The sequence below is a fragment of the Sphingomonas sp. Ant H11 genome (assembly GCF_000797515.1).
Classification (GTDB): Bacteria; Pseudomonadota; Alphaproteobacteria; order Sphingomonadales; family Sphingomonadaceae; genus Sphingomonas.
Window position 1 is genome coordinate 1 of record NZ_JSBN01000071.1, and the last position, 50,567, is coordinate 50,567.

A 50,567-nucleotide genomic window follows, 5' to 3' on the forward strand; every position below is an offset into this window, starting at 1 on the left:
CGCCGCCTGTCACGACGCGCCGGCAGCGGCCGCGCCTGCTGCGACAACGCCGCCGGCGGCAAGACCAGTGCCAATGGCCGCGCCGGCGCCGAGCTGCGGGCCACCGGAGATGAGGCCGTTAGCGATGCCGGGACCGAAGATGCCGAGACCAAGCAGCGACAGCGCGGCAAGCACGATCGCCATGGCATCGTCGATCGATGGCGTTGCGCCGTTGAAGCCCGAGGTGAACTCGGAGAACAGCGTCGAGCCGATGCCGATGATGACGGCGAGCACCAGCACCTTGATGCCGGAGGAGATGACGTTGCCGAGCACGCGCTCGGCCATGAACGCCGATTTGCCGAACAGGCCGAAGGGAATGAGGACGAAGCCGGCGAGCGTGGTCAGCTTGAACTCGATCAGGGTGACGAAGAGCTGGATCGCCAGGATGAAGAACGCCAGCAGCACCAGCGCCCAGGCGAAAAACATGCAGGCGATCTGGATGAAGTTCTCGAAGAACGACCAGTAGCCCATCAGGCTGGAGATGGAGTCGAGCAGCGGCCGGCCGGCATCGAGACCAGTCTGCGCCACCTTGCCGGGGCGCATGAGATCGCTCACGGCAAAGCCCGTTCCCGAAGCCTTCAGGCCGAGGCCCGCGAAGCTCTCGAAGACGATGCGGGCGAGATTGTTCCAGTTGGAGATCAGGTAGGCGAAGACACCGACGAAGAGCGTCTTCTTGACCAGCCTCGCCATGATGTCGTCGTCGGCGCCCCATGACCAGAAAAGCGCGGCGAGCGTGACGTCGATGACGATCAAGGTGGTGGCGATGAAACCGACTTCGCCGCCGAGCAGCCCGAATCCTCCGTCGATGTAGCGAGTGAAGACCTCGAGGAAATGGTCGATGACACCGGTGCCGCCCATGTCAGCGAACCTCTGGCTGAGCGGGCTCGGCCTGCATCGCAGGCCCGGTCACGTCCGCTGGCGCACTGTCTTTGTGGATGGGAGCGGCCGACGCGGGCGCGCTTGGAAACAGCGTGGTCGGCGCAACCGGCGATGGTGATGAAACGGGGGCCGGCTGGCCGAGGAAGCGGCGCCGGTTCTCTGCCCATGCCTTCAGGCAATTGGGATCGCGCGTGCCGGCCTCGCCGATCTCGGAACAACGAAGCAATTCGGCGGCGAGAGGATCCGATGTTGTGACCGGACGGCCCTGCGTCGCGAGGACGTCCGTCGAAACGTCCTTGCGGTTCATCTCGATCGCGGTCGCCGTGATGGCGACCGCGACGAAGACGATGGCGCCGACGCGAGCGAGGGTCTTGCCGTCCATCGTGCCAGCCTCAGTTGCCGCTGTTCGGGAACATGCGGGCATTGCCGGGCTGGTAGCCCGAGCCCGGCGTCAGAACGCCGGCGCTGCTCGCGGCCCTGTTCGGCGGCGGCGGCCTGCTCGGCCGACTGCAAGGCCTGCGCCCGGCCGTTGGCCGCCACGACGGCGGTGAGATCCGCGAGTTGCTGCGCCTGGAGCGCAAGGAGTTGGTTGCCGGCCTGCGTCGCCTGCAGCGCGCCGGTCGCGCCCTGGCTCTGGCCGATCAGCGCCGACATCTGCGTGCGATTGGTGTCGATGTTGCCGACGACGCCCGCCTGCACCCGCATTGCGTCCTGCAGGCCGCCGACCGTGTTCTGCCAGCGCGAGCGGGCATCGGTGACGAGTTGCTGATCCGAAGCGGACAGCGAGACGTTCCCGTACTTCTGCTGGAACATCCGGTCGATCTGCTGGACGTCGTAGGCGATATTCTGCGCCTGGTTGAGAAGCTGCTGCGTGCGCTGGACGGACTGCTGAAGCTGTTGCAGCGACGAGAACGGCAGGCTCGCAAGGTTGCGTGCCTGGTTGATCAGCATTTGCGCTTCGTTCTGAAGCGAGGTGATCTGGTTGGTGATCTGCTGAAGCGATCGCGCCGCCGTGAGCACGTTCTGCGCATAGTTCGAGGGATCGAATACGATGATGGCGTGAGCGGGCGTCGCCAGCATGGGCGCGAGCGCGACGGGAGCGGTCAGCAGCGCGGCAGCAAAACGCGCTGCGCGGGAATTGCGCAGTTTCATTGGGACGTCTCCTTGTTGGTGAGCGTGGGGATGAGATCGGCGGCCCAACCGACCTCACGGTGATCGAGCCATGCGGCGAGGAAGCCGTCGCGGCCGTGTTCGGCGACGATGCGGGCAATGGCCGCCTGGTCGGTCTTCGATGACGCGGCGCACAGAGCGAGCGCGACATCGGACAGACCGAGCTCGAAGAGGCGGTTGCCGCGCCGCGACTGGCAGTAATAGTCGCGCTTGGGCATTGCCCGCGCGATGATCTCGATCTGGCGGTCGTTGAGGCCGAAGCGCCGATAGATCGCCGTGATCTGCGGCTCGATCGCGCGCTCGTTCGGCAGCAGAAGCCGGGTCTGGCAGCTTTCGATGATGGCAGGCGCGATGGCCGAGCCGTCGATGTCGCTGAGCGATTGCGTGGCGAAGATGACGCTGGCGTTCTTCTTGCGCAGCGTCTTCAGCCATTCGCGGAGCTGGCCGGCGAAACCGTCATCGTCCAGCGCCAGCCAGCCTTCGTCGATAATGAGAAGAGTCGGCGAACCGTCGAGCCGATCTTCGATCCGATGGAAGAGATAGGAGAGAACCGCCGGCGCCGCGCCGGTGCCGATCAGCCCCTCAGTCTCGAACGCTTGAACGAACGCCGAGCCAAGATACTCGCGTTCAGCGTCGAGCAGCCGGCCGTAGGGACCGCCGACGCAATAGGGCCTGAGCGCCTGTTTGAGATCGTTCGACTGGAGCAGCACGACCAGGCCGGTGATCGTGCGCTCCTCGACGGGCGCCGATGCCAGCGAGGTCAGCGCCGTCCAGATATGCTCCTTCACCTCGGGCGTGATCGCCACGCCCTCGCGGGTCAGGATCGATACGATCCAGTCGCCCGCCCAGGCGCGCTCGGGCACGTCGTGAACGCGGGCGAGCGGTTGAAGGCTGACGTTATCGGTCGCGCCGTCACTGAGATCGCCGCCGAGGTCATGCCAATCGCCGCCCATGCCGAGCGCCGCCGCGCGGATCGAGCCGCCGAAGTCGAAGGCGAAGACTTGGGCGCGAGCATAGCGTCGGAACTGCAGCGCCATCAGCGCCAGCAGGACCGACTTGCCCGCGCCGGTCGGGCCAACGATCAGCGTGTGGCCGACGTCGCGACGTGAAGCGAAAGCCGGAACGGGGTGGAGCCTTCGGTCTTGCCGAAGAGCAGTGGGGGCGCTGCAAAATGCTCGTCCCGTTCCGGCCCCGCCCACACCGCCGACAGCGGGATCATGTGGGCGAGATTGAGCGTGGAGATCGGCGGCTGGCGGACGTTCGCATAGACGTGGCCGGGCAATGATCCGAGCCAGGCGTCCACCGCGTTGATCGTCTCGGCCATGGCAGTGAAGTCGCGGCCCTGAATGACCTTCTCGACGAGGCGCAGCTTCTCGTCGGCAGCGCGCGGATCCTCGTCCCACACCGTCACCGTCGCGGTGACGTAGGCCATCCCGGCATAGTCGGCGCCGAGTTCCTGGAGCGCCATGTCGGCATCGGCGGCCTTGTTCGCGGCGTCGGTGTCCACGAGGACGGACGCCTCGTTGGTCATTACCTCCTTGAGGATCGCGGCGATCGACTTGCGCTTGGCGAACCATTGCCGGCGGATCTTGGTCAGCAGCTTGGTCGCGTCGGTCTTGTCGAGCAGGATCGCCCGCGTCGACCAACGATACGGAAATGCGAGACGGTTCAGCTCGTCGAGCAGGCCAGGTGTCGTCGCCGTTGGAAAGCCTGTGACGGTGAGGATGCGCAGATGCGACGCGCCAAGGCGCGGCTCGAGCCCGCCGGTGAGCGGCTGGTCGGCGAGCAGCGCGTCGAGATAGATCGGCGTTTCGGGGACGCGGACACGGTGCCGTTTGGTCGAGACGCAGCCGTGGAGATAGGTGAGCGTCTCCGCGTCATCAAGCCAGCGGCATTCGGGCATGAAGGCTTCGACCAGGCGCAGGATGCGATCGGTGCGATCGGCGAACCCGGTCATCACCTCGTTGGGGTCGAGGCCCGACTTTTCCCGGCCTTCATAGAGCCAGGATTCCGCGCGCGCGGCGTCCTCGGCCGGCGGCAGATAGGTGAAGGTCAGGAAATAGCTCGACTCGAAATGTGCGCCAGCTTCCTCGAAATCCGCTTTGCGCTCGGCGTCGACCAGCGCCGAGGCGGGATCGGGAAAGCGGCTGTCGGGATAGAGGTTCGAAGCTTGCCGCTGCGCCTCGACGAAGATTGCCCAGCCTGATCCAAGGCGACGGAACGCATTGTTGAGGCGGCCGGCGATGGCGACTAGCTCAGCCTGTACGGCGCTGTCGAGATCGGGGCCGCGAAACCGCGCGGTGCGCTGAAAGCTGCCGTCCTTGTTGAGGACGATGCCGGAGCCCACCAGCGCGACCCAGGGGAGGAAGTCGGCCAGGCGGCTGTTGCGATTGCGATATTCGGCAAGGTTCATCATGGCCGCGCTCCCCTCAGACCGAAAGGTGTGCGGGGACGCGCAGATGGCGGCGCACAACGTCGACGAAGAGCGGATCGCGCTTGGCAGCCCACACCGCGGTGACGTGGCCGATCGCCCAGATCGCGATCCCCACCAGCCAGAGGCGAAGCCCTAGGCCGACCGCGCCAGCGAGCGTCCCGTTCATGATGGCGATAGCCCGTGGGGCGCCGCCGAGCAGGATCGGCTCGGTCAGTGCCCGGTGAACGGGGACGGTATAGCCTGGGACGTCGCCGCCCTGATCGACAGCGCCCGTCATCAGACCAGCGCCCCGCCGCCGAACGAGAAGAACGACAGGAAGAAGCTCGACGCGGCGAAGGCAATCGAGAGACCAAACACGATCTGGATCAACCTGCGGAAGCCGCCGGAGGTATCGCCGAAGGCCAGCGTCAGGCCGGTAACGATGATGATGATCACCGCCATGATTTTCGCCACGGGACCTTCAATCGACTGCAGGATCTGTTGGAGAGGCTGTTCCCACGGCATCGACGAACCGGAAGCGTGAGCGGGGGCTGCCATCACCGCCGACAGAGTGGCGATGGAAACGGTCAAGACGAGATGATGGCGCGCGCGCCGCAGGCGTTGGATCACAGGCTTTCTCCTTCAGGTGCTGGGACGAACAAGCTCGAGCTGCCGTCGCCATCCGTGGTGGCCGGCGCGATGCGGTAGTCGCCGTCGAGACCGAGGCCTTCGACGCGCGAGAGTTCGGAGAGTCGCCGCGCGGACCCGCGACCGGAGAGGACGGCAACGAGGTCGATCGTTTCCGCGATCAATGCGCGCGGGACCGTGACGACTGCCTCCTGAATGAGCTGCTCCATGCGGCGCAGTGCGCCGATCGCGCTGCCGGCGTGGATGGTGCCGACCCCGCCAGGATGGCCGGTGCCCCAGGCCTTGAGCAGTTCGAGCGCTTCGGCGCCGCGCACTTCGCCAACGGGTATGCGATCGGGCCGCAGACGCAGCGAAGAGCGAACGAGATCGGAAAGTGAGGCAACGCCATCTTTTGTTCGCATCGCCACGAGGTTCGGCGCGGCGCATTGCAGTTCGCGGGTGTCTTCGATGAGGACGACGCGATCGGCGGTCTTCGCAACTTCGGCGAGCAACGCGTTTGTCAGCGTCGTCTTGCCGGTGGATGTCCCGCCGGCGACGAGGATGTTGGCGCGTGAGGAGACACTCCGGCGGAGTATCTCGGCCTGCGTCGCTGACATGATGCCGGCCGCGACGTAGTCGTCGAGCGTGAACACCGCGACAGCGGGCTTACGGATCGCGAATGCGGGGGCAGCGACGACGGGTGGCAGCAGGCCTTCGAACCGCTCGCCGGTTTCAGGCAACTCTGCGGATACCCGAGGAGCACCAGCATGAACCTCGGCTCCGACATGGTGCGCAACCAAGCGAACGATACGTTCGCCGTCCGCTGGTGACAGCCGCTCACCGGTATCGGAAAGTCCTTCGGAGAGTCGGTCGATCCAGAGGCGCCCATCGGGATTGAGCATCACCTCGACGATGCTGGCGTCATCAAGATAGCGCGCGATTGCAGGACCGAGCGCAGTGCGCAGCATCCTTGCGCCGCGCGCGAGGCCTTCCGAATTGTGGTGTGATGCTGTCATAGTGCCCCGTTTCTATCGGGGCCGATACAGTCCTTCCCCAGACGGGGATGATTAAAGGGGCCAGATTTCGGGGCGATTCAACAAAGATTCATCGACGTAGTAGTGTAGCGTGCAAATACAGGAGAACGGCGGTGTCGGACGCACGATACGCCAATACGCTCGCGGAGCTTGACCGGCTCTGCGCAAGCGTCTGATCCTCGCACAATGACCGCTCAATGCATTTGTTGTGGAGGTGATGGACATCCTCGATCGCGGAGATCATCCGGGGGGTGAGATCCTTCTTAATCGGGATCATGCACGGCGTTAGGCTGAACGGGACGGTACGTACGATAGCATCTTTGCAGCCATGAACCCCAGCCGAGTAGAGTAGCCTATGTTTCTTAGATCGGTTTTGGCCGCCGCCGCATTTGCTGCGGCGGTACTCCCCGCGGAATCGGTGTTCGCCGAGGCGCCCGAAAAGCCAATCAAGGGCAACAGCGCGAGATCGGCAGCAAGGTAATTGAGAAGGCCAACGCCCTCCTTGACAGTTTAACACCGGCGCGGCGCAATGAAGCCCTCGTCGATTATAGATCACGGTGACGGACCGATCGGCGCGGAAAGAGATTTGTAGGCTTCCTCACCATTCAGCGCTGATTCAAGGCTATTTGACGCGCGATCGAACGCGGAAGAAACATCAACGCGTTTCGGGTAGCTCTGCACGGCTGAGCTTTTTGCGCACGCGCGCATGAATCTGGTCGACCCAAGCCAATCCCAATCGCCTGATGCGACCTTTCGGACACCTTAAGAGGAGAAAGTGTTCGATGCGAGACACCACAAAAAGCAGAAGGCGGATCCGAAGTGGCGGAGGCCAATGCGATAGTTGATTACTCATTGTTTTGCGTCTCCTTTGAGAAAATCTGCCACGGCTTTTTTTTGTTCGATGAATCTCAGGCGCTGGCACGCTATCCTGGCGTGCGCTTCGGCGGCCAGATCAACATGTTTGGAAGTGTCGGATAAAGGCGCAGACGCTCAAACGCCGCGGCTAAAGCCATCTCTCGGCGTCGAGCGTCCAGCGGATATAATTTGCGATGAGCGCATAGGCGACAACGGGCAGCCTTTCGCCGCGTTGGACAAGGATAGCGATGCAACGTTCTAGTCCGTCATGGAGAGCACGCGTTGCAAAATAATGAAACGTGAACGGATCGCTGCGCGCTTTGGCAAAAGCGATCAGCATAGCGGCGATCAATCCGCAAGCATCGATCTCGCATTGAGAATCGCCGAAACAGCTGTCGACAAAAGCGATAATCTGAAAGCCCTTGGTCTGCTCGACTGAGGTCAGCGAAAAAGAACTACAAGAAGTTGCATCGGAAAGCGCCTGGATGCGTCCGGGAAGAGTCTTGAATTGTTCAGACATGAGGCGCCCCCATCAGCTAGTTAGAACAAAAGAGTTTTGTCTATTCAGATTGTTTCCTTTTCGTTTTGGTTGGCAGGCGACGACGCGGGGTATAGCAACGTCCGCGAGGCTATTGCGGACATGTCGGTGCTCGCGCCCGTGCGTCAACGTCGTCACCCGCCTTCTTGCGTGCTACTTCGAGCCGGTATTGCTTGTAGCAGCGTCGTTGCTGGTTGGCGTTCCGCCGATCTGGGGGATGCTGACCTCGACGCCGGTCGCGGCGACGAAGACCTTGAAGCCGATCAGCGCGACAGCAATCAGAAGATAGCCGCGTAGCACGCCCATCCAGACCTTCGTCATCAACGTCATATGCAGGGCAGGCAGCCGATTAAGCGGCGGCATGCGCCAGTTCCGGCGCTCGAGCATCGTCATCTTGGCGAAGCGGTGATCTTGATCGTTGCCATATGCGGCAGCGGGCACGTCATAACTACGCTTGCGTGCTGCGAACGAAAAGACGAACCCGCAAAGCCCCAGCAAAGAGCCGCCAATCAGTATTTTCAGAATTGTGCTGTCAGCCACATCTGGGAAGACGGTCGCCACGGTGAGGATGATCGAGAGCAACACAAGGGACCAGATTATTGCTCCGGTGAATACATTGAGCTTAGGACCGTTGGACCAGGGGCCGACAACCGCCTTGTCGTTGCAAAGGAGGAGCAGGAAGACCGTGGCACTTGGTAGCAGCACGCCAGCGAGAGCCTGCACGGCACTGACAAAGAGGCCCAGCAGCGCATCACTTGCGAAGGCAACAAGGCCTGCGGCAATGAATATGAGAATCCCGTAAGCAACGTAGAATCCGATGGCATCCGTGACTTTGCGATGCAATGAGTGCCTCACCCTGAGGACGTCGGCGATCGCATAAGACGTCGAGAGCGAGACGGCTGCTGCGCCGATGAGGCAAGCATCCAAAAGAGCGATTGCAAAAATCGTCGCCGAATATGGACCCACATATTTGTCCAGCGCCGTAAGCACCGCACCTGTATCCGTGAAATTGCCGAATTCCGGCCGTCCGGCAAACAATGCGGCACAGAACGCCATCATGGCAACGGCGCCGATTACTACCAGGAGGATCCCGAGGCAAAGATCGACTTTCTCGTAGCCGTTGAAGGCGGGCGTGATCCGCTTATCGACAACATAGCTTTGTTGGAAAAAGAGCTGCCAAGGTGCGACGGTCGTGCCAACGATGCCAATGACAAGCAGCATGACTGCCGCCATGTCGGAGTGAGCGGGCCATTGCGGCACGAGCAGTCCATGGGCGATCTCACCGATTGGTGGATGGATGGCGAGGAGCACAGGTATTAGCAACAGACTGCCAAAGACCAAAACCATCGCGAAGCGTTCAAACCGCTTGAAACTTCCGGTGCTGACGGCGGCCACTATGAGCACCGCCGCGACAATCAGTCCCGGAACTCTTGGCAAACCAAAATATTGGAGTGCGAATACGATGCCGATGAACTCGGTTACAATGGTTAGTCCGTTGAGAAGAACTAGGTCTATAAGGCTGAAGGCACCCCAGAACTTTCCGAAACGTTCGAATATCAGTCGTGCATGGCCAACGCCCGTCACAGCACCTAGCCGTGACACCATCTCCTGATTCACGTAAATCACCGGGATCAAGAGCATCAACGTCCACAGCAGAGAGGTGCCGTAGTTCTGACCTGCCTGCGTATAGGTTCCAAAAGCGCCGGCATCATTGTCGCCGACCATGACAATCAGTCCCGGGCCGACGATTGCCATCAAGGTCGCCAGCCTAGCCCGCCAAGTCTTTCGTACACCGGTGTCGTGCTGCCGGATGGTGCCGAACGCGCCGTGGATGTCGCCAATATGCGCGCTATCCAGGACAGCGGGCGCGCTTGAGGCCAATTCGATTTGTTCAAGCGATGTCGCAGAGGTATCGGACATTTCAAACTCCGTTGAGTTTTGCTCGTTTTGGGTGAATTCACTGGATCAGAGCGAAGCGGTTGTTGGCTGGCCCCGCTGCGGCGGATGCTTTGCGACTGGGCAAGCTCCAGCCGTGTTGGGCGGAATGGCGAGCACGGCGAGCCCGACGTTGATTGCCCGTTGGACGAGATCGGCGGTGTGGCGCCCCCCTGGGAAAGCCACGACAAAGTCGGGTCGGCTGTCTGTCAGCATGAAATCGCTGCGCAGCCCTTCGGCCTTCTTGCCGTAAAACTCCCAATTTGGCGGGTAACGCACCACAGCGATCCCATGGCGACGCGCCCACGCCTCAGCGATGATGCCGACGCCTGCAATGCTGCCGTGGACCACAACGCTGATTGGCTTTCGCCAATGCAGTGCAGTTAGTTCGTGATGCACCATCTCGGCGTCCTCGAAGTGACGTCCTCCACAGACTAGGAGGCGCATGGCCGTGTCCTTTCGGGCTGCTCTTCGGGACACGGTGCTGGTGCGCGCGAGTTGGCGGTGATGCAGGGCGCAGGTACGCGATTTCCTTCCGAGCTGTCGTTGACCGGGGCGGGATCAGTCGTTCCCCGACGCGGCTTAGGAAGCTTTTCGGCAATGCCCATGCTTTCCACGCGGCGCCGCATCTCGGCCCAGACTTCGCTGGGTTCAATATTGAGTGCGTGCCACAGAACGACCAAGTGATAGAGAAGATCGGCACTTTCGCTGACCGTCTTTTGGGTCCGCTTCCTCACCGCCTCGAGAGCGACCTCGGCAGCCTCCTCGACAACCTTCTGCGAGATCTTCCGCAATCCGGCATTCATCAGCTCTGCCGTGCGAGCATGCTCCGTCAATGTCACATCATTCAGCGCGTTGTAGAGCTGCTCTAAATCGTTGGCGAAGATAGTATTCGCGCAAGTCGTATTAGTGCCTGCGGGGCGCGCAGGCAGCAAAGCCACCACTGCATTCATTAGTTAATCCCTTCGTTTGAACTTTGCTGCCAACAGCAGCGCTACGCTGCGCACGGCATTGCCGTGTGTCGCTATGATCAATCGTCAGGATTCTTCAGAGTGGCGGATGTCTCCAATTGCCAGCCCCCAATCAGCCGGCCATCGGATTCCTGATGCCAATGGGCAAGAAGCTTTGGTCTCGCCAAGTTGCGAGCGCCCAATTTCAAGCCGGGAAACACCCCGGCGAATTGAATATCATCATGGGCGACCACCGGTGGCGCCCGACGTGTGTCGATGTTGAGATGAGCGGCCATGGCCACCTCCGTCTGTTCAAGCAGTTGCTCGAACCCGGGTGGCCTGGACGGACGGTGCTCAGCGTCGAAGTGCTGGCGCAGTTACGTCGGCAGAACCGACCCGAGCGATGATGCAACCCAGCGGAGCGTCGATAGCAGGTGACTGACGCCTACTATCTCCCTCCGAGGGGTCGTTGCTAGATCGCGGGTTCATATGATCCTCTGCTGTGCCAATCCGGATCCAATTCACGACGAACTGGACCACGACGCGAACAACCCTGCCGGTCTTCACTTCGCGCGACATTCATATATACTCTGGGGGGTATATTACAACTATACCCGGGTATAGCGGAGGGACGCGATGGCGCATGCGGTGGCTGAGAAGCAGAAGCTGCTGAATAGGGTCCGACGCCTTCGAGGTCAGGTCGATGCGATTGAACGGGCCCTCATCGCGGATGAGAGTTGCGGCGACGTGATGCGGATAGTCACGGCCACGCGCGGTGCGATCAACGGAATCATGGCCGAAGTCGTCAATGGGCACATTCAAGCGCATATGGTCGATGCGAACCGCACGCCCACAGAAGCTGAACGTAATGCCGCGCTCGAATTAGTCGACGTTTTGCACACCTACATCAAGTGAACTGCGATGGCTCCACAAAAACACCAGTCAATCAGCCTGCCCACGTCGATCCTATAGATCACGAGGCAAACTTGACGCATCGATACCCGCTCGGCACCCGTTCAAGGGAACTACTGACGTTCATCGATGGGCTATGGCGCCTCGTTAGGTCTGGAACGCTTCCCTTGCTGATCGGCATCCTCACTATCGGCATCTTCATCATCGACACCATAACCCCTTACGAGATATCCGCTGCGACGTTTTATGTGATTGTCGTTCTATTGTCGGCTCGCTTCAGCCACACGCGGGGCATGGGCACGGTCTCTGGAATATGCATCGCGTTGACGATCGCGAGCTACATCCTGACGCCGAGTGGAAGCTTCGGAACCGGAGTCGTCAACACCTCGATCAGCCTGCTGGCGATCGCGGCAACGACCTATCTCGCTGTCAAGATGGAGACCGCTCGTGTGGCGGCCGAACAGGCGCAGACCCGCCTTGCGCACGTCGCTCGGATCACGACTCTCGGCGAGATCGCTGCCTCAATCGCCCATGAGGTCAATCAGCCGCTCGCCGCAATCGTGACCAACGCCAATGCATGTACACGCTGGATTCACGGAGATCCCGCGAACCTAGAAAAAGCCGCGTCTTCGATAGATAGCATCGTCAGCGACGCAAACCGAGCAAGTGAAATCATCAAGCGCGTCCAAGCGCTGTCTATGCGTGCAGAACCAAAGAGGTCCTGGATTGAGATCAACGTCGTAATCAGAGAGGTGCTGGGGCTTTTGCAAAGCCGTTTCCGAGAAAGCCGAGTTTCCGTTTATACGAACCTGTCGAGTGATCTGCCCATGATCTTCGGTGATCGTATTCAACTTCAACAGGTTGCACTCAACCTTCTCGTGAACGCGATAGATGCGATGGGTACGCTGCAGAGCAGTGTTCGTGAGATTCGAATAAACTCCGCTAAATCAAGCGCGTCCGGCGTGATGATCACGATAGAAGACACGGGAGGCGGTATCGATCCTGGCTTCGTAAGGCATCTTTTCGATGCCTTTCACTCCACCAAGAGCGATGGCATGGGAATTGGACTTTCAATATGCCGATCAATTATTGAATCTCACGGCGGTAATATTTGGGCTGAGCCGACCAATCCGCGCGGCGCTACCTTTTGTTTTACTCTGCCTGGCGACAGGGAGAAAATACTATGAGACAGTCGAAACAGCCCGTCGTTGTGGGCGGCACGGTAGCCGTCGTCGACGATGATCTTTCCGTGCGTGAAGCGCTCAGAAATCTCCTGAGTTCTGTCGGACTTGATATTCACACCTTTGCGTCTACGCACGAGTTTTTGGCGTGGTCGATTCCTGATACGCCGATTTGCTTGGTATTGGACGTTAGAATGCCGGGTCAGAACGGCTTGGATTTCCAACAAGAGCTTTTCAGAACGCGTGTGGAGATCCCGGTCGTGTTCATTACGGCGCACGGGGATATCCCGATGTCGGTCCGGGCTATGAAGTTTGGCGCGATCGAATTTCTGACCAAGCCGTTTAGGGACCAAGACCTACTTGATGCGATCTATCTCGGTCTCCAGACTTCGCAAATCCGACGAAACGAGAAGACAATGACAGCTGATCTTCGCGCGCGGTACGATTCGCTTTCTGTTCGCGAGCGCCAAGTTATGGACATGATACTTGATGGAAAACTCACAAAGCAAAATTGCTGCGAAGTTTGCACTCAGCGAAATCACGGTGAAGGTGTGTCGGGCGCAGATCATGCGGAAGATGGAGGCGGCATCCTTGCTTGAACTCGGGCGGATGTCCGAGAGATTGGAAAGAATAAGGGATTGAGAGGCAGTCGATTATTGCTGACTTCAATGCGGCCTTGGAGAGCAGCTTGGGCTCACGCAGGAGCGTGCGCGATCTGACGAGCTATTCTGCCTCGCCATCAACGTCCTCAGAAATCTCCTGATGAAGCTTCGGGCCCTTCGCGAGACGGCGGCCGAGAGCTGTGACAAACTGATCATAGCGTTCGCCAGCTTTGGCGCGCGCGGCCTGCGCAGCAGGTTCTGGCAAACTCGGTGTGGTGGTCACCCAGAAGCGCACGAAGACTGCGAGCATCTCGACCGATATTCCGATATCGCGCTCCATCCGCGACATGCGTCGGTCGAGCTGGTCGAGGCGTTTCGTGATGACGGCCTCCTGGCGTTCGGCGGCATCGGGTGAGAGGAATGACTCGATCGCCGCCTCCGCGACCAACGATCGCGAATGGTCGCGGCGCGCGGCGTGATCTGCGAGCCGGTTCATGACAGAGGGGTCGAGATAGACGGAGAGGCGTTGCTTGCGGGGTGGTTTCGTCACGGGCGTCTCACAGCTCCATGCCGTCACCGGGGTCGAGCGAGACCTGGCGCGCGACGCCCTGCATGAGCCGGTTCATACGGCTGGTGCGCACGGCATCGTCGTCAGACTCGTCCCGATCGGTATCGATCTCGAACGGGTTGTCGATTGGCACTTTCTTCTCGACGGGGTTCACCCGATTGAGTTCCGGTTGCTGGCGGCGTTCCGACTCGGTTGGATCTTCATCGGCGGGCTGCGCTAGCAAGGTGGCCTCGGCAATCTGTGGTCGGGCTGGCAACTGGTGCGTGGTCCAATCGTCGGGCTGTCCTTGCTGCGACGTTGTGAGCGCGGGCGGCGGCAGCAGGCGTTCCTTGAACCGAGCATCCTCGTAATAGCGCGCCTTCTTCGCACGAATCGGCGGCGTGCCCGCCGCCATGACGATCTCGTCGGTGGGAGGGAGCTGCATGATTTCGCCAGGTGTGAGCAGTGGCCGAGCTGTTTCCGAGCGCGAAACCATCAGATGGCCAAGCCAGGGGGACAGCCGGTGGCCGGCATAGTTCTTCATGGCCTTCATCTCGGTGGCGGTGCCGAGGGCGTCCGAAACGCGCTTGGCGGTACGCTCGTCGTTGGTCGCGAAGCTGACGCGCACATGGCAATTGTCGAGGATCGAATTGTTCGCCCCGTAGGCCTTTTCGATCTGGTTTAGGGATTGCGCGATCAGGAAGCTCTTCAGACCGTAGCCGGCCATGAAGGCCAGTGCTGACTCAAAGAAGTCGAGCCTCCCCAGCGCCGGAAACTCGTCCAACATCAGCAGGAGACGATGGCGTTCGCCCTTTGCTTGCAGATCCTCGGTCAGGCGTCGGCCGATTTGATTGAGGATCAGTCGGATAAGCGGTTTGGTGCGGTTGATGTCGGATGGTGGCACGACGAGATAGAGTGTTGCCGGGTATTTTCCGCCCACGATATCGGAGATCCGCCAGTCACAGCGCCGCGTCACTTCGGCGACGACGGGATCGCGATAGAGTCCCAGGAACGACATGGCGGTAGAGAGCACGCCTGAGCGTTCGTTGTCGGATTTGTTGAGGAGCTCGCGTGCGGCGCTGGCGATCACGGGATGCGGTCCGGCGTCGCGAGATGCGCCGTCTTCATCATCGCATCGAGGGTGGATTCAATTGGTCGCTTCGGATCAGAGAGGAACGCCGCGACGCCGGCCAGAGTCTTGTCCTTTTCCGCATAGAGGACGTGGAGGATCGCGCCGACTAGCAGCGCATGGCTCGTCTTTTCCCAATGGTTCCGCTTGTCCAACGACCCTTCTGGGTCGACCAGGATGTCGGCGATGTTCTGGACGTCGCGAACCTCCCATTCGCCGCGGCGCACCTCGAGCAGAGGATTGTAGGCAGCGGATTTTGTGTTGGTCGGGTCAAAGAGCAGCACGCGGCCGTGCCTGGCGCGGAAGCCGGCGGTGAGCTGCCAGTTCTCGCCCTTGATGTCGTGAACAATCGCCGAGCCCGGCCAGGTCAACAGCGAGGGCACAACGAGGCCAACACCCTTGCCGCTTCGGGTGGGCGCGAAGCACAGAACATGTTCAGGCCCATCATGGCGCAGATAAGCGTGCTCGTAGCGTCCCAGCACGACACCATCGGGACCGAGAAGGCCGGCCGTCTCCACCTCCTTCTTCTCGGCCCAACGCGCCGAGCCATAGGTCTCGACCTTCTTGGCCTCGCGTGCACGCCAGACCGACATGCCGATGGCGACGGCGATCGAGATGAAGCCACCGGACGCCGCGATGAAAGCGCCTTCGACGAAGATCGCGGGTGCGTAGGCGTCGAAGCCGTACCACCACCAGAAGAAGGAGGGTGGCAGATAGAAAGGAAAGCCGAACAGCGTGAACCACGGCGCGCCCAACTCCGGCTGGAACGCCAATCGCCAAGCCACCCATTCCGTTGCGCCCCAAGTGGTGGCGAGGACGATCAGGAAAACGGTGAGGATCTGGCCCCATAGGATCTTCGTGGCGGACATTGGAACGGTCCTTTCGGAGAGAGGTTAGAGGCCGAGCCCTCGTTTGCGGCCAAAGCTCCAGTCGATGCCGCCATCATCGCGGGCGACGCCGGAAACATGCTTGCCGAGGTGCTTTTCCAGAGAGGGTGACCAGGGCACGAGTTGGAAGCCGAGGCCGTCGTCCAGCATGGCAAAGCGGCCGGAGGCGAGTGCCAAACGCTGGCGGTAGGTGCCGGCAACATACTCGCCGCTTCCCGCGCGATTGAACGGCTGGCCTGTTTCGGCGGAGAGTTTTTCGCCGGCCGCTTCCAGCTCGCGACGGCGCAGCGTGTCGATCAGCCCGCGATTGAAGGTGACACGCTGGCCGTGTCGCTCGCCGAAGCCCTGTCCGACCAGATGATCCGCGCGTCGATCCAGCGCCTGCCGTACCTCGGCGCCGAAGCCGGCCTCGGACAGGGCGGCAGGTTCGCGCGCGATGTTCTGCCGATCGAGCCAAGTCGCGCCGGTTGCCGTGACCTGACGATCGATATCGAGATCGGAGCGGACGGCGATTGCGACCCGGCGCTGTCCCTGTGCATCATCGAACGCACGCAACTCGACGATCGAACCCGCCGCGCTGTCACCGGCGGCTTCGAGATCGGGCAGCTTGATGTGATGGGTGCGGCCGTCGACGCCGTCGACCACGGCGTAGGCGGAGCCCTTCAGCTCGTCATCAAGACCGCGATCGACCAATCGGCCGATCACGGGCGCATCGAGGCTTTCGGCCGCGAGCACATAGCCCGCCGAGCCGCGTTCGATGCCGCGATCCGTCAAAGCCCGGTGCATGCGTTTGATGATGTCGCCGCGCTCGCCGAGTTCACGCAGAGTCGCCTCGGCCTTCGTGTCGATCGCCCATTGACCGGGGCCGACCTGCTCGGCGAGGCCGAGTGTTTCCAGCTTGCGGAGCCGTCCGACCTTCAGCGCATGAAATTCGTCGAGCCGGACGTTCGGATCGATCGCCGTCTCGATGACGCCCGTGGCATGGCCATCGCGGATAAGCTGGCGGTCAAGCTGCGTGAAGCGCTCGGCATCGACCTGGCGTTTCAGGCTGCGCTGGATGTCGAGGTCGGTGCGCGGCCCTAATTCCTGCGTGATGAGGTCACGCGCGCGGTCGCGCATTCCTTCCTTGATGTAGTCGCGTGAGATGACGAGGTCCTGCCCGTCGTCACGGACCCCGCGCACGATCAGGTGGACATGGGGATGCTCGGTGTTCCAGTGGTCGACCGCCACCCAATCGAGGCGGGTGTCGAGATCCTTTTCCATCTGCGTGACGAGATCGCGGGTGAAGGACCGCAGGTCGGCCATGTCGGGCGCATCGTCGGGCGAGACGATGAACCGGAAATGGTGGCGGTCGTCCTGGCACCGTTCCGCAAAGGCCTTCGGATCGGCGTCGTCGCCCCCGGGACCGAAGAGATGGGCCTTCTCCCCATCGCGGGTCACGCCTTCGCGGCGCAGATAATTGAGGTGGGTCGCGAGCGGCGCCGAGCGCGATGTCTGGCGCACGACGCGCGCCTTGATGACAGCGCCGCGCGTTCGCGCGGTGAGCAGCCGGTTCGCCTGGATGCTCGCACGCTGGCCCCGCCCGAAGCGCGAGCGGTTGCCGGACACGATCCGGCCGGAGCGTGAGACGCCGGCCCCGGCCTTCTTCGCCGCGGCGAGAGCCTGCGCGATGAAGGGACGAGCCTGCTGCGCACGGGTCGAGCGGATGCGGCCCGGCCGGATGCGGAAATCACTGTCGCCGGTCATGGCTGATGCCTCGCACATCGCGCCAAGCACAGGAAATCGCAGGAAAATCGGCGTAGTCGTGAGGTGCGGGGAAATCCCGCACATCGCGAAATCGCCTCATAACCTATTGAAAAACCACAACCGACCCAAGCCGCACCTCGCGGCCTTTTATCCTGCCATCGTCCGGTCGTGTTGCCTGCCTCTACCCTCAACGCACACCATGACGCGCTTGAGCACGCTATCGTGCGATCAGGAACCGGGCTGCTCATGGCGCATTCCTTTGGCCCGAACGCGGGACAAACAGCCCGCCCGACTGCGGCTCGATGGCGGAAACATCGCGCACGGACGATGTCGTCATCGCGGCATCGGAAGCGCGCTCGGCCGGTACGGGAACGGGTATCGATATGCGCTCAGCTTGCGCGATGAACAGCGGCGCGCGTGTCCAGGCGAGTGCATCGGCCGCGGCGGCCACGATCGGCCAAGTCGCATCGCCGCTGGTCACCGACGGCGCGACGATGGCGACATAGGCGCGCGTTTCCGCGGGCAGCGCCCGGCCCTTCAGCGAGTCCTCGTAACGACCAGGACCGGCATTGTAGGCCGCGATCCAGCCGGGCGATCCGTAGCGATCGAACAGCTCGCGGATGTAGCCGGCGCCGGCGATGATGTTGTCATGCGGATCATAAGGATCAGCGCCGAGACGGTGGCGAAGGCGCAAGCCTGCCCAAGTGGGCGGCATGATCTGCATCAGGCCCATCGCGCCCTTCGGCGAAAGGGCGCGTGGATCGCCTGCACTTTCGGCACGCATCACCGCCCTGATCCATGCGATCGGAACGCCGAAGCGCCGCGAAGCCTCGGCGATATGATCGCCATAGGGATCGCGTGGCGACGGTCGATCGGCGCCCAAGTCCTGCGCCATCGTGATCGCCGGCATGATGCTCGCGAGGCTAAGGCCGGAAAGGAGGAGGAGAGCCATGCGCCGGGCAGCGCAGCGCGGCCCGGACGCAATCGAACGGCTCCTCGGTTGACGAGAGCCAAGCATCGCTCAGTCCTTCTCGCCGCGATCGCGCGGACGCGACCAATGCAGCGACCAGGCCGAGCCGCCATCGTCGTCGCGGAACATGTTGGCGCGGATCGGGTGCGGGAATGTCGGATCGTCGATCAGCAGCGCGACGTATTCGCCGGCCTTCTCTCCGGAGCGTTTCCATCCGGCGCCGATCTCCGCGCCCGGCTCATTGTTCATGCCGTCGAAGACATGCACGCGATACTGCGGTGCGTTCTCAACCTCGGTCGGTTCGGCTGCGATGATTATGACGTCCTGGTTCAAAACCAGCGTCGTCAGATGCCCGACGAAGCCGGTCTCGTCGCGCGTGAATTCGCCAATCTGGGGCATGTCAGTCTCCTTCGCGGTGGGGATTGGGACAGCCATCGGCGAGCACCGCTCCCGCCGAATGGGAAGGCGGTCAGCGTGTCGGCGCACGCCATTCGAAGCGGCCGGTGCCGTCTTCATCGGTCCACAGTGGGACGGCACGGCCGATGATCTGGTCGGTCGAGATCAGGCCGAAGTAGCGGCCGTCGAGGCTGTCGCGGACCTGCCAGTTCATGAGGAAGACTTCGCCAGTCTGGACCCGGCGGCAGCCTTGCCAGACGGGAAGATCGCGGCCTGCGCGATCGCGCTCCAGTGCCGCACCGACCTCCACACCATCGACGGTGATAGTGAGGTTCGAACGGCAAACGGTCTGCCCGGAGACGGCGAGGATGCGCTTCATCAGCGGCACGCCCTTGGGCAGGTAGCCGCGCTCGGCGAGGAATGTCGCGAGCGGCTCGGGCGCATCGACCGCAACGAGATCGGTAACGTCGAGCGGCCCGTCGAAGTCGATCGAATAGAACCCGATGGGCGCGCTCGCCGATGCGTTCCAGATCAGCTTGATGGGCATCGGCGTGAGGCCGGGATAGCCGACGCTGAGCGCGGCGAGCGTCGTCGCCAGGAGAAGTCCGGCGCGGCTCACGACTCGGCCTTTCGGCGCAGCAGGAATGCGCGATGATGGTCGAGCGTGTAGGTGCGCGGCTCGTGTCCAGCAGCGAGCCGGTTGTGGACGTGACGCCAATGATCGGGCGAAACCGCTTCGGGATCGATGCCGATGCGCTCGATGGCGTCGATCGCCTGCAGCACGCGCTCGACCCTGGGCCAGCTCTCGACCTTCAGCAGGATTTCGCCGCCAGGACGAACGAAAGGCAGCGTCTGGTACGTCTCGCCGCGCGCAACCGAGCGCACGACGTCGATGCGCGAGATGATCGTTCCGAAGTCATTCGAGGCCCAGCGCACGAAGGCGAAGACCGCGCCGGGGCGAAAAGACAGGACACGCCGACGGCGATCGAGAATCTGTTCGTGGGCGTGCGTGCCGAAGCGGATCCAGTTCTCGATCTTCTTCTCAACCCAGGTCAGTTCGACATGGGTGAGATTGTCTTGGTGGCGTGCGGTCGGCGTCGGGCCGCCGCGCGCGCGGGGGGCCGCGGCGCCGGTCATGAGGGGTCTCCTTCGATGTGTGGGAATTCGCGCGCGAGCATCTCGCGCAGCATGTCGGCAACGGTAACGCCGCGCCGGAAGGCAGCGATCTTGATCCGTCCACGTAAGGCGGGCGTGACGTCGATCGTCATGCGGGCGGTGAAGGCTTCATCGTCCGGCGCGCGCGGCGCGGTGGCATCTGCGGCCTTGATCCAGGCCTCTTGATTGGTCGGACGTGCCGCAAAGCCGCGCCGTTCGGATCGCTCGCTCATGGTGAGATCCTTTCGAGCTCGGTGACGAGCGCCGCGATCTCGCGCGCGGCGGGTCCGTCGTCGTCGATCTCGAAAGCGAGCCGGCCCGATTGCGCGGCGTCGGCGTAGATGACGCGCTGTCCGATCGCCGTGCGCAGCACTGGCGGATCGTGGTCGGCGAGCGTCTCGGCCGTCTCGCGGGCGATCACGGTGCGCGCGCCGCAGCGATTGAGGACGAAGCGAGCGCGAAGCTCCGGCCGATAGATGCGCGCCTCCGACAGGAGCGCCAGCATCTCGGCCGAGGCCCAACCATCGAGCGGCGACGGCTGCACGGGGATCAGCACGAGGTCGGCGGCGAGCAGCGCGGATCGCATCAGCCCGGCGACGCGCGGCGGCCCGTCGATCACCACATGATCGACATCGCGCGCCAGCTCGGGCGCCTCACGGTGGAGCGTGTCGCGCGCCAGGCCGACGACGCCGAACAGGCGCGGCGCGTGCTCGCGGGCGCGTTGCTGCGACCAGTCGAGCGCCGAACCCTGGGGGTCCGCATCGACGAGCGTGACCCGCTTTCCCCTACCGGCCCATTCGCCGGCTAGGTGCAGCGCCAGCGTCGTCTTGCCGACGCCGCCCTTCTGGTTGAGGAAGGCCACGATCATCGGCGGCCTCCCGGGCGTGGACCGAAGGGAAGCTGCGGAGGGCCGGAGGTCCCGTTTCTCGCCGCGCCAGCGTTGGTAAGAGCGGCGCTGCTGGTGCGCCGCTTGCCAGCGGCGCTTAGCGCGTTCGCGGCCTGCCGGACGAGGTTTTCCACCTCTCGCGCGCGCTCTTCAAAGTTAGATTCTCTGTTAGATTCTAAGTTAGCGAGGCGATTTTCGGTTCTGCTGTCGTGGGTTAGGCCGTGTTTCGGTTCCCGTTGGCACGAGGGGCCGGTTCCTGATGGCACGCGCTTTCGGGTTCCCGATGGCACGAAGCCTTTCACAGCTTTTCCACAGGGCGGCGTCCGCTCGAAAGCGAGCAACGTTCGGCCGCCGGCCTCGATCTCGAGGAACAGCGTGTAGCCGGGAAGCGGCTGGCGACGGATGATGTCGCGCAGCTCGAAGGCGAAGCGTTTGTACGGTGACAACGCGCCGGATTTCTGGTGGAGGTGGCGAAAGTCGAATCGCCAGCCATTGCGCTGGCGCCCGCCGTGCTTGCGCACCAGGCGATAGAGCCAGCGATCGAGCCCGCCTGTGAGATCGAAATAGGCCCGGTCGATCGTCAGCACGAGCGCATCGTCGAGAACGGCCTGATAAAACCAGTCCGGGACGATCATCTCGATCCCGTCCGGCTTGCCGTTGCGGTTGGTGCGCTCCTTCCACTCGTTGATCCACGAGAAGCGATGACGCCGGCCCTCGGCGGATTGGCGGATCGAGGTGCAGACCGTCGTGGATTGCAGACGATCGAGCGCGGCCTTCAAGCGCTGATAGTCGCGTAAGGACGTGCCGCGGCCGATGAATTTGAGAATTTCATAGGGCGTGGCGACCATCAGGCGCGACGTGCGCAGGCCGGCGTCACGCGCCTCGACGATCTGGCTCGCCGCCCAGATCAGGATGTCGGCGTCCCAAATGGTCGCCATGCCGTGATCGGGCACGGCCTCGACGCGGATCGACACATTGCCGGCGGCGAAGTCGATCGGCGCGACGCGGTGCGATTTGGAGAGGGAGAAAAACGGATAGGCCATGAGATCCTGTGCGTCTCGTGCTGCGAACTCGCCGGGGAGCGCACGGAACAGATCGAGCTGCCCGCGCTCCGAGAGGGACTGGTGTCGCGCCGCCATTCGGGAATCCGGGGGCGATCAGCGCGCGTATCGTCCGGCATGTGCCGGCGGCGCAGGCGTATGGCGCTTGGCCGGAAGCACGCTGCCGCGCGGATCGGAGGTGGAGGTGACGGCGCCGCGCTCGGCCCAGGCCTCAAGATCGTCGACCGCATAAACGACGCGACCGCCGAGCTTGCGATAGGCCGGACCCGTTCCGTAAGTCCGATGCTTTTCGAGGGTGCGGGCCGATAGGCTGAGGAATTCGGCGGCTTCCTTGGTGCGCAGGTAGCGCGGCGGGAGAACGGCGAGATCAGGTCGCATGGGAGGGCCTCCGTGGGTTCGTTGGGGCCGCCGGGAAGCGGCGGGTAACGAAGGCCACGTTGGCGAAGCAGGGCCGGCGAGATGCAGGGCGAATTCAGGGGGGCCTAAATTCGCCCACCAAGAGTCGGATGGAGATCGGCTAAAGTTGCCGCCGATGACGAAGCAACGTGCGATACCCACCCACCATCATCGCGCGGGCATCTCGAAGCAGGGCTTTGGTGGCGTGGCGGGCGGAAGATGCCTGCCAGTCGTCGCGACCGAGAGCGCCGATCCGAAATATGACCTGCGCAATTTCTTGCTGGGTCGCGCCCGCGCGATGACCGTCGAAGGCCTGCAGCATCCGGCACAGCCGAGCACGTTGCTGCCGTGTCAGTCGGGTGTCGGGCGGTATGGCGCGGCCATGGAGGGCGGAGAGCAAGCGGGCGACCGATTGGAGCCGGTCGAAGCCTTCCAGGCCGAGCGGGATGAAGGCGCCAAGAGATTTGGCGGGTCGTGTCTCGGACGGATGAACAAGCGCTACGCGCTGACCGTTTCCGAGATCGAGAACCAGATGGGTCTCGCTGCCGACATCGACGCTTACGGCGGCGTCGATCGTCGGTTGGGGATCAGCGCTTGCGGACGGAATATCCGGAGGTGGGCCAAGAACGATGGCGCTTGTGTCTTCCTGGGGAAGCCAGATCACCTGCGCTTCGGGAGGTGCCTGCATCGGGTCTACGGGGAAATCGCAACCCCCACCGCTGCCCGATCCCGTCGGTCAGCGTGCGCAGATCACTTTCGCTGTCGCCGAGCGCTTGAAAATCCCTGTCGTAGGTTTCGTTGCGGCGCAGCCATTCCCACGCGACGTCGGACGCGGTCATGTCGGCGACGTGCGCATAGCGTTCCGATGAACGCCAGCCGGAAGCATCTGGTGTCATCGCGATCCTCCCTAGTCTTTGAATTTGTGGGAGAGTCAGGATTCCCGGCTGGGTTGTTCAGTGGAAGTCAGAGGGCCGGCAAAGGGTGGTGCCGAAACGGCATCGCGGCGATCACTGTGCGGAGCGGACCAAGTCTCGATAGCCGTGCTCGGTCATCCACTGCGCGCGGGCGAGATGCGTGTCATGGACCTGGCGGCACCGCTGCGGCTCACGTGCCGTATCGAGGCCAAAGAGAATCTGGACGGCTTCGCGCCAATCAGCTCCGTCGCGCGAGGAATCGAGCAGGCGCAGATAGAGAACCATATGCTCGCGGTCATAGGCCGTGAGGGTCTGGCTGATCGGAGGCGCATCGAGAAACGGCGGCATCGCGGATTCCATCAGGCGACTATATTCGCGCGGAAAGCATTCGTTAACACTCGTGCCCGGCATTACTGTGACAACGTGCGATGGATGGTGTGCGCCACGCGATCACGGCGCTGCTAACGCCTCGTCGGCCGGTCGTCCCGCTCATGGAGCAGCAGCACTCCTTCGCCCTTGTCGGTGGAAAGCAGGACGATACCGGCTGTTTCAAGCGCCCTTCGCACCTGATCGCGCGTCGACTCGTACACCTCTAATCCACTTTCGGACTCAAGGCGCTTGAGCGCGGTTAGCGATGTCCGGGCCTTGTCAGCGAGCGTCTCCTGTGTCCACCCCAGCAACGCGCGTGCGGCCCGCGATTGTCGGGCGGTGATCATGCATGATCACCTCCCACCGACGGACACACGCTTGCCAGAACTACGACTATAATAGTCGTTCTTTGCGCCCATTGCGAGGGTAATCGGCGTCTCAGGGCTGGCGGTGCCCTCGCCGGGCGGCCGAAGTGATTCGCGCTAGCAGTGGAAAGGCCCCGGCCTGTTCGGCCGGGGCCTTGCTCGGGGCTCAGTCGCCGCGGCGGGTCGGGCGGGACCAGATCAGCGAGTGGGTGTCGCCGTCCTCGTCGTCGAAGAGGTTGGCGTAGATGGGGGCGTTGAAGCTCGGATCGTCGAGCTTGAGGCCCAGATAGTCGCGGCCCTCGTTGGAGCGCTTGGACCAGGCGGCGCCGATTTCCGCGCGGCCGACCAGAACCCGGTGGCTGGGGGCGTTCTCGCCGGTGGCGCGGGTGTCGGGGACGATGCGCACGCCCTTGGCTTGGACGCTGAGGGTTACGATTTCGCCGGTGAACTCGTTCGAGCCGGTCTTCTTGAAGGTGCCGATGGTCGCCATTGTAAGTCTCCGTTTCGTTTTCGGGACCGCTCCATTGCGGCCTCGATGGCGATCGACAGGCCGGAGGCGACCGACGCCGCATCGCTTGCGACCGGAGCAACGCGGAGGATGGCAGGAACGACTTTGTTGTTTCGCGAGGAATGACGGCCTTGGCCGGCAGGGGAAGAAAGTCGGGACGCGCCGTTGCGGCATAGGCGGTCGAGGCGCAGCCGTCCTTCGGTCAGATCAGGCCATTGGAGAGGCCGTTCGGAGCGGTCTGGAGACAATCAGGAACGGAAGATCATGGCGACCCGGTCGCAACCAGCAGACGGCGCAAGCTGAAGATCATCTGCGACCCGTCCTCCCCTTGTACAGGCGAGGGTCGAGCTTTCGTTTCGAAGTCGGCCAGTGGAGATGACGCCCTCGACTTCGTGTTGCACCGTTCCCGCGCACAGAGGCGCCGAGCAGAAATCCGGGCGCTGTTGAGGCGGCCGCACGATGGGCTTCAGTCAGGTTCCGGTGACGCGGCTCCCTCTCCAACTGCACAACGCTGAGGGCTGAAACCCCCGACTGGTCGTCCCGGCGACGGTTCCGTCGTGGTGTCAGGCTGGTGCAATGCCCTGGCTGGACGGGCCGGTGCTTGCCATCCCAGCGACGCGCGCGAACGCGGTGACGCCGACCGCGACCGCACCGATGACGGAGAACACGAGCTGCCAGGTCTCCGACGGCATGGTGTGTTTCACGATGCCATGCGTGGCGTGGAAGCCGGCGATCGCCGCGGGTGCGACAAATGCCAGCGCGATCAGCAGGCGTGCCCAGAGCGGGCGGACAATTCCAAGCAAGAGCTGCCCCACGCCCAACGTCAGGCCGGCGCCGAGCATGCCGATAAGGATGGCGCCGAGCCAGCCCGCGCCAGTGTCATAGGCCCAGGTGCCGGCGGTCACGCCCGCGAAGAATGGCAGTGCGAACACCGCGAGCGTGAACAGCAACCAGCACAAGATGCCGATGGCTGCGAAGGATAGGACAATGCCGAGGATAATCATGGTGGTGTCTCCGAAAGAGCAAATTCTGACGGTCGCGCCTTCCACCACCACCACGGCGCATTCGGGAGCATAGCAAAAGCTGTGCTCCGTCGGGAGCGGAAACCGCAGGGTCTCCGCGTCGCCTGGAAGGGTGGCGCGCCGTCATGGCGCGAAGGGATCGACCTCGTGGACGATCTCCGAGACGTCGCCGTCGTATTCGTTTGCGGGTGTCACCGAGAGAGTGCGTCGCCCGCGCGGAAGATGACGATGACGGCCATCAGCGTGGTGGCGAGGCTGAAGGCGAAGGCGTGTGCGTCGGGGAAGGACATCGATCCGGCTCCTGTTTCGAGCGGAGGACCATCCCCCCGCTGACAGGCGCCCGATGTGTTCGGCCGATGGCCGCAATCACCGCGCAGGCAACGCCGGCGCGGCGGCACGCTATGCGTAGTCCGACCCTTTACGGGTTGATGGCGTCAGGCCATCGGCTGGACCAAGGACCAGCGCCATTCAGCGGGGAGTGGTCTTCTCCGGGCTGGAAGCCGAGTCGATGTGGCCGTGACGTTGGTGAAGCCGTACTGTCTGCGCGAGCTGCCGTGCGACCTCACCTGCGTCATCCGCAAAGCCTGGTGGCCATTTCCTCGACGGCTCGCGCTGAAACCCGCCACGCTGAAAATGCGGATGGAGGTGGCTGATAATCCACTCGATGCGTGAAGGAGGCACCAAGCCGGCTTGAGCCGAATAATGGAGTGCCTTGGCGAGATCGTGCCCGATGTTCGCGCGGTTCCAAACATCATCGGTCGCGACGTTAAGCAGATAGGATTTGAGGAGGAGTTCGATGGCAATTGCAATCGCATGAAGGGCTTGATTGTCGAATCCTTGATCCGCCGCCCATTCGGCGGCTGCAGCCTTCACGGTGGCATTCTCCAGGAAAACCGCAGCGAGAACGGCGTCCGAACGTGCCGGTTTCGGGAGTGGCTTCAGTCGCTGCATTCGTTGCGTTATGCCATAGGCTTGGCCGTTTAGCAGGTGCCCGATGCGGCGGCGCTTACGCGCCGCCGAATTTCCACACCGGGATGCCGAGCTTCTTGGCTTTGTCGGCGAGGTTGTCATTGATGCCGGTGCCGGGGAAGTGCAGCACGCCCTTCGGCAGGATTTGCAGCATCTCGTCATTGCGTTTGAAGGGTGCTGCCCGGCCGTGCTTCGTCCAGTCGGGTGCAAAGCCGATCTGTGGGACATTGCGATTCCTGGCCCAGAGAGAAGCGATCTTCTCGGCACCCTTCGGCGACTTGCCGTGGATCAGCACCATGTCGGGGTGCTTCTCGTGAACCTGGTCGAGCTTGGCCCAGATGAGGTGATGGTTGTCGAAATCGAGCCCGCCGGTGACGGCGATCTTCGGTCCAGGCGGCAGGAGCACTTCCTGCTCGGCACGCTTCTTCGCCATGATGAAGTCGCGGCTGTCGATCATCGCCGAGGTGAGGTTGCGATGATTGACCTTCGATCCTGACCGCGGGAGCCAGGCTTTGCCGACCTGGCGTTCGTAGTGCTCGGCGGCCTGGTCGCGCATCAGTTCGAAGGCGGTCTGGCGTTCGACCTGTGTCTTGCCCTCGGCGATCAGGCGCTCGAGATCGACCGACTTCACCTCGCTGCCGTCCTGTTCGCGTTGGGAGCGCTTTTGGGCCTGCTCGTTGTCGTCGAGCTCGCGGTTGATCCGTTCGGCGGCGCGATGAAAGACGTTCACGGTCGACCAGAGGAGATCGTCGAGGTCGGGTTCGAGGCGCGTGTCCTCCAGGGTCACGATCAGGGCGTCGAAGATGTCGGCGACCGCGCCCGCGACCGCGTTGCCGTCCGGCAGAAGCCGCTGATCGGGTTCGTCGGCGAAAGGCCGGTAGCCGTGGAGCTGCAATTCGTTGAGGACGTGGTCAGTCGGTGAGGATTCGTGGTGCGGTTCGTAGTCGTCGAGATCGCGCATCGGATGCTCCGTCGGATGGACCGCGACCGTCGCGGCCTTCATGGCGACGAAGCACACCGGCGGGGCGGCCCTGCACCCGGAGCGCGAGCGAGGGCCGGAGCGTCAGCGGAGGATGGCGGAGGCCGGCTATTTTGTTTCGCGATGGAAAGCGGCCCCTTGGGGCCGCGCCGGAAAATAGTCGGCCGCAGCCATTGCCGGGCCGGCCTGCCTGTGGGCCGATCGCCCTCTCGAAGGCCGAGGCGCGGTCCTCTCCGATCCGCTGCGTCTGAGCGAGTACGGCGGCGGGGCCGCTGCCGCTTCCTTACCGGCTATGCCGCCAGCGCCATGAAGCGTGCGACGTCCTGCGGCCCGAGCTGTACCCGAGTCTGACTGCGCAATGTCGCGATGCCGAGGGTGCGGAGATCCTCGTTGAAGTCCCCGAGCTGTGGAGAGATCACGATCGCCTCGATCCCGGCCGCGTTCGCCCGTTCGATCAGGCTGTCACGCGCACCATCGCCTGCCGGATCGTCATCGCGCAGGATGTAGAGCCGCCGCAGCGTGTCCGGGAACAGGATGGCGGCGAGATGTGCCGCGGAGAGCGCCGCCACCATCGGCATGTTGGGCACGACCTGGCGGATTGAAAGGACCGTCTCGATGCCTTCGCCGGCTGCCATCACTTCGCCACCAGCGCCAAAGCGGACCGCGTTGCCGAGGAGATCGCCCATCGCCCGGCGCGGGGTTTCGAATGGCGCCTTGTCGTGGCGTCGTGAGTCGAGCCAGGTGCGATGCGCCCCGGTGATCATGCCGTCGAGGTCAGTGACAGCGGCGATCATGGCCGGCCAAGTCTCGGTCGGCGCATGCTCGTCCGGGCGATAATAGCAGTGCGGGTGGAAATACAGATTTCCGGCTCCACGGAGATCCGTAATGCCGCGTTGCCGGAGATACGCCGCGACGATTGTGCCCGCAATCGGCTGCGACATGCGGATGAGGCGCCGTGCGGCTTCGGGCGATCCATGTGGTGCGGGCGCCAGCGGCTGGAAGGCGGAGGGTTCCGGCGCTGGTGGTGGCATGCTGAGGAAGAGCCGAGCCTCGTCGGCGACATCCTTGAAGTCGATGAGGCCGCAGCTCTCGCGGATGACGTCGAGGAGGTCTCCATGCTCGCCGGTAGCGGCGTCAGTCCATTTCCCGGCGGGGCCTTTGGGCGAGTCCTTGAGCCGGACGTACATCGAGCGGCCCTTAGTGTTACGGGCGTCGCCCACCTGCCAGTAGTTGCCCTGACGGTGGCCATTGCTGAGATAATGGCGGCACACCGCCTCGGCCTGTCGGCCGAGACGTTGCGCGAGATCGGATGCGTCGAGACGGGCCATCACGCTGCCTCCCGCTCGCCGACGCGCTGGATCGGGTAGGTGCCGATCAGCTTGCCGATGATGGTCGCGCCGTCCGCGCCGACGGGCACGAAGAAGCGGAGCTTCCACGAGATGATCTCGCTGAAGAGGCCAAAGGCGCGCAGGCGCTCGCGCATCGCGTCGGTGAAGCCGGAGAGTTCGATGCGATCGGCGCCCATGACGCGCACGCGACGGAGTTGGAGGCCTTCGGCGAGATCGAGGATTGTCTTGCCCTCGATGAGCGCGGCATAGGCATGGTCGGCGGACAGGTTCGTCGTTCCGACTGTCGTGGCGTTGGCGACCCATGCGGGCGACACGCGGCGGCCGATGATCCGTTCCCCGTCATCGGTCTGGAGCCGATAGACACGGCTCGACTCGTTGGGCAGCCGCTTCCAGATCGGCAGCAGCAGGCCAGCGACGATGTGGATCGTGGAATCGGAATAGGCTGGCACCTCCGCGATCTCGGCGTTCCAGGCGGCGGTGAACTCGGCGCGACTGGCGGCGATCCAATGGCTTTCGTCCATCATGCGGATGGAGGCGTGATGCTGCTCCATCGGCCGGATCAGCCGCACGCGGCGTTCGATCTCCCCGTCGTCGAGCATCAGCGAAGGCGCTGGAAGCTGAACCGCGGCGCGGTGGGAGCGCTCGTTGACCAGCAACTTGGCGACCGGATCGTCGAGCCAAGCCATCGCCTCCTCGGCGGTCATCGGCCGGTTGCGCTCGCGCTGTTGGATGGTCAGCAGGCTGGTTTCCGCGCCGGTGCCGGGATGGGTGTAGATGGTCTGGCGATCGGTGACGACGAAGCTCTCCGCGCGCAGCGTCTCCAGTCCGATGTCGTAGATGCCGGCGGCGATCGCGCCCTCGACCTTGGCGGTCAGAAGCTGCTCGAAGGCGGCGAACAGGACGTCCTGCAGGTCGATGGTGAGCGCGAGCAGGCGGTTGAGAAAGGTTGTGATCGGCGGGAGCTCGTCCTTGATGCCGTTGTCGTCCATCAGCTTCAGGCCGGTCGTGTCCTCGAACCGCTGGAGCGAGCACCCTTCGATCTTGCCGCGGACGATCAGGATGTAGAGCTGGCGAAGCGCATCGCGCGCATAGTGGCTCTCCAGATTGTCCTCGGGTCGGAACAGGCCCTGGCCGCCGGTCTGGCGCTGTCCGCGCGTGATCGCGCCCAGCGTGTCGAGCCGGCGCGCGATGGTCGATAGGAAGCGCTTCTCCGCCTTCACATTGGTCGCGATCGGACGGAAGAGCGGCGGCTGCGCCTGGTTGGTGCGGTGGGTGCGGCCGAGGCCTTGGATCGCGGCGTCGGCTTTCCAGCCCGGCTCAAGCAGATAGTGGACGCGAAGCCGCGTGTTCCGTGCCGACAGCTCCGCATGGTAGCTGCGGCCCGTACCGCCGGCATCGCTGAACACGAGCACGCGCTTCATGTCGTCCATGAAGGCCTGGGTCTCGGCGAGATTGGCGGACGCCGCGCGGGTCTCGACCACAAGGCGCTGTCCCTTGCGCACGATACGACGCGAGCGGCCGGTGACTTCGGCCACCACGTCCGCGCCGAAATGCTGGACGATCTGGTCGAGCGCGCCCGGCACCGGCGGAAGGCTCGCGAGTTTCTCGATCAGCTCGGTGCGGCGGGCGACCGCCTCGCGGCTCTCGACCGGCTGGCCGTCGCGAAAGACCGGACGCGAGGACATATTGCCCTCGCCGTCGCTGAAGGGCTCGTAGAGCTGCACCGGGAAGGAATGGGCGAGATAATCGAGGACATATTCTTTGCAGTCGCAGTTTATGTCGAGCGTGGCGGCGAGAGACGCAGGTTTCCTTCGGTTTTCCATGATTTCACTCCAGATAATTACGGTTCCCTCGACCTGAACAAGTCGAAGGAACCAACATGCGATCAAGATCATTATTGTCGTTTCGAGCGGCCCGGCTCCGGGTCGAAGACCCGCCCAGTCACGACGCTCTACTCACCGCATTCCTCTCCTCTCTGTCGCTCGACGAGAGGTCAGGCAGTGCGATTCTGTTTGGCGCTGCGGCCCGTCATTTCCTGCATTGGATGGAACTGCATGGGATCGCGATCCGCACGATCGACGATCGGACCGTTCGGCGGTTCGAGAAGCATCGGTGCCGTTGCCACCGGTATTCGGCGCAGCAGCCAGTCTATAAGGCGGACATTGCAGCGCGAGTCAGGCGCTTCGTCCGCTTCCTGGAGGATCAAGGCTACGTCGGTGTCGAGACGGGATCGACGATCTGCCACGGCACCTCGCCGACTATTTCGATGGGATCGATCGCTTGCAACTCGCGCAAGGACCGGCCCAGTCCTATCGATCCGAGGCCGAGCATTTCGCGGCCTGGCTTCGCATTGCGCGACGACAATGGGCCGATATCGATGACACGATCATCGACCAGTACGGCGCGCATGATTGTCGATGTCCGGTCTGGCGCAAGCGAGGCAAGCTTGTTGCCTCGGGCGCGAAGCGGCGGCGGCGAGGCGCTCGGCACTTCGTCGAGTTCTTGCGCGACCGCGGTGTCATCCCTTCAGTCGAACTGGTGTCGGATGACGACCCGCACATGGCGGCATATCTGGCATGGCTCAAGCAACACCGCGGCGCGACCGATGAGACGATCCGGCGCTACCGGGCCGATATCAGGCGGCTCGCGCCTATGCTCGGCGAGCCTTCACAATGGGATGCAGCCGTCCTCAGACGGGCGTTTCAACAACGAAGCAAGGAGACGCCGGGTTCGGCATCACTGCTCGTCACGATAATACGGAGCTATATTCGGTTCCTGGTCGTGCAGGGTATTTGCCGTCCAGCTTTGTTGCACGCGATCCCATCAGTGCAACGCTACCGTCTTTCGACGCTGCCCCGGCACGTTAACCCGGCAACGATCGAGCAGATCATCGGCGCATGTCCGACTGATCGCCCGGTGGAAGTTCGGGACAAGGCCATCATTCTCCTGCTCGCCCGGCTTGGCCTGCGTGCCGGTGATATTCGGGATATGCACCTCGACGATATCGACTGGCGCTCGGGCCACCTGACGGTCAAGGGCAAGACGCGTCGGCCTGATCGCCTGCCATTGCCTCAGGACGTCGGTGACGCGATCCTGGACTACATTGCCACGGCGCGTCCCAAGACCGCCGATCCGCATCTGTTCGTGCGCGCGCAAGCCCCGTTCCGTTCGTTCCGCTCATCGGCGGAGATCGCCGGCATCGTTGCACGCACGCATGAGCGCGGCGGGATCGAAGGCGTGCCGACCGGATCGCACATTTTCCGGCATTCGCTTGCCACCAACTTGCTGCGCGCGGGCGCAGGGCTGGAGTCCGTTGGAACGATCCTGCGCCACAGCTCGCCCGAGACCACCGCCATCTACGCCAAGGTCGACCTGCCGATGCTCATGAAAATCGCGCAGCCATGGCCGGGAGAACCGTCATGCTGAGCACGCAGATTGCCAGATACGTCTCGCTGTATCGCAGCTTGGGGCGGAAGTTCTCGGAACAGGAACGACTGCTGCGCCAATACGCCGCTTTCGCTGAACGCTTCGGTGACCGGCACACCCGAGTGCAGCGCATCTACGACTGGTGCCACACGGCAAGCTCGCAAAACGTGGCTCGCCATAGGTACGACGCTGCTCGTAACTTCAGCCTTTTCGCTCATGCCGAGGACCCAGACAACGAAGTCCCGCCTGTCGGCGTTTTTTCGGCCGGGGGAAGCGGCCACGTCCCACTCCGACCATAATCGAAGCGGACCAGGTGCGGGCGATCATGGCGGCGGCATTGAACGTTCCGCCCCATGGCACGATTAGCCCATACACGTACCATTACCTGTTCGGCCTGCTCGCGGCGACAGGTCTCCGGATTTCCGAGGCTCTCGCGCTACAGTGCAACGATCTGGTCGAGGATGGGCTGGTCGTCCGCAACGGCAAGTTCGGCAAGCAGCGACTGATCGCCTTGCAGCCATCGACGCGCCAAGCACTCGAAGCCTACATTGCGATCCGCGCGAAGCACCCGGCCAAGTGTAATGACCTGTTCGTCACTATCCGGGGGCGGGCGCCGCACAAGGTGCGCGCCCACGTCGTGTTCGTCAGGTTGGCCCGGCTTCTCGGATATCGTGGAGCAACCGGTACGGCAGGCATGCGACTCCACGATCTGCGACATACGTTCGCTGTTCGCTCGCTTGAGTCCTGCCCGCGTGAGAGGGAGGCCATTGCCCACCACATGGCCGGTCTCAGTGTCTACCTGGGGCACGCGTCGATCGCCAACACGTACTGGTATCTCGAAGCCACGCCAGTGCTGCTGCGCGACATTGCGGCTGCAAGCGAGCAACTTTTTCAAGGAGAAGCGGCATGACGGCGCTTGCTCCCCATCTCTCGGCATATCTGCGGGAACATCTGCCGCGCGAACGCGCCGTCAGCCCGCACACGGTGAAGACCTATGCCAACTGCTTCGTCCTCCTCGTCCAGTTCGCTGCCGATCGGCTGAAGCGCCGACCGACCGATCTCGAGGTTGAGGATCTCGGCACAGACATGATCATGGCCTTCCTCGATCATGTGGAGATCGGCCGCGGCAGCTGCGTGCGGACCCGCAATGGCAGGCTCGCCGCGATCCGATCCTTCTTCCGATACATCGAGTACCGGATTCCAGCCTGCCTCGATCAGGCACTCCGTGTCAGAGCAATCCCGACCAAGAAGACAGACAAGGCGCTGATCGATTACCTCGACCGGGCCGAGATCAAGGCTTTGCTCGATACACCCGATCCCCCGGACACGCCTCGGCACCCGTGATCGCGCGATGCTGCATCTTACCTATGCTGGCGGACTGAGGGTGTCGGAACTCGTAACGCTGCAACTGGGCGATTTCCCGGACCGCTCCCTGTCCACCATGCACATCATGGGCAAAGGGCGACGTGAACGGGTCCTGCCGCTGTGGAAGGAGACCCAGATCGCATTGCGCGCATGGCTTGCGATCCGGCCTCAAGTTGAGGTCACCGAGATTTTCCTCAATGCCAACGGCAGCCGATGACCCGCGACGGATTTGCGTTCCGATTGGCCGAGCACGTCAAGACGGCAGCGACGAAGCAGCCGTCGATCCTTGGGAAGCGCGTCACACCCCACGTGCTTCGTCATTCTTGCGCGATGCACACGCTCGCGGCGACGGGGGGACATTCGCAAGGTCGCATTATGGCTCGGCCACGCCAGTATCCAGAGCACCGAGACCTACTTGCGCGCCGATCCCGAAGAGAAGCTGCAGATTCTCGCAGCCCACGGTGCCCCTGCGATCAAGCCGGGGGCGCTTCAAGCCGCCTTCCGACGCCTTGATCACAATGCTCACCGACGTTCGAAGGCGGGCCTGACCCGTCTTCGAACACTCCCTCTAACCCGCATATTATCTGGAGTGAAATCATGGAAAACCGAAGGAAACCTGCGTCTCTCGCCGCCACGCTCGACATAAACTGCGACTGCAAAGAATATGTCATAGATTATCTCGAGCGGGCGTTCCCCACCCGGCAGATGCGCGTCTTCACCGATGATACCGGCACCCCGCGGTCGGTCCCGATGGAGGACGAAGATGGCAACCCGGTCTACAATCCCGAGGCCGAGGCCGCGCGCGACCAACTCATCGAGCAGCTCTGCGCACTCCCGCCGATCATGTCCGCGCTGGACGGCCTCCTCGAGCATTTCGGTCACGACCGCGTCGCCGAAGTGACGGGGCGCACCAAGCGTCTGATTTCGTCGGCCGGCGGCCGCCAGAAGCTTGAGACCCGATCGACGCGGACCAGCCAAGCCGAGGCCGCGGCTTTCATGGAGGGCCGTAAACGGATGCTCGTCTTCTCGGATGCCGGGGGGACCGGGCGATCCTATCACGCGTCCAAGGACGTCGTGAACCAGGAGCAAAGGGTGCATCTCTTGCTCGAGCCAGGCTGGCGCGCCGATCGCGCGATCCAGGGTCTTGGCCGTACCCATCGGACGCACCAGGCCAGCACCCCGTTGTTCAGGCCGGTTACGACAGACTGCAAAGGCGAGCTTCGCTTTACGAGCACGATCGCTCGCCGGCTGGACAGCCTTGGAGCCCTCACACGCGGGCAGAGACAGACAGGCGGCCAGAACCTGTTCGATCCTGCCGACAATCTCGAGAGCGAATATGCCTGTGCGGCGCTCGTGAGCTGGTTCCACCTGTTGGTCGGGGGCAAGCTCACAAGCGTCAGCCATGCCGAATTCGAAAGCCGGACCGGCCTCGAATTATGCGACAAGGATGGGGTGATGAAGGACGAGCTGCCGCCTATTCAGCGATGGCTCAACCGCATCCTCGCTTTGCCGATCGGTTTGCAAAACAAGATCTTCGACGAGTTCCTCTCGCTCGTGGAGACCCGCGTCTCGGCCGCGCGCGAGGCGGGTCGCCTCGACGTCGGGGTCGAAACCATCCTTGTCGATAAGGCCACTCTGATCGAGGACACGTTGCTGCGCACTGATCCGGTCAGCGGTGCAACATCGCACTTGCTGACGATCGAGATCGAACATCGACGTGTGCCGGTCTCGCTCGAGCGGATCCTGCATATCGCCGACAACGACGCGACGGCCGAATTTCTTATCAATACCAAATCCGGAAAGGTGGCCCTCCAGACAAAGGCCCGCGCTCTCATGGAGGAGAAGGAGGGAACGCCGATCCCGCGCGTCGAGTTGATGCGGCCGACGCGGCGTGAATATATGCGCGAGCACGAGCTGTTCGAAAGCGCTTGGACCCTGCTCGACCGAGCTGTCTTTTCCGCGAAATGGCGCGAGGAGGCCGAGGAAGCGGCGAACAAGATCGACACCGAGACGGTTCGTCTCGCCACGGGCCTCCTGCTCCCGATCTGGTCCGCGCTGCCGAGTGATCATCTGGTCGTGAACCGCATCGCCGACAAGGCCGGCAATAGCTGGCTCGGTCGTCTCGTCTTCGACGAGCATGTCGTTCAGCTCTTCACCAAACTGGGCATCGACCGGGCGGAGAACCTGCCACCGCAGGACATCGTCAAATCCGCCTTTTCCGGCCGCGCCGTCGATCTCTCGCGACCCTTCCCGATGACCATCAGGCGTGCTCTGGTGAACGGTACCCCCCGGATTGAGCTGGTCGGCGCGCCGTCACAACAGATCCCATGGCTCAAGTCGATCGGCTGCTTTACCGAAGTTATCCAGTACCGCACCCGCGTCTTCCTTCCAGTGCCGACCGCGACGGAAATTCTCACTTGTGTCATGTCCGCAGGCGGCTGATCCATGAGACGGCAGCGACTTTCCGCTTTCCCGAGCCTCTCGCATCCCTAAGAAATAAGTCCACCGGCGCTGGCAGTTCGCCCGACCAACTCAGGACTAAAGATGATGGCTCATGAGCAGGCAATAATCACGACTCGCAGCGGCGAAATGTCGGTCGACCTGTTTACGGCTGACGATGGGACCCCGGCACCCGCCATCATATTTTACATGGACGCCGGCAGCATCCGGCCGGCTACGCTCGCGATGGCGGCGCGCTTATCGGAAGCGGGCTTCGTCGTGCTGCTGCCTGATCTTTTCTATCGCTATGGGCCTTATGGCCCGCTTGACCCCAAGGAGGTGTTCAAGGGCGATGTAAAGGCGATCCTTGGCCCACTCATGGCAACGACAGGTAATGCGAGGTCCGCTGAGGACACCGATGCGCTCCTCGCTTTTCTCGACAGCCGCACGGAGGTCGCGGGTGTTAAGGTCGGCGCCGTCGGCTTCTGCATGGGAGGCGGTATGGCCATCGCAGCAGCTGGCACCCGACCCGATCGCTTCGCCGCGGTCGCGAGCTTCCACGGCGGCAATCTGGCAACCGAGGCCCCCGACAGCCCACACTCCTATGCAACCCGCCTGGACGCGGAACTCTACATCGCTGTGGCCGAGAATGACGGCAGTTATCCGCCCGCGATGGCGGAGCAATTCGAGCACGCTCTGAACGAGGCAGGCGTCAGCTATCGCAGCGAGACATACCCTGCCGCGCACGGATGGATGAAGCCCGACTTCCCCGTCTATGACGAGACGGCGGCAGAGCACGGTTGGCGTGAAATGCTGGCTTTCTTCCGTCGAACCCTTCGGTGACGGTTTGCGCTTTCGTGCGTCGAGTGGCTCTAATAGCTCGCCATCAGCCAATCTGCTTGGGTGCTTCTGGTTGGTCCGTGGCCAATCGATCCTCCTCGCTTCGAGCAGGATCAGTATCCTCACCGCAATGAGCCGCAACTGCGGGGGGAGTCTCGCGGCGGCGACGCAATCTCGCGACGCTTATGCCTACCAGGTGCCGGGCGCGTTTGCCGACCTGCAAGAGGCGCTTGGCGGCCTTGGTGAGATCGTCGGCCACGGCTGAAATCGCCTTCCCGAATTTGATCGAGAGCGCGAGCACGAGAATATACGGCCAGAGTTGTTGCTGCAGTTTCCGGCTGTTCTGCTGGATCGGGGTGGGCGTCTTGTTGTCCTTAGCCGCCTGAAGATCGCGCGCGAACTTCGCTCGGGTGCGCGCCCGATTCTGTTCCTCTGCCTGCCAGGCATCAAGTGTTTTCAGGCCCTCTGCGGTCCGATCGTCCCGGCTAGCACACCAGCTCAGCTGTCCGAGCAGAACGACTGCGTGTTCCGATTGGACGCTGATAAACGGCTCGGCAATCGCGCGCTCATGGGCATCAGACATGCTGTCGAAAATCTGGCGGTCATGGGCGATATTGCGCGCCAGTGCCGCTTTCAGCATTGCCTCATCACCACCCTTAGACAATTGCCCAAGGGCGGTCTTCAGCCTGTCGAATGCACCGAGCGAGAGGCTGCTATCTTCCGCAAGCCTGTCGACATACGCCAATCCGGCCCGGCAAAAGCGATCCTCCGCGCGAGCGAGTGCGACCGGGTCCTCAGTGAGGGGAATCGCGAATTCGCCGAACACCGCTTTGATCGCTCTGGCATGCTCGCTATGCGCCCCGCAGCCCGGCGTCGTGCTCCCCTCGCAGACCTCGCCGAGGCTGCGCACGGACGCAAACCAGTCGAACCGCGCCGATAAAAGGGCTGCCGGCGTCGGCTGAAGTTCAACGTTCGGCTGCGGATTGGCGCGCGCACGCCACGCCTCCTCTGTGGCCGTCCGATTGGCTTCGATCTTGAGCAGGGTCCGATTGATGTCGTTGCTGAGGAAAAGCAGCACGATGCCAAGCGCCGCCAGTGGATAATAGACAACGTCGGCCCAGCGCCACAGCCACAGCTTCGGCTTTGTCCAGCCCCACGCACCGACGCCCAGGAACGCGGTCGCCGAGAGCACGAGCAGGAACACGTCTTCCGCGCTCAACATCTCCACCGCGCCGATCCGGACTGGACGCCCCGAACCACAACATGGTTGGCTGAGAGGAAAGGCATCAAAGGCCTCCGCAAATCATGGCAGGTACCAATCGTCGTCCTCCCACGGCTGCTCGATAAGACCACTCTCCATGGCTTCGCGAAAATCCACCGACGCCGCCAAACTGGGGTCATCGAGCCATTCGAGAATCGACTTCACGATGATCGGACGCGTTGCTTCCGACGCCCGATAGGCGAAATCATCGAAGAAGGATTCTATGAAATCCTCAACCGCAGTACCATCGGCCCAAATATCCGGCATGTCCGTCATAACAACGGATCGAGCGTAGCGCTGGACAGTGTCCGGGTCAGTCAAGCTCCTAACTCTATTCGCCAGGAACTTGCCAAAGCGGGCTTCGCGGTTTGAGATCGGCCTGGCGTCAATCCCCTGCCTCTCGAGAAACGAACCCATGGAGACCACATGATCCTCAAGCGCGTTCCGCACGGCCGCCTGTCCTTCCGGAGGCCGTAGAGCCTGACCGATACGGACCAGACGCTCTGCTCGGGCGGCTTCTTCATGCGCAACTTTACGTCTGAGGCGGGAGGCATAGGCATCGGGCATCCACCGGCCAAAAACCGTGTCGATCGAATACCGCGCCACAGGGACGCGGCTGGCCTTGGCTCCGACGATAAACGGATCATCCTGCATATCCTCGGGCAGGGCGCTCCTGAGATTAAACCCGAATCCCTTGGTTTCAGGGCTGGCATGGCTGACCCCCGACGAGCCCGCCAGCGCAGCAGCGAGCTGTTCGCGATGCTCGGGTTCGATGTGGAATGCATTGAAGGTGAAGAGTCGGTGGACCGGCGGCTTGTGACAAAGGACACCGGTCATGATGAAATCGCGCAAGGAAGCAATTCCGCTGGTCGGCTTGGTACGGCTGACATCAGCGGCTTTGGCGAAAGCGGCCGCGACATAGGAGGATAGCGCGTCGTGCCGTCCCGCAAAGCGCACCATCAACTCGTGCCGGCTACTGCCCGGATTCGCCGAACCCACAAACCACATTGGTTGGGTCGTGTGCAGAAAACGGTAGAGCTTGGTGTGGAAGTGGACCGGCTTGCTGTCGACGATTGAAACAATAGGGTCGACGAAGCGCAGATCGATCAAAGCCTTCCTCAGCCGGCGCATGTCCTCCCACGTCTTAGGAATGGATGAGGCAGCGTCGAGGCCAACTGCGATCCTAATCCGGCAGGTCCGCCGCTTTGCCGGGGGTACATTTCGACAGAGCGCGATAAGCGGTTCAACACTGTAGAAGCCGCCGAGTATTGTAATCTCGGTCGCCGTCTTCGCTGCTTCATTCAGCGCATCGCCAAGATGTTCGTATTCGACGTCGTCAGCGAGATCGATCAGGTCGGGACGACCGACAAAAATGATGGGTGATAGTCCGCGTCTGCCCGTCATCCGCGGCTCCCCCATCGGTTGATGACCAGCTTAGGATTTGAGGGGGACACCAAGCAAGACCGAAACGAAGTTCAGTACTTCGAGCGCTACATCCAACGCGTCGGGTTTTAGGCAGGTCGCCCCAACGCGATGACGGCGACCTTAGGCGGGTTCGCAACACCTTTCCCCATTAGTCTGGCCGCTGGTTCCGACCGCTACGCGCGGGTTCGCTGACGCATGACCCATGGGGGCCTTCGGCATCGTCTCAAGGCACCCTGGGAAAGAGGGAAGGGGGATCGGGAGTGGTGTCCGGGATGTGCCGGATGCCAGAAGGAGTTACTCCAGTGATCCAGACCATGAAGCTCAACAAGCTCCGTCTCTCGCCAATCAATGTCCGCCGACTGCCCGAAGAAAAGCTGCAGATTCCGCAGATGGCGGCCGATATCGAGCGCGAGGCGTTCTCCAGAACCTGCTCGTCACGCCGGCCAAAAAACCACGCGGCACCTTTGAGGTGTTCGATGGTGGCCGCCGCCTTCGCGCGCTTCAGCGTCTCGCCGACGCAGGCACGATCAAGGCCGACGACTATGACGTGCCCGTGATGGTGCTTCAGGCCGATGAGGCGACGCTCTCCGAAACCTCGACGGCGACCAACTTCCAGCAGCTCAAAATGACGCCGGCCGAGGAATGCCGCGCGTTCCAGCACTTCATCGGAACGAGTGGCGATATTGATGCTGTCGCCAAGCGATTCGGCGTCACGCGTCGTTTCGTCGAAGGACGCCTCCGTCTCGCCGCCCTTGCCGAGCCGATCTTCGAAGCCTTGAGCTCCGGTGAAATCACCCTCGACGTCGCCAAGGCCTATGCGTCGACCGAGAACCAGGAGAAGCAGCTTCTGGTCTGGAACAACTACCAGAACAGCTATGTGAACGCTGACACGATTCGTCGCGTCATCGCCAACGAGACCCTGAAGGCGAATGACCCGATCGCCATTCTGGTCGGCGAGACCCGCTATATTGACGCGGGGGGCAAGATCGATGGCGACCTGTTCACCGACGGCAACGACCGGTGGGTCGATCCCGAGATCGCGCATCGGCTCGCCGGCGAGATCATGGAAGCCGAGGCCAAGCGCGTCGGCGAGGAGACCGGTCTTGCATGGATCCGACCGATCGCCAGCAACTACGCGCATAATGCGGCGCACGGTCTCTATCGGGCCATCCTTCGCCAGCCCGACCTGACTGAGGAACAGGCGCTTCGCCTGACCGCAATCGACGAGCGGCGTTCCGAGCTCGAAACCGAGATGCAGGACGAGTCTCTCCTCGAAGAAGACTTCAAGTTGCTCGACCAGGAAGATGATCGCCTGATCCAGGAGGCCGAGGCGATCGAGAACCGCGCACCCGTTCTCCCGGACGAACTGAAAGCGCATGTCGGCGCGTTCCTGCTCCTCACGCCGCAGGGTGCGATGGTACTCGACACCCAATATTACAGCGAGCAGCAGATCCTCAGCGAGGAGCCCGCTGACGACGAGGGCAGCGAGGGCGAGGATGGCGAACGGTCGTCAGGTGGTTTCCGCATCGGCGGCCCCAAGCCGTCCGAGCCGAGCCATCGCCCCGAGGCCGTGGCGCCGGGGGGCAAGCCGCTCAGCTCCCGCCTCTATGACGAACTGGCGATGCAACGCCGTGACATTCTCGCGTCCTGCCTCCTCGCCCAGCCCGCACTGGCGCTCGACTATGGGTTGTTCGTGATGGTCGATGCCCGGACCAAGACGTCGAGCCGCTACACCTACAACTCGACGAAATACGGAACCACGATCCGCGCGAGCGGGCCGCAGGACCCGAACACCGGCGACATGCCCACGTCGCGCGCGCGGGACTATCTGGCGGAGGCTCATGAAAGTCTCGACGCGGGCTGGACCGAGCACGAAAACGAAGTCGAACGCTTCGAGGGCTTCCGGGCGCTCGACGATGACAGCAAGGCTAACTGGCTTGCCTACATCGTGGCGATCTCGCTCGAGGCGAAGCCGGGCATCAGCAACGAGCAGATCCCCCTTCACAACCGACTGGCATCGATCCTCGAAATCGATGTCGCCAGCTGGTGGCGCCCGACGTCGGAGAACTTCTTCGACCGGGTGAACAAGGGCAGTATCCTCAGCCTTCTCGACGAAGTGGGCGGGCCCGCGCTCAGCGGCCGGCATGCCTCGCTCAAAAAAGACCGAGATCTCAGCGAGCTGCGAGAAGCTCTTCGCAGGCGACACAATCGTCGAAGCTGAGGTCAAGGAAGCGGCCCTCGCCTGGGTACCAAACGCGATGCGGTTCCTCGACAGGCAGCCCGAGGACGTCGTCATCGAGGCCGATGAGGCAGAACATGACGAAGACGATTCGGGCGGTGTTGCCGACGCGGCCGCTGACTCGTCCCAGGCTGGCGACGAGGTGCTCGAACCCGCTGCCTGACCGCTGAGCGGGGCGGGGCCGGCGGCGTGCCGGCGGTTCCCGCCCCATCACTCGTCCTCCTGCTGGGCACCAGTCCGCCGATGCACAGCACCGGCGGCCCCTTGTGCCCGTTTTCCGGAGCTGATCGTCATGTCCGCTACAGCGAAACCGAGCCGCGATGTCGCGGCAGAGATCACCAACCTTATCATCAAGAAGCTCGAGGAGGGCGTTCCGCCCTGGAGTCGTCCCTGGCGCGTCCAGGGAAGCGGTGGCCGGCCGCTCCGTCATTGCGGCACGCCCTATACTGGCATCAACACTTTTTACCTCTGGGCGATCGGCGACGCGCAAGGGTACCGGTCGCGCTACTGGATGACGTACCGCCAGGCCGAGGCGCTCGGTGGCCATGTCCGCCGCGGTGAGGTCGGCTCACTGTCGGTCTATTATTCAAGCTTCAAGAAGACCGAGGCGAACCCTGTCACTGGTGCCGAAAAGGAGCGAAGCATTCGCTTCCTGCGCCACTACATCGTCTTCAACGCCGACCAGATCGACGGCCTTCCAGCTCATTACTATCCGGCGATCGAAGATCCGGCGCCGATCGATCCTTCGCAGCATCAGGCGGCGATCGATGCCTTCTTCGAGGTAATCCCAGCCGAGGTCCGGCATGGCGGGGATCAGGCCTTTTTCACGCCCACCCTCGACTACATCCAGATGCCGCATCAGCGGACCTTTCGGACGATGGACCATTACGCATCGGTCCGGGCGCACGAGACCACCCATTGGACCGGCGGCACCAAGCGCCTGGCGCGCACTTTCGGGAAACGGTTCGGCGACAAAGCCTATAGTTTCGAGGAACTGGTTGCCGAGATCGGCAGCGGTTTGGTCTGCGCCCATCTCGGTCTCCCGAACGAGCTGCATGACAGTCATGCCAGCTATGTCGGCCACTGGCTGGGTATCCTGCGCGGCGACAAGACCGCCATCATCCACGCGGCGTCCAAGGCCGAGCAGGCATTCAACTACATGATCGCCTTCGGGGCCGATCCCGCCGCAGCCTCGCCGTCCGAGGCATCGGCCGAGGGCGATGAGCTTTTGGCAGAAGCAGCTTGAAGGAGGCTGGCATGACTCTCGAAATCCAAATGCTCGCATGTCTTTCAACCGGACATGTCGATGAGCAAACCGCGCGCGAACTCGATGCTCTTGTCGAAAACCCTCTTCCGACAGCAGCCCGCGACGTCCCCGACATATGGCAGGGCCAGATCGTCGCCGAGCGCTGGCAGCAATATGGATGGTTCGTGTGGGTCCGATCCCCGGGCCGCGACGCCATGCCGTCCTCGCTGCGCGCCTGCCTCACGCTCGCTGAGGCCGCGGGCGCCACGTGGATCCAGTTCGACCGCTACTGCGCGCCGATCGACGCGCTGCAGGTCCACGACTGGTAGTTTTCAAAGCTTATACCAAGGAGACCCGGCATGGGCTGGCTCACAATGTCGCGTTACCACATGGGCGGCCACGCGACCGCCAAGGCGTATCTCGATGCACAGTTCACCTACAGCCGTGACGTGGACGGCGTCGTCAAAGGGTTGAAGCTGCTAGCCTCATCCTGCCCGCAGAACCGGACGTATTACGCCGCCGCCCAGGTCACGGTCGATGGCGTTGGCGGAGAGGTCTTTGCGATCGTCTGTAAGGTGATCTGGAATCCCAAGAGCAAGACCGGCGAGCATTTCGGTTACAAGGACATGGATGAATCGATGGGACCGTGTGAGGACAACTGTCCTGCTCAAATCCTCGATCTCCTGACCCCGACCGACAAGGAGCACGCGCTCGACTGGCGCCGGCGCTGTCGCACCAATCTCGAGCGGCGTGCCCGTAAGATCGAAGACGGCGACCGCATCCAGCTCGCCGCAGCCCTAACATTCACGGACGGCCATGTCGGGGACGAATTCATCGTGGTGAGACGCGGGCGGCGGCTGAGCTTTCGGGACCCCGAGACCAGCATCGGCTATGCAATCAGCCGCTTCATGGAACGAGAATGGACGGTCGTTCCGGTGACCAAAGTCCATAAGACGATATTTGCCTGAGGCCGCGCGTCGGGGCCATGATGTCTGTGAAAAGGATTCGACATGTTTGCCCCAGCACCTTGGCTGTCGCCCAAACGCTACCTCCTGTGCAGCCGTGAAAATGCGCACCGCGTTGCATCCCGGCTTTTTGATGCGCAGCCTGGCCGCGTCAGCATCGTTCGTACCGGAAATCCGTTGCAACCATTTCACGTCTCAACTTCGCCATCGCGCGATGCACATGTCGAGGTTGAGATCGTGTCATGATGCGAGCGATGGTTCTCGCCGCGCTCGTCTTTGCCTGCTGCGGGGCGTCGGCCCAAGTGGCCGCTGACCAGAGCTTCAACGCCAAAGCGCGCGCGCTAGACGGCGACACCGTCGCTGTCGACTTCCGTCTTCTCGGCGTCGACGCCTTCGAACGCCGCCAGCAGTGCGAACGCCGCGGTGACTGCTGGCAGTGCGGAAAGGCGGCGCAGGACTTCGTCGCGAACTTGCTTCGTTCGAAGACGGCCGAAATCAGACTCACCTCATCAAGCACATACGGCCGCCCTGTGGCCACGGTGACCGTCGAAGGCAGCGACCTTGGAGAACGCCTGATTCGTGCCGGGCTCGCCGTCCCCGAGGCCCAATATCTTCGCAGTCCCCGCCGTGCCGCACGCTACGCCGCCGCCTTTTCCCAAGCCAAAGATGCAAGGGCAGGGGCTTTAGCCGGACACTGGATCGAGCCTTCCAATTGGCGGCGTGGAGAGCGTCTTCAGTGCGAGCGCCGATCAGATTGACCTGTCCGTCTGACCTCACGCCGTCAGCGAGGGATCGGCCCACCAGGAAGGCCCCTGTTCAAACTCGGCGTCGAGCTTGACCAACGGTCCGTCGGGAGCGTCCGCCACATAAGGCTTGGCGAGCGGCATGCACCGACCCTTCATCCGTCGAATTTCGCCCGCCACGCGTCCACGACGCTCCAGCAGATCTTCCAGCCATTCGAGGTCGTCGAGCATGTCGACCACACCCCGACCCGCAAGACAGAAATAGATACAGCGCTGGAAATCGTCCGCGCCGTCATTGGCGAGTATCTCGGCGAGCTTTCGCTTGGCCGCTAGGTCGCCCTCGTGCGTCCAGGCGATCGCCTCACGAAGCTCACGAACCGAGTAATAGGCATCCTCAACGTCCATGCCGATGGCTGCGTTCGCGATCATGCGACGTGTCGGCCGGTTGTCGGCATCCAAGGCGGCGTCTCGCAGCGTGATGTCGAGATCAAATCGATCGTGAAAAACGGTCTTCTTCATCGCAAGTCTCCAGCGAGCGGGAACGTAACATGAACACGTGCGGCGGTCAAGCGCATGACTGCTCACCTCCGGAGGGCCATCATGCCGATCGACATCATCGTTGGGCTTCCGCATCTCCGCGAGGGTCCCATCCTCCAGCGCGCCCGGGCGCTGCGGACCACCGCTCTCATTTCGGCCAACGGCCTCTCCCGCTGGGTTGCCAAAAGAGGTTGGCGTGAATGGAGCGGTTGGCGCACCGAACAGCTCGGCAACGCGGGCGACCTTGCCGGTCTCTGTCTCGATTCTGCCGGCTTTGTCGCTGCCTCGCGCTACGGTGGTTTCCCATGGACGCTGGCCGACTATGTCGCTCTTGCAGCGGCGCACCCCTTCCAATGGTGGGCAAGCGCTGACTATTGCGTCGAGCACGAAATCGCCGCCGATCGCGAAGAAGTGACGGATCGCTTGTCGCGCACCATCCGCGCCAATCGCGACTGCTGGCGGCTTGCCAGCGACCACGGCATCGCCGAAAGCATGATGCCGGTCATTCAAGGCCGCACTCCGACCGACTATGAGCGCTGTGCCGACGCGCTGAGCGGGTTGTTTCGCCCGGGAGCGCTGCTGGGCGTCGGCAGCATGTGCCGACGCGATATCCATGGTCCCGAAGGCCTGATCGCGGTGATCGACCACCTTGATCGCGTCCTGCCAGCAGGAATCCGGCTGCATGCATTTGGGGTCAAAGGGACTGCGCTCCCGTTTTTGCTTCCCTATCGCCACCGCGTCGCATCGATCGACAGCCAGGCTTACGGCGTCGGCGCGCGGCGCGCAGCGTTGCGCGGTGGCACCAGCAAGACCGACGCGTTCGTCGCCAATCATCTCGAGCAATGGGTCGATGCGCAGCGCGCTCGGTTGAAAGAGGGGCCTCGCCAGCTTCCTCAGATCCGGCCAGCCCGCCTCAGCCCGCTACCCGTCGACCGTGGGAGGCGGCCATCGCTCAAGCGCGCGCTGAAATCCGGGACCTGATCGAAGCTGGAGAGCTCGACCATGACGAGCTGACTGCGCCGTGGATCGAGCAATGGGCGGCTGACATCTACCGGGACCTTCTCGCCGGCTGAGAGGGAAGGGGGGCTTTGAGGTCCGATCAGGGAGTGGTCGAAGCTGCTCTCTTGCGCCGAGGAGCTGCCCGCGATGGCCAACACTTTCTACCAAGATCACCATGTCCACCCGCTGATGGGCGCAACCCGGTGAGTCCGCGGTCGACCAAGGCCGAGGTGCGCAATCCGGTCCTGGCTTTACCAGCCGTGGCGCGTTTGCGGGCGCTCAGTCCCGAGGCGCGTCAGGCGCTCCGGGACATACTGCTCGACATCCATCGCGACGCCCGCGTGCGCGCAGAGAGTAGCTGGCGAAGCGGAAAGCCACCGATCGCAGCCTATTGGGCCGCCTGCGGCGTCTACGCCGGCCACATCGCGCGCTCGATCGGCCCGGACTCACACCCGCGGCTTCGTGCGAACCGGTCAACAGCATCCCAAGAGGAGATCACACCATGTTGATCGAACTGCACAAGCTCAGGATCATCAAGGCCCTCTCGGAAGAGACGCCATGCTACACCGCAGAGATATGGATAGACGGTGCGCTCGCCTTCCACGCGAGTAATCGCGGCCATGGCGGCGCGGACGACTATCGCCAGGTCAGCGCGATCACCGAGGCCGAGGTCAATAGCTGGCTCAGGGTCAACCGACCGACGCGCTCGTTCCACGGCATGTCGTTTGAGCCGGATCTCGAACACGAGATAGCGCGCCTGATGGACGAAGTCGAGCATCTCGGGCTGCTTCGGCGGCGCAAGCGCACCAACGTCATCACGATCGAGGACGGGGAGGTCTATACCTATCCGTTGAAAGGCCGGCCCGCGGCAACGCTCATCGCTGCAATACGGGCCAAAAAACCGGACATCGAGATCGTAAACGAGACCGGCGAGGCCGGTCTTGCACGGGCCGTGCGGGTCCTGCTGGCAAAGGCATCGGATCACCAAGAAGGGTGACGCGCGCTCTGCCGGACGCTCCTGGCCGATGGCCAGCGATCGATTGAAAAGGGGAGGGGGAGGGGCCGGGCGAGCGGATTTGCGCTCGAGACCGGAGGCCCACCCCATGCACTATGATGTCGCAATGCGTCACCAACAGGCGCTTGATCCCAGCGCACTGACCACCATCGCCGCCGCGCTCCACGCGATTGATGCGGCCATCACCGACTGCCGCAACGCCGGCAAGGACAGTGAAACGGACCCGGCCGTTATCCTTCTCGCACGCCACCTGGGCGGCGTCTGCGCTCGCGCTGCAGACGACACGATCCTGCGCCGGACCTGTATTGACCAGATCGCAAAGATCCGCCGGCATCCCGTTTTGCGCACGCTCGCTTATCGCGGCGTCGGCTATGACGAGGCAGCCAAGCGCGTCTTTCATGCAGAAGGCCGGGCTGCGATGCGCCGCCTCGCCGAGGCCTTGGAACTAGACGAGCGCAGCTTCGACATTCGCTCGAACAAAGCCGGACCTGCCGTCTCTGGCGAGATCACGCTGCACGGCGAGGAAGTCTGGGTCCGGCTTTCGCTCGGTTGCATGGGGCCGGATACCGAAGTTGCCTTCCGCCAGGTACGCGGTCGCGACGATCACTGCGGTGACCGCAATCGGTGGGCATCCATCAACGAGCTGCTGGCACCCGACCGCTTCGCCGCACGTCTTCGGCGCGAATTGCGCCTGGCCGCCCCAACTAGCCAATCGGCGCGGCTCTTCGCCTGATCCCCACCGCAGGAGCATTACGATGGCCGTTTATCAGTCCGTACCGGCCTGCCCGGCTGTGCCGCCGATCCTTTCTGCGATGCCCAATCTGGCAAACGACTCGGAGATCATCGGTGCGATCCGCGCTGGCGCCCGGATCGTCTTCAATGTTTCAGGCGGCAAGGATTCCAGTGCGGCCATGTTCGCGGTCAATCTCTACCTTGACCTTCTCGGGCATCCGCGCGCGCGACGCATGGCTATTCACGCCGATCTAGGCCGGGCCGAATGGGCATCTACACCCGCAACGGTGGCGCACATCGCCGCGCTCGCGGGCATGCCGCTCACCGTTGTTCGACGGGCGGCCGGCGACCTCGTCGACCGCTGGATCCAGCGCTTCGAAAACGCCAAGCGGCGCTATGAAGCGCTGGAAACCTATAACCTTATAGGCCCCTGGTCTTCGGCCTCACTTCGGTTCTGCCAGTCGGAGATGAAGGCGGCAGTCATCGGCCCGGCGGTGGCGCGGATGTTTCCCGGTGAACGCATCATCTCGGTGCTCGGTCTTCGCCGCGACGAGAGTCACAACCGCTCCGCGATACCCGTCGCCAAGGCAGATCACCGTCATGCCAAGGCCGGAAACCGCCAGGGGACGATCATGTCGCTCTGGCATCCGCTCGCCGACTGGACGGCCGGCGACGTGTTCCGCGCGCACCAGCTCCTCGGCATCCCGCTGCACGAGGCGTATACCGAGTGGGGCTCGACCCGCTTGTCATGCCGATACTGCATATTTGCCTCGCTCCACGACCTCCAGGCTTCAACCGCAGCGCCGCCGAATGGCGAAATCTACCGCGAGCTGGTTGGCATCGAGGCACGCTCGACCTTCCCGTTCCAACCGACACGATGGCTGGCCGACGTCGCACCGCACCTGCTCGGTCGCGCCCTTCACTCAGACATAGTCCGCGCCAAGGCCGACCAGGCGGAGCGTCGGCGCATCGAGGCCGCAATGCCGGCGGGCCTGCGCTATGTTGCCGGCTGGCCGCCACGCCTTCCGACACGCCCCGAGGCCGAGGACATCGCAGCGGCACGGCGCCCGATCCTTGCGCGCCACCGTCTCGAAGATCGCTATTCGTCAGTTACCACCATTTTGGACCGATTCTCAGAATTGATGGCGATTGGCGCCCGAAAGCGCGCCGCTTGATCAGATTCACGGCGAAAATCCGCCGCTTCGAAATCTCGGCATCGATTGATCCCGTTGCCCCGCTTGGCTGGCGCTTCTGGACGCTTGCCGGTTTCCCTGGCGATCCGGTCGAGCCACGGCCCTATGGCGGCTCGCGCTGCCTGCCGCTCGCGATCGTCGACATCGCGGGCCAGCCTCGTTGGCTCTGCGCGATGGAGTTGGACCGCTCGCTCTGGCTCTTCGGCAGCCACGATCTTTTCCCCTGCACGGAACAGGGCGGGGCCGACGCATTCGCTCAAGCCATCATCGATCAGCTTAGGCACCAGGCCAGGCTGCTCTGACAGGGACCCCAATCATGGAAACCACCCGCAGCCTGTGCTGGCGGGAACGTCGCGCCCCACGCCCTTCACCTTTCTCATGATCGAGCTTGCCTCTGGCGAAGGGTGCGAGGGCGTGGCGGAGGCCGCGCGCCGGCTCGAGTTGGCGACGGGCGACATCCAGGGCGCCGCCGAGGCCATCCAACGCGCGGGATCGCCCGCGCGCTGACAAGAGGAGGGGGGCTGAAGAGGCGGCGATTTGCCGCCTTTCAAGCCCGAGGCCTCCCAATGTCTGTCCTGACTCCCCACCGACCCGCCGATTTGCCGAGGCAGCCCGACAGGCTCCTGGCTGGCGCACCGGCGCCGATCGTCCTCGCCTATGGCATCGGCGTCGATTCCACCGCGCTGTCTGTGGAGAATCGATAAGCGCATATGACGTTGACGGTTGCGGGCGGCGTCCGGCGACCGTCGAGAACCATTAATCTCATTCGCAGAATCGGTTCTCGATTCGCCGGCGGCTTCCGAGAATCGATAAATGATTCCACCCCCAGATTACTCGATGCTGTAGCCGAGCGCGCGATATCCGGCCTGGCGCTTGGCGGCCATGCGCGAGAGCATCGGGACCGCATCGTCGATATAGTCATAGACGAGCACGTCAGTTTTCCCCGCGTGCCGGCGATGCAGGCGCCCTACATACTGGGCGAGCGTCCCTTTCCAGGAGATCGGCATGGTCAGGAACAGCGTGTCGAGACGGTCGTCATCGAACCCTTCGCCGATGTAGCGGCCCGTTGCGAGAATAAGCCGCTCCTCGCTGTCAGGCACACGCAGTGCGGCGTCCGCTACCTTGCGTTCCGCCGCGCTCATTCCACCCCGCAACACCACGAGGTTCCGCACGAACCGGGATAACCGGCCCTGCAGATATTCGAGATGGTCCTTGCGCTCTGTCAGGATTACCGGCGACCGCTTCGCCTCCAAGGCACGCAGCACGTCATCGAAGATAAGATCGTTTCGGGCCACGTCCTGCGCCAGCGCGGCATAAACCGCCGGCATCGGCGGTCTGTCCATGATCGCGAGCGGCTGC

At 63.0% G+C, this 50,567-nt stretch carries 50 protein-coding genes and 10 pseudogenes; 21 read left to right on the top strand and 39 right to left on the bottom strand.

The genetic code is table 11. From position 1 onward, the window contains the following. Nucleotides 1-12: 12 nt before the first annotated feature. The 7 genes and pseudogenes from trbL to trbB all read right to left on the bottom strand — a co-directional run. Nucleotides 13-897 (bottom strand): annotated as a pseudogene (gene trbL, locus NW75_RS14150) (P-type conjugative transfer protein TrbL); the annotation flags it as partial. A 1-nt stretch (nucleotide 898) separates the two neighbouring features. Continuing rightward, nucleotides 899-1,300, bottom strand: coding sequence for a putative entry exclusion protein TrbK-alt (gene trbK-alt / locus NW75_RS14155; protein WP_006022582.1), 402 nt, complete (start codon nucleotides 1,298-1,300; stop codon nucleotides 899-901). A gap of 10 nt (nucleotides 1,301-1,310) precedes the next feature. Then, nucleotides 1,311-2,070, bottom strand: a pseudogene (gene trbJ, locus NW75_RS14160) (P-type conjugative transfer protein TrbJ). Continuing rightward, nucleotides 2,067-4,504 (bottom strand): annotated as a pseudogene (gene trbE, locus NW75_RS14165) (conjugal transfer protein TrbE). The pseudogenes trbJ and trbE overlap by 4 nt, the downstream one beginning before the upstream one ends. 13 nt (nucleotides 4,505-4,517) lie before the next feature. Beyond that, the gene (locus tag NW75_RS14170; RefSeq protein WP_006022585.1) at nucleotides 4,518-4,799 is read right to left on the bottom strand and encodes a VirB3 family type IV secretion system protein; all 282 of its coding nucleotides are present in this window, start codon (nucleotides 4,797-4,799) and stop codon (nucleotides 4,518-4,520) included. After that, nucleotides 4,799-5,131 carry a TrbC/VirB2 family protein gene (locus tag NW75_RS14175; protein ID WP_006022586.1) on the bottom strand — a complete coding sequence of 111 codons (333 nt, stop codon included), beginning with the start codon at nucleotides 5,129-5,131 and terminating at the stop codon, nucleotides 4,799-4,801. The genes NW75_RS14170 and NW75_RS14175 overlap by 1 nt, the downstream gene beginning before the upstream one ends. Beyond that, nucleotides 5,128-6,144, bottom strand: coding sequence for a P-type conjugative transfer ATPase TrbB (trbB, locus tag NW75_RS14180; protein WP_024343194.1), 1,017 nt, complete (start codon nucleotides 6,142-6,144; stop codon nucleotides 5,128-5,130). The genes NW75_RS14175 and trbB overlap by 4 nt, the downstream gene beginning before the upstream one ends. Before the next feature lie 837 nt (nucleotides 6,145-6,981). On the opposite strand from trbB, the gene NW75_RS24520 reads away from it, so the two are divergent. Beyond that, nucleotides 6,982-7,140, top strand: coding sequence for a hypothetical protein (locus NW75_RS24520; RefSeq protein WP_156143040.1), 159 nt, complete (start codon nucleotides 6,982-6,984; stop codon nucleotides 7,138-7,140). A 25-nt stretch (nucleotides 7,141-7,165) separates the two neighbouring features. Here the strand turns inward: NW75_RS24520 and NW75_RS14190 are convergent, their stop codons facing one another. The 5 genes from NW75_RS14190 to NW75_RS24525 all read right to left on the bottom strand — a co-directional run bounded on the left by NW75_RS14190 (nucleotide 7,166) and on the right by NW75_RS24525 (nucleotide 10,736). After that, nucleotides 7,166-7,537: a hypothetical protein gene (locus NW75_RS14190; protein ID WP_033965848.1), complete on the bottom strand. Its 372-nt coding sequence runs from the start codon at nucleotides 7,535-7,537 to the stop codon at nucleotides 7,166-7,168. Between the two features lie 171 nt (nucleotides 7,538-7,708). Then, complete coding sequence (locus tag NW75_RS14195; RefSeq protein ID WP_006022591.1) at nucleotides 7,709-9,475, bottom strand: NRAMP family divalent metal transporter; 1,767 nt, start codon at nucleotides 9,473-9,475, stop codon at nucleotides 7,709-7,711. 45 nt (nucleotides 9,476-9,520) lie between these two features. Then, entirely contained in the window at nucleotides 9,521-9,937 is a 417-nt protein-coding gene (locus NW75_RS14200) for a DUF2493 domain-containing protein (protein WP_006022592.1), read from the bottom strand. Beyond that, nucleotides 9,925-10,443 carry a phosphoribosyl-ATP diphosphatase gene (gene hisE, locus NW75_RS23875; RefSeq protein ID WP_006022593.1) on the bottom strand — a complete coding sequence of 173 codons (519 nt, stop codon included), beginning with the start codon at nucleotides 10,441-10,443 and terminating at the stop codon, nucleotides 9,925-9,927. The genes NW75_RS14200 and hisE overlap by 13 nt, the downstream gene beginning before the upstream one ends. A gap of 77 nt (nucleotides 10,444-10,520) precedes the next feature. Further along, entirely contained in the window at nucleotides 10,521-10,736 is a 216-nt protein-coding gene (locus tag NW75_RS24525) for a hypothetical protein (protein ID WP_124810155.1), read from the bottom strand. A 340-nt stretch (nucleotides 10,737-11,076) separates the two neighbouring features. On the opposite strand from NW75_RS24525, the gene NW75_RS14215 reads away from it, so the two are divergent. From NW75_RS14215 to NW75_RS27810, 4 genes and pseudogenes are all read left to right on the top strand, one after another. After that, a complete protein-coding gene (locus tag NW75_RS14215; protein ID WP_006022595.1) occupies nucleotides 11,077-11,355 on the top strand; it encodes a metal/formaldehyde-sensitive transcriptional repressor in 279 nt (92 codons plus the stop codon). 164 nt (nucleotides 11,356-11,519) lie between these two features. Continuing rightward, a complete protein-coding gene (locus NW75_RS14220) occupies nucleotides 11,520-12,539 on the top strand; it encodes a sensor histidine kinase (RefSeq protein WP_197057830.1) in 1,020 nt (339 codons plus the stop codon). Next, nucleotides 12,536-12,844 (top strand): annotated as a pseudogene (locus NW75_RS27805) (response regulator); the annotation flags it as partial. The gene NW75_RS14220 and the pseudogene NW75_RS27805, both read left to right, overlap by 4 nt. A 178-nt stretch (nucleotides 12,845-13,022) precedes the next feature. Then, nucleotides 13,023-13,175 carry a LuxR C-terminal-related transcriptional regulator gene (locus NW75_RS27810; RefSeq protein ID WP_331386150.1) on the top strand — a complete coding sequence of 51 codons (153 nt, stop codon included), beginning with the start codon at nucleotides 13,023-13,025 and terminating at the stop codon, nucleotides 13,173-13,175. Nucleotides 13,176-13,256: 81 nt separating this feature from the next. On the opposite strand, the gene NW75_RS14230 is transcribed toward NW75_RS27810, so the two are convergent. From NW75_RS14230 to NW75_RS28295, 23 genes and pseudogenes are all read right to left on the bottom strand, one after another. After that, nucleotides 13,257-13,685: a hypothetical protein gene (locus tag NW75_RS14230; protein WP_006022598.1), complete on the bottom strand. Its 429-nt coding sequence runs from the start codon at nucleotides 13,683-13,685 to the stop codon at nucleotides 13,257-13,259. Between the two features lie 7 nt (nucleotides 13,686-13,692). After that, a pseudogene (locus NW75_RS14235) lies at nucleotides 13,693-15,680 on the bottom strand (conjugal transfer protein TraG). A gap of 24 nt (nucleotides 15,681-15,704) precedes the next feature. Next, nucleotides 15,705-17,444, bottom strand: a complete 1,740-nt coding sequence (locus NW75_RS14240; protein WP_033965849.1) for a relaxase/mobilization nuclease domain-containing protein — start codon at nucleotides 17,442-17,444, stop codon at nucleotides 15,705-15,707. Nucleotides 17,445-17,688: 244 nt separating this feature from the next. After that, nucleotides 17,689-18,396 carry a lytic transglycosylase domain-containing protein gene (locus NW75_RS14245; RefSeq protein WP_049707222.1) on the bottom strand — a complete coding sequence of 236 codons (708 nt, stop codon included), beginning with the start codon at nucleotides 18,394-18,396 and terminating at the stop codon, nucleotides 17,689-17,691. A gap of 69 nt (nucleotides 18,397-18,465) precedes the next feature. Further along, entirely contained in the window at nucleotides 18,466-18,930 is a 465-nt protein-coding gene (locus NW75_RS14250; protein ID WP_426288338.1) for a DUF736 domain-containing protein, read from the bottom strand. Then, entirely contained in the window at nucleotides 18,884-19,429 is a 546-nt protein-coding gene (locus tag NW75_RS14255) for a S26 family signal peptidase (RefSeq protein WP_006022603.1), read from the bottom strand. Before NW75_RS14255 ends, NW75_RS14250 begins: the two co-directional genes overlap by 47 nt. Continuing rightward, entirely contained in the window at nucleotides 19,426-19,947 is a 522-nt protein-coding gene (locus NW75_RS14260; RefSeq protein WP_006022604.1) for a DUF2840 domain-containing protein, read from the bottom strand. Before NW75_RS14260 ends, NW75_RS14255 begins: the two co-directional genes overlap by 4 nt. Further along, nucleotides 19,944-20,198, bottom strand: coding sequence for a hypothetical protein (locus tag NW75_RS14265; protein WP_006022605.1), 255 nt, complete (start codon nucleotides 20,196-20,198; stop codon nucleotides 19,944-19,946). The genes NW75_RS14260 and NW75_RS14265 overlap by 4 nt, the downstream gene beginning before the upstream one ends. Then, complete coding sequence (gene parA, locus NW75_RS14270; protein ID WP_006022606.1) at nucleotides 20,195-20,833, bottom strand: ParA family partition ATPase; 639 nt, start codon at nucleotides 20,831-20,833, stop codon at nucleotides 20,195-20,197. The genes NW75_RS14265 and parA overlap by 4 nt, the downstream gene beginning before the upstream one ends. A gap of 335 nt (nucleotides 20,834-21,168) precedes the next feature. Beyond that, nucleotides 21,169-21,990: pseudogene (locus NW75_RS14275) on the bottom strand (replication initiator protein A); the annotation flags it as partial. Nucleotides 21,991-22,008: 18 nt separating this feature from the next. Then, nucleotides 22,009-22,290, bottom strand: a complete 282-nt coding sequence (locus NW75_RS14280) for a helix-turn-helix transcriptional regulator (RefSeq protein WP_006022608.1) — start codon at nucleotides 22,288-22,290, stop codon at nucleotides 22,009-22,011. Between the two features lie 139 nt (nucleotides 22,291-22,429). Beyond that, nucleotides 22,430-22,996, bottom strand: coding sequence for a DUF2285 domain-containing protein (locus tag NW75_RS14285; RefSeq protein WP_024584489.1), 567 nt, complete (start codon nucleotides 22,994-22,996; stop codon nucleotides 22,430-22,432). Then, the gene (locus tag NW75_RS23880; RefSeq protein ID WP_006022609.1) at nucleotides 22,896-23,204 is read right to left on the bottom strand and encodes a transcriptional regulator domain-containing protein; all 309 of its coding nucleotides are present in this window, start codon (nucleotides 23,202-23,204) and stop codon (nucleotides 22,896-22,898) included. The genes NW75_RS14285 and NW75_RS23880 overlap by 101 nt, the downstream gene beginning before the upstream one ends. A 111-nt stretch (nucleotides 23,205-23,315) precedes the next feature. Beyond that, the gene (locus NW75_RS14290) at nucleotides 23,316-23,582 is read right to left on the bottom strand and encodes a DNA -binding domain-containing protein (protein WP_024343455.1); all 267 of its coding nucleotides are present in this window, start codon (nucleotides 23,580-23,582) and stop codon (nucleotides 23,316-23,318) included. Nucleotides 23,583-23,683: 101 nt separating this feature from the next. Next, the gene (locus NW75_RS14295) at nucleotides 23,684-23,938 is read right to left on the bottom strand and encodes a helix-turn-helix domain-containing protein (protein WP_006022611.1); all 255 of its coding nucleotides are present in this window, start codon (nucleotides 23,936-23,938) and stop codon (nucleotides 23,684-23,686) included. Between the two features lie 184 nt (nucleotides 23,939-24,122). Then, nucleotides 24,123-24,446, bottom strand: coding sequence for a DUF736 domain-containing protein (locus NW75_RS14300; RefSeq protein ID WP_006022612.1), 324 nt, complete (start codon nucleotides 24,444-24,446; stop codon nucleotides 24,123-24,125). A gap of 581 nt (nucleotides 24,447-25,027) precedes the next feature. Beyond that, nucleotides 25,028-25,468, bottom strand: a complete 441-nt coding sequence (locus NW75_RS14305; RefSeq protein WP_006022613.1) for a hypothetical protein — start codon at nucleotides 25,466-25,468, stop codon at nucleotides 25,028-25,030. A 486-nt stretch (nucleotides 25,469-25,954) separates the two neighbouring features. Beyond that, nucleotides 25,955-26,437, bottom strand: coding sequence for a hypothetical protein (locus NW75_RS14310; RefSeq protein WP_033965850.1), 483 nt, complete (start codon nucleotides 26,435-26,437; stop codon nucleotides 25,955-25,957). Between the two features lie 55 nt (nucleotides 26,438-26,492). Beyond that, entirely contained in the window at nucleotides 26,493-27,416 is a 924-nt protein-coding gene (locus NW75_RS14315; RefSeq protein WP_006022616.1) for a DUF2493 domain-containing protein, read from the bottom strand. A gap of 308 nt (nucleotides 27,417-27,724) precedes the next feature. After that, nucleotides 27,725-28,762 carry a DUF7146 domain-containing protein gene (locus NW75_RS14320; RefSeq protein ID WP_006022617.1) on the bottom strand — a complete coding sequence of 346 codons (1,038 nt, stop codon included), beginning with the start codon at nucleotides 28,760-28,762 and terminating at the stop codon, nucleotides 27,725-27,727. Further along, nucleotides 28,762-30,546, bottom strand: a pseudogene (locus NW75_RS14325) (strawberry notch C-terminal domain-containing protein); the annotation flags it as partial. The pseudogene NW75_RS14325 and the gene NW75_RS14320, both read right to left, overlap by 1 nt. A 230-nt stretch (nucleotides 30,547-30,776) precedes the next feature. Continuing rightward, complete coding sequence (locus tag NW75_RS28290) at nucleotides 30,777-30,989, bottom strand: hypothetical protein (RefSeq protein WP_197057864.1); 213 nt, start codon at nucleotides 30,987-30,989, stop codon at nucleotides 30,777-30,779. 2 nt (nucleotides 30,990-30,991) lie between these two features. Further along, complete coding sequence (locus NW75_RS28295; protein ID WP_197057862.1) at nucleotides 30,992-31,192, bottom strand: hypothetical protein; 201 nt, start codon at nucleotides 31,190-31,192, stop codon at nucleotides 30,992-30,994. Between the two features lie 243 nt (nucleotides 31,193-31,435). Here NW75_RS28295 and NW75_RS28300 point away from each other — a divergent pair, with 243 nt between their 5' ends. The 5 genes and pseudogenes from NW75_RS28300 (at nucleotide 31,436) to NW75_RS14350 (ending at nucleotide 36,856) form a co-directional block, all read left to right on the top strand. Next, nucleotides 31,436-32,209: a tyrosine-type recombinase/integrase gene (locus NW75_RS28300; RefSeq protein WP_443024483.1), complete on the top strand. Its 774-nt coding sequence runs from the start codon at nucleotides 31,436-31,438 to the stop codon at nucleotides 32,207-32,209. After that, nucleotides 32,203-33,119 (top strand): annotated as a pseudogene (locus NW75_RS14335) (tyrosine-type recombinase/integrase). The gene NW75_RS28300 and the pseudogene NW75_RS14335 overlap by 7 nt, the downstream one beginning before the upstream one ends. Then, a pseudogene (locus NW75_RS27815) lies at nucleotides 33,116-34,122 on the top strand (tyrosine-type recombinase/integrase). Before NW75_RS14335 ends, NW75_RS27815 begins: the two co-directional pseudogenes overlap by 4 nt. A gap of 49 nt (nucleotides 34,123-34,171) precedes the next feature. Further along, on the top strand, nucleotides 34,172-36,016 hold the full coding sequence (locus NW75_RS14345) for a strawberry notch C-terminal domain-containing protein (RefSeq protein ID WP_033965852.1): 1,845 nt from the start codon (nucleotides 34,172-34,174) through the stop codon (nucleotides 36,014-36,016). Nucleotides 36,017-36,163: 147 nt separating this feature from the next. Further along, nucleotides 36,164-36,856: a dienelactone hydrolase family protein gene (locus NW75_RS14350; protein WP_010405814.1), complete on the top strand. Its 693-nt coding sequence runs from the start codon at nucleotides 36,164-36,166 to the stop codon at nucleotides 36,854-36,856. 43 nt (nucleotides 36,857-36,899) lie between these two features. Here the strand turns inward: NW75_RS14350 and NW75_RS14355 are convergent, their stop codons facing one another. Both NW75_RS14355 and NW75_RS14360 read right to left on the bottom strand, forming a co-directional pair. Beyond that, nucleotides 36,900-38,081 carry a hypothetical protein gene (locus tag NW75_RS14355; protein ID WP_033965854.1) on the bottom strand — a complete coding sequence of 394 codons (1,182 nt, stop codon included), beginning with the start codon at nucleotides 38,079-38,081 and terminating at the stop codon, nucleotides 36,900-36,902. Nucleotides 38,082-38,156: 75 nt separating this feature from the next. Next, complete coding sequence (locus tag NW75_RS14360; protein WP_029622713.1) at nucleotides 38,157-39,518, bottom strand: hypothetical protein; 1,362 nt, start codon at nucleotides 39,516-39,518, stop codon at nucleotides 38,157-38,159. A 323-nt stretch (nucleotides 39,519-39,841) separates the two neighbouring features. Here NW75_RS14360 and NW75_RS14365 point away from each other — a divergent pair. The 5 genes and pseudogenes from NW75_RS14365 to NW75_RS14385 all read left to right on the top strand — a co-directional run bounded on the left by NW75_RS14365 (nucleotide 39,842) and on the right by NW75_RS14385 (nucleotide 44,747). Further along, a pseudogene (locus tag NW75_RS14365) lies at nucleotides 39,842-41,941 on the top strand (ParB/RepB/Spo0J family partition protein). 129 nt (nucleotides 41,942-42,070) lie between these two features. Then, a complete protein-coding gene (locus NW75_RS14370) occupies nucleotides 42,071-43,024 on the top strand; it encodes an ArdC family protein (RefSeq protein ID WP_010405810.1) in 954 nt (317 codons plus the stop codon). Continuing rightward, nucleotides 43,021-43,353: a DUF5983 family protein gene (locus NW75_RS14375; protein WP_231565220.1), complete on the top strand. Its 333-nt coding sequence runs from the start codon at nucleotides 43,021-43,023 to the stop codon at nucleotides 43,351-43,353. Before NW75_RS14370 ends, NW75_RS14375 begins: the two co-directional genes overlap by 4 nt. 30 nt (nucleotides 43,354-43,383) lie before the next feature. After that, nucleotides 43,384-43,992 (top strand): DUF6927 domain-containing protein, encoded by a 609-nt coding sequence (locus NW75_RS14380; protein WP_010405807.1) that lies wholly within the window; start codon nucleotides 43,384-43,386, stop codon nucleotides 43,990-43,992. 239 nt (nucleotides 43,993-44,231) lie between these two features. Next, nucleotides 44,232-44,747, top strand: a complete 516-nt coding sequence (locus NW75_RS14385; RefSeq protein ID WP_010405806.1) for a thermonuclease family protein — start codon at nucleotides 44,232-44,234, stop codon at nucleotides 44,745-44,747. Nucleotides 44,748-44,762: 15 nt separating this feature from the next. Here the strand turns inward: NW75_RS14385 and NW75_RS14390 are convergent, their stop codons facing one another. Then, the gene (locus NW75_RS14390) at nucleotides 44,763-45,251 is read right to left on the bottom strand and encodes a hypothetical protein (protein ID WP_010405804.1); all 489 of its coding nucleotides are present in this window, start codon (nucleotides 45,249-45,251) and stop codon (nucleotides 44,763-44,765) included. Nucleotides 45,252-45,332: 81 nt separating this feature from the next. Between NW75_RS14390 and NW75_RS14395 the strand changes: the two genes are divergently transcribed. From NW75_RS14395 to NW75_RS27425, 6 genes are all read left to right on the top strand, one after another. Beyond that, nucleotides 45,333-46,250: a deazapurine DNA modification protein DpdA family protein gene (locus NW75_RS14395; protein WP_331386151.1), complete on the top strand. Its 918-nt coding sequence runs from the start codon at nucleotides 45,333-45,335 to the stop codon at nucleotides 46,248-46,250. 520 nt (nucleotides 46,251-46,770) lie between these two features. Next, nucleotides 46,771-47,265: a hypothetical protein gene (locus tag NW75_RS14400; protein ID WP_033965856.1), complete on the top strand. Its 495-nt coding sequence runs from the start codon at nucleotides 46,771-46,773 to the stop codon at nucleotides 47,263-47,265. Nucleotides 47,266-47,371: 106 nt separating this feature from the next. Next, complete coding sequence (locus tag NW75_RS14405) at nucleotides 47,372-48,016, top strand: hypothetical protein (protein ID WP_010405799.1); 645 nt, start codon at nucleotides 47,372-47,374, stop codon at nucleotides 48,014-48,016. A 22-nt stretch (nucleotides 48,017-48,038) separates the two neighbouring features. Next, nucleotides 48,039-49,190, top strand: coding sequence for a phosphoadenosine phosphosulfate reductase domain-containing protein (locus tag NW75_RS14410; RefSeq protein WP_010405798.1), 1,152 nt, complete (start codon nucleotides 48,039-48,041; stop codon nucleotides 49,188-49,190). Then, entirely contained in the window at nucleotides 49,187-49,510 is a 324-nt protein-coding gene (locus NW75_RS14415) for a hypothetical protein (RefSeq protein WP_010405796.1), read from the top strand. Before NW75_RS14410 ends, NW75_RS14415 begins: the two co-directional genes overlap by 4 nt. A 76-nt stretch (nucleotides 49,511-49,586) precedes the next feature. Continuing rightward, a complete protein-coding gene (locus NW75_RS27425) occupies nucleotides 49,587-49,715 on the top strand; it encodes a hypothetical protein (protein ID WP_269430337.1) in 129 nt (42 codons plus the stop codon). 323 nt (nucleotides 49,716-50,038) lie between these two features. Here NW75_RS27425 and NW75_RS14420 read toward each other — a convergent pair. Beyond that, on the bottom strand, nucleotides 50,039-50,567 hold a 529-nt coding region (locus NW75_RS14420), incomplete at its 5' end, for a DEAD/DEAH box helicase (RefSeq protein ID WP_443024484.1).

What these genes read in the sequence shown, in the direction of transcription:
- NW75_RS14250 (WP_426288338.1), bottom strand. Translation starts at nt 18,930, where the DNA reads ATGAAGACGGCACCGGCCGCTTCGAATGGCGTGCGCCGACACGCTGAC.
- parA (WP_006022606.1), bottom strand. Translation starts at nt 20,833, where the DNA reads ATGATCGTGGCCTTCCTCAACCAGAAGGGCGGCGTCGGCAAGACGACG.
- NW75_RS14260 (WP_006022604.1), bottom strand. Translation starts at nt 19,947, where the DNA reads ATGACCGGCGCCGCGGCCCCCCGCGCGCGCGGCGGCCCGACGCCGACC.
- NW75_RS14240 (WP_033965849.1), bottom strand. Translation starts at nt 17,444, where the DNA reads ATGACCGGCGACAGTGATTTCCGCATCCGGCCGGGCCGCATCCGCTCG.
- NW75_RS14295 (WP_006022611.1), bottom strand. Translation starts at nt 23,938, where the DNA reads ATGATCACCGCCCGACAATCGCGGGCCGCACGCGCGTTGCTGGGGTGG.
- NW75_RS14195 (WP_006022591.1), bottom strand. Translation starts at nt 9,475, where the DNA reads ATGTCCGATACCTCTGCGACATCGCTTGAACAAATCGAATTGGCCTCA.
- trbK-alt (WP_006022582.1), bottom strand. Translation starts at nt 1,300, where the DNA reads ATGGACGGCAAGACCCTCGCTCGCGTCGGCGCCATCGTCTTCGTCGCG.
- NW75_RS28295 (WP_197057862.1), bottom strand. Translation starts at nt 31,192, where the DNA reads ATGCGCGCCGTACTGGTCGATGATCGTGTCATCGATATCGGCCCATTG.
- NW75_RS14390 (WP_010405804.1), bottom strand. Translation starts at nt 45,251, where the DNA reads ATGAAGAAGACCGTTTTTCACGATCGATTTGATCTCGACATCACGCTG.
- NW75_RS23880 (WP_006022609.1), bottom strand. Translation starts at nt 23,204, where the DNA reads ATGACACCAGATGCTTCCGGCTGGCGTTCATCGGAACGCTATGCGCAC.
- NW75_RS14350 (WP_010405814.1), top strand. Translation starts at nt 36,164, where the DNA reads ATGTCGGTCGACCTGTTTACGGCTGACGATGGGACCCCGGCACCCGCC.
- NW75_RS14410 (WP_010405798.1), top strand. Translation starts at nt 48,039, where the DNA reads ATGGCCGTTTATCAGTCCGTACCGGCCTGCCCGGCTGTGCCGCCGATC.
- NW75_RS14345 (WP_033965852.1), top strand. Translation starts at nt 34,172, where the DNA reads ATGGAAAACCGAAGGAAACCTGCGTCTCTCGCCGCCACGCTCGACATA.
- NW75_RS14200 (WP_006022592.1), bottom strand. Translation starts at nt 9,937, where the DNA reads ATGCGCCTCCTAGTCTGTGGAGGACGTCACTTCGAGGACGCCGAGATG.
- NW75_RS14285 (WP_024584489.1), bottom strand. Translation starts at nt 22,996, where the DNA reads ATGCAGGCACCTCCCGAAGCGCAGGTGATCTGGCTTCCCCAGGAAGAC.
- NW75_RS14400 (WP_033965856.1), top strand. Translation starts at nt 46,771, where the DNA reads ATGTTGATCGAACTGCACAAGCTCAGGATCATCAAGGCCCTCTCGGAA.
- NW75_RS27425 (WP_269430337.1), top strand. Translation starts at nt 49,587, where the DNA reads ATGATCGAGCTTGCCTCTGGCGAAGGGTGCGAGGGCGTGGCGGAGGCC.
- NW75_RS14370 (WP_010405810.1), top strand. Translation starts at nt 42,071, where the DNA reads ATGTCCGCTACAGCGAAACCGAGCCGCGATGTCGCGGCAGAGATCACC.
- NW75_RS27810 (WP_331386150.1), top strand. Translation starts at nt 13,023, where the DNA reads ATGGAAAACTCACAAAGCAAAATTGCTGCGAAGTTTGCACTCAGCGAA.
- NW75_RS14280 (WP_006022608.1), bottom strand. Translation starts at nt 22,290, where the DNA reads ATGCGACCTGATCTCGCCGTTCTCCCGCCGCGCTACCTGCGCACCAAG.
- NW75_RS14405 (WP_010405799.1), top strand. Translation starts at nt 47,372, where the DNA reads ATGCACTATGATGTCGCAATGCGTCACCAACAGGCGCTTGATCCCAGC.
- NW75_RS14385 (WP_010405806.1), top strand. Translation starts at nt 44,232, where the DNA reads ATGATGCGAGCGATGGTTCTCGCCGCGCTCGTCTTTGCCTGCTGCGGG.
- NW75_RS14170 (WP_006022585.1), bottom strand. Translation starts at nt 4,799, where the DNA reads ATGACGGGCGCTGTCGATCAGGGCGGCGACGTCCCAGGCTATACCGTC.
- trbB (WP_024343194.1), bottom strand. Translation starts at nt 6,144, where the DNA reads ATGACAGCATCACACCACAATTCGGAAGGCCTCGCGCGCGGCGCAAGG.
- NW75_RS14190 (WP_033965848.1), bottom strand. Translation starts at nt 7,537, where the DNA reads ATGTCTGAACAATTCAAGACTCTTCCCGGACGCATCCAGGCGCTTTCC.
- NW75_RS14360 (WP_029622713.1), bottom strand. Translation starts at nt 39,518, where the DNA reads ATGACGGGCAGACGCGGACTATCACCCATCATTTTTGTCGGTCGTCCC.
- NW75_RS14300 (WP_006022612.1), bottom strand. Translation starts at nt 24,446, where the DNA reads ATGGCGACCATCGGCACCTTCAAGAAGACCGGCTCGAACGAGTTCACC.
- NW75_RS14380 (WP_010405807.1), top strand. Translation starts at nt 43,384, where the DNA reads ATGGGCTGGCTCACAATGTCGCGTTACCACATGGGCGGCCACGCGACC.
- NW75_RS14305 (WP_006022613.1), bottom strand. Translation starts at nt 25,468, where the DNA reads ATGATTATCCTCGGCATTGTCCTATCCTTCGCAGCCATCGGCATCTTG.
- NW75_RS24525 (WP_124810155.1), bottom strand. Translation starts at nt 10,736, where the DNA reads ATGGCCGCTCATCTCAACATCGACACACGTCGGGCGCCACCGGTGGTC.
- NW75_RS28300 (WP_443024483.1), top strand. Translation starts at nt 31,436, where the DNA reads ATGCTCGGCGAGCCTTCACAATGGGATGCAGCCGTCCTCAGACGGGCG.
- NW75_RS14215 (WP_006022595.1), top strand. Translation starts at nt 11,077, where the DNA reads ATGGCGCATGCGGTGGCTGAGAAGCAGAAGCTGCTGAATAGGGTCCGA.
- NW75_RS14265 (WP_006022605.1), bottom strand. Translation starts at nt 20,198, where the DNA reads ATGAGCGAGCGATCCGAACGGCGCGGCTTTGCGGCACGTCCGACCAAT.
- NW75_RS14315 (WP_006022616.1), bottom strand. Translation starts at nt 27,416, where the DNA reads ATGCGCGATCTCGACGACTACGAACCGCACCACGAATCCTCACCGACT.
- hisE (WP_006022593.1), bottom strand. Translation starts at nt 10,443, where the DNA reads ATGAATGCAGTGGTGGCTTTGCTGCCTGCGCGCCCCGCAGGCACTAAT.
- NW75_RS14395 (WP_331386151.1), top strand. Translation starts at nt 45,333, where the DNA reads ATGCCGATCGACATCATCGTTGGGCTTCCGCATCTCCGCGAGGGTCCC.
- NW75_RS14320 (WP_006022617.1), bottom strand. Translation starts at nt 28,762, where the DNA reads ATGGCCCGTCTCGACGCATCCGATCTCGCGCAACGTCTCGGCCGACAG.
- NW75_RS14245 (WP_049707222.1), bottom strand. Translation starts at nt 18,396, where the DNA reads ATGGCTCTCCTCCTCCTTTCCGGCCTTAGCCTCGCGAGCATCATGCCG.
- NW75_RS14310 (WP_033965850.1), bottom strand. Translation starts at nt 26,437, where the DNA reads ATGCAGCGACTGAAGCCACTCCCGAAACCGGCACGTTCGGACGCCGTT.
- NW75_RS14290 (WP_024343455.1), bottom strand. Translation starts at nt 23,582, where the DNA reads ATGGAATCCGCGATGCCGCCGTTTCTCGATGCGCCTCCGATCAGCCAG.